The following is a 57,671-nucleotide window of genomic DNA, read 5'->3' on the forward strand; positions in this document are numbered from 1 at the left end:
TACTGAGACTGTAAGCAACCGGAATCGGTTCCCACCAGTTAACCCATGCAGGCATGAACCATTTAGACGGTGTCCAGGCCGTAGCTTATGGCCGCCTGCGTCTGATGGATACAGACTATGCACGTACTGAGCGCCAGCGTAAGATCATTGCGCAGGCCTTTGAAAAATCCAAGAAGGCAGATTTCCAGACACTGTATACCCTGATCGGAACTGTGTTCCCGCAGATATCTACCAGTATCGGAGTCGATGACCTGGTAAGCAACGCCAGAAATATCACGAAGTTCCATCTGGGAGAGACAACCGGATTCCCGCAGGCCCGCGGTGACGCAAACATGGGCAAGAAGGGAGCTGTAGTTGTTCCTGCAACTCTGGAAAGCAATGTCATTGAGCTGCACAAGTTCCTTTTTGGTGATGAGGCTTATACCCCATCTGAGACTGTTAAGAAGATCAGTGCAAAAATCTCTTCCGATACTGGCATCTATAAAGAAGGCCAGTTTGTCGGAAATGTAGGAACCGGTGGCGGTGTGGTACAGCCGCAGAAGACCAAGGCAGCAGCGACTAAATCTTCCGATAAGTCCAAGGACGAGGAAGGATACCAGACCGTATACGAGTACGATAAGAACGGCAAGAAGGTCAGCAAGAAGCTCAAAATGGAGACCGACGCTGACGGCAAATATGTAAAGTACGAGACCGATGCCGACGGATTCCTTGTGAAGGACGAGACCATCTCCAGCAGCCACAGCGCTGCATCAGCAGCTGAGACAGATGCGAACGGCGAGACAAAAGAGACGGACAGCAAGGGAAACCATAAAAATAATGAAACCTCTGACAGCGAGTCTGGAATTGCAGATACCAAAGTAACAGACCGTCCGGGAACATCTTCGGAGTCATCATCTGCAGCACATCCGGGCAGCAATACGGAGAGCAGCTCTGCCAGCCACCCGGGAAGCAGCACGACGCCGACCACGGCAGCATCCCATCCGGGAAGCAATAGTACCACGCCGACCAGCTCTGCAACACATCCGGGAAGTACGGCTGAGGGCACAACATCAGGTTCTGGAAGCACGGTCCCGACGGCAGCGTCCCATCCGGGTGGCAGCACCACCCCGACAAGCGCAGCCAGTCATCCGGGCAGTACATCCACAACACCGACCAGCGCAAATTCCGGAAACCCGTCCTCTGCGGGCCCGTCCGGAAGCGGAAACAGTTCTTTCTCCGCAGTGTCCGGGACGGTGGCAGGACCGGGGCAGTAAATATAACAATATCTCACAGTAAACACAAATGGGCCGGAAGGTTCCGTTCCCGCCGAATGGCGGGGACGAAACCTTTCGGCCCTCGTTCGTTACTGTGTGATATTGTTAGAATTCACAATTAAGTTGAAAAGGGAACACAATTGCATCACATTTCTCTGTTATAGTTCTTTACAGAGTTAAGAAAGAAGTACAGAAAGGAGATCATAAGTATGTACGAAGAAGATAGAAATAACAGAGAAAATAATTCGGAAGCTGGTTACAACGACCGCAACGACGAACATATGGAATACCGCAGAAACGCAGCCCAGAACACAGATAGCCAGGAGGTAAGATCCCAGCAGGGTCCGGCACAGGAACAGGGCAGAAGTGAAGCCTGGAAGGGCGCAGCCAGGAGTGCAGCCAGAGAGACAGCAGCTGGCAGTCCGCACCGCAGAGCACCAGCCAGAGTGGCAGCGGCGCATGGCAGTCCGCAGCCAGGCAAACGGTCAGGAGAGTGGCAGCGGCGCATGGCAGTCTGCAACCCAGGCAAACGGTCAGGAGAGTGGCAGCAGTGCATGGCAGTCCGCAGCCCAGACAGGCAGCCAGGAGAGTGGCAGCAGTGCATGGCAGTCTGCATCGCAGGCAGGTACCCAGAACAGCAGCACATGGCAGCCGGGTTCACAGGAGCAGGGCCAGGGCAGCGCATGGCAGTCTGTATCCCAGAACGGAAACCAGCAGGCGGCCCAGCATGAGCAGGCTCACCACACAACAGGCGGCTGGGCACCGCGCAGACCAGAGTTCCATCATAATGCACACCAGAAACCAGAGCATGCAAAACGCAGCGGTCACGGCATGGCCAAAAAGGTTGCAGCCGTTACGGCAGCAGCAGTTTTGTTTGGTACGGTCGCAGGCGGTACGATGTTTGCAGTTGATACCATGGGAGAATACCTGAAGGGGCAGTATACCACGATCGGCCAGACAGAAACACAGGCTCAGGTCAAGGTGGCAGAATCGGATTCCGGCGATGGCAGCACCACTGCCGGGGCACCGGTCACCTCAGCAATCCAGACGGATGTTTCTTCCATCGTAGAGAAAGCAATGCCGTCGGTTGTTGCGATCAACAATACAATGGTCATGCAGCAGCAGACCTGGTTTGGACCGAGCCAGACCGTTGAGGTTCCGAGCAGCGGCTCCGGTATCATTGTAGGCCAGAACGATGAAGAGCTTCTGATCGTTACCAACAACCATGTTGTTGAGGATTCCAAGGAGCTGACGGTTACCTTTATCGATAACCAGCAGGTTTCTGCAGCAATCAAGGGAACAGATTCCGAGACAGACCTGGCAGTCATTGCCATTCCGTTAAAGGACATCCCGTCCGATACCATGAACCAGATCAAGGTTGCAACACTCGGTGATTCCGATGCATTAAAGGTTGGCCAGGGTGTTATTGCGATCGGTAATGCACTTGGCTATGGCCAGTCTGTAACTGTTGGCTATGTCAGTGCTTTAAACCGTGAGGTAAAGGCTGAGGACCAGACAACCCGTACCCTGCTTCAGACCGATGCGGCCATCAACCCTGGTAACAGTGGCGGCGCACTGCTGAATATGAGAGGTGAGGTCATTGGCATCAATGCAGCCAAATATTCTTCTACTGAGGTAGAGGGCATGGGCTATGCAATCCCGATCTCCCAGGCACAGGACATCATTAACGAGCTGATGAACAAGAAGACCCGTGTAGCAGTTGATGAGGCTCAGCAGGGCTTCCTGGGTATTCAGGGACAGAATATCGATGAGACTGCAGCAAGCATGTACGGAATGCCGAGAGGTATTTATGTATACAAGATCGTAGAAGACAGCGCAGCATCGAAGTCTGACTTACACGAGAAGGATATCATTACCAAGTTCGATGGCCAGACCGTCCGCACCATGGCAGACCTGAAGGATATGCTGACCTACTATAAGGGCGGTGACACCGTGAACTTAACCGTACAGTCTCTGGAGAATGGACAGTATACAGAGCGTACCGTCCAGATCACGCTGGGAACCAAGCCGGCCGGTGAGACTAACTAAATATAACAATTTATTTCACTTTAATAGGGCCGTGTGAGTTGCCGAAAGGCAACTCACACGGCCCTTGTCATATACTTAAATTGTTACTTCACTCCCGCATCAGCAAAAATGCCTGGTACAGGTTCAGCGTTCCATATCCCCACTGGCGGTTGGGGTACTGGAACGCTTCTTTTCGGTCTGCGCCCCGGATGAGAATGGAGCGGACGGAGCTGCTGGTGAGGCTTGTGTCATTTCCCTGGGTAAAGTCCCACGAAAACAGGCAGGCCACGGCTCCGGCGGTGATGGCGGCAGCGACAGAAGCTCCGGTGCGGCGGGTGAAGGAAACCGGCGTGGAAGCTGTGTTACCCCGGGACTGCAGCGCCGGGCCCTGTACGTCGACGCCGGGAGCGGCAAGGTCAGGTTTTACCTGCCTGTAGCGGTGAAGCCGCGGCTGCTGTGGATGTAGAGACTGTCTGTGACATGGTTGTAGGTACTGATGGTCAGAAGCAGAGGGCATTGCCGGGATCGGTGATGGTGATATCGGGATCGGGGCGGAGAAAACGGATGTCATCTGGAAGAAAGGACTGCAGGGGAAGCCAGATGTGGAACTGCCCGGTGACATACAGGGCAGGGTAGACCCGGATGTGCCAGATGCCCGGAGCCGGACCACGAAACCGTAAGAATGCAAGAAAACGGCCGGACCCGGCTTCGGTCAGCTGGTAGCTGATAAAGATACGGGTGGCATCCAGCCGGAAGGAAAGGGTGGTTTCCTGTCCTACCGCCAGCGGGATCCGTTCGATCACTTCGCCGGAGGGAGAAACAAAGCCGAGTGTATAAAGCTCAGAGGCATCTGCCCACAGCTCCATGGAAAAGTCTTTACCCGGGGCGGCAATGCGCAGCTCAACATCATCGAATTCCTGGTTTGCAGGCAGACGGCTGAAATAGTGGCGACCAAAGCCAGTCTCATTTCCGGCACCTGTGACACAGGCGAAGCCTCGGGTCCCGCTTAAGGCCTGAAGCTGCATGGAAAGGGGAGAAAGGCCACTGTGACTGCCCTGGCTGGTCCCGGCACCCAGACAGAGGACAAGCGGCATCTGGTACTGGCCTGCGATTCCCAGAAGGAAGGCAGCAGCAGCCATGATATCGTTTTCCTGATAAGCATCGGCATCTGCCGGAACGGCAAAAAAATCCCGCAGATATTGCTTGGCTGGCTTTAGGCGGACAACGGCCAGGGAAGCGTCCGGGGCAGCGCCGGAAAATGCAGGGAGTGTGCTGGCCTGGTTTCCCGCAGCTACTCCGGCGAGAAAGGTTCCATGCCCATTTGTGTCGGTTGCGGGGATTATGGAGAACGGGTCACCGGCGGCGAGGGCACGGTTTAGATCCTCCTGGCTGTAGACGGTCCCGAAAAAAGGCTGGAAACCGGCAACGGGTGGTGGTAAGGACTCATTTTCCCTGGTCTGGTCCCATATGCTTAAGATGCGGCTGGTGCCATCCGGATTCCGGAATAATGGGCTGGTGTAGTCGATCCCGGTATCGATCAGGCCTATGAGTACCCCTTGTCCGGTACTTGCAAGATTGGGCTGGGAGAAGACCGGAAGAATGCCTGCGCTTTCCAGTGCCGTGGTATCCTGCAGACCGTAAAGCTTTGGAATGGCAGAATAGGTCTGCCGGGTAAGACTTAATGGAAGAACACCTGCCAGCGGTACATGGACAATGGCAAATTCCTGACTGACCAGATTGACGCAGGTGGTTCCTGCAAGCTCATAGAGGGATTCCACAGCCCGCGGGGAATAGCGGACAATGAAGTCTGCATAATCTTCAGAGGCAGGGGATGTATTGCATGGGATCATGGGTGCTCCGCATAGCTTTTTCATAGTATATGCTGTTTGACGCGGCAGTGATTCAATAGTACAATAGAGAAATAAAAGCATAAACCGGGAGGAAAAATTATGATCTATACAGCAATCATTGCGGCACTATCGTCTCTGGACCTTGGGATCAAATGGCTGATCGAACGGGAAAAACCGGAAGATTTTCCAAAACCGTTGCCGCATACATGCGGAAAGATCCTTTTGTACCATAACCATAACGCGGGCTTTCCCTTTGGATTTCTGGAAAAGCATGGGGAGGTGGTGCGTATGCTGCCGCTGTCCGTGATCTGCGGCCTGGCAGGGTATCTGGCAGCACTGCTTCCACAGAAAGGAAAAAAGGTGCAGAAGCTTGGAATCGCCATGATCCTGGGAGGTGCCCTCAGTAATCTTTACGACAGGCTCGTGCGCCGTTATGTGGTGGATTATTTCAGCATCCAGTGTGGAAAACTGAAGGAGATTGTCTTCAACCTTGGGGATATCTTTGTTTTTCTCGGATCCGGCATTTTGTTTGGGGCAGAGATCCTCAAAGAACTCCGGGGTGTGCTGCCTGCGAAAACTCCGGTTGACAGCGAAAAGGAAAACATGTAGAATCGTAGATAATTTTTATAGAAAAAGAATAAAGGAGTAAAAATCATGTTAGATTCTGGAGACAGTACGGGCATACAGGTTGCAGCAGTGTTGGTCCTTCTTCTGCTGTCCGCATTTTTTTTCATCGGCGGAGACTGCCTTGACTACCGTCAATAAGGTCCGGGTCCGGACACTTGCGGAGGGTGGCGATAAGCGTGCGGCCATGGTTGCCGCGGTGATCGAAGACCCGGCCAAGATGCTCAGTACCATTCTGATTGGCAATAACATTGTAAATTTGTCGGCATCTTCCTTAATGACAACGCTGACCTTACGTCTGTTTGGCAATGCGGCAGTAGGAATTGCGACCGGTGTGCTGACTCTTTTGATCCTGGTATTTGGTGAGATTACGCCGAAGACCATGTCCACGCTGTATGCGGAAAAGATTTCCTTTGCATATGCAGGGATCATCCATGTGCTGATGGTCGTTCTGACTCCGGTTATTTTTATTGTGAATAAGCTTTCTATGGCGGTCCTGTTTCTGATACGGGTCGACCCGAATAAAAAACAGGATCCGATCACAGAGGATGAGCTCCGCACGATCGTGGAGGTCAGCCACGAGGAGGGCGTCATTGAGAGTGAAGAAAAGAAGATGATCAACAATGTGTTCGACTTTGGGGATGCCGTGGCAAAAGACATCATGGTCCCGCGCATCGACATGGTCATGGTGGATGCAGAGGCGTCCTTTGGTGAGCTCATGGAGCTGTTCCAGAAGGAACGCTTTACCCGTATCCCGGTCTACGAGGAAAACACAGACAATGTCATTGGCATTGTTAATATGAAGGATTTCATTTTATTCGATCACGAAAAAGAAAAGAATTTTTCCATCCGCGATTATCTACGCCAGCCGCTTTATACTTATGAATATAAGAAGACAGCCGAGCTGATGCTGGAGATGCGCAAAACCTTCAACAATATTGTTATCGTGTTAGATGAATACGGTGCAACAGCCGGACTGATTACGCTTGAGGATATGCTTGAGGAAATCGTCGGGGAGATCCGTGACGAGTACGACCAGGATGAAGAGGACGAGGTAAAAGAGACCGGACCGGACGAATATCTGGTCAATGGTTCCACCAAGCTGGATGACTTAAATGACCGCCTGGGACTGGAGCTGCAGTCAGAGGATTATGACTCGATCGGCGGCCTGGTGATCGGCCTTCTGGATCATCTGCCGGAAGAAGGAGAGGAAGTAGATTACGAGAACCTTCACCTGAAGGTAGAGGATATGGATAAAAACCGGATCGGAAAGATCCGCATCCAGATCCATCATCCGGAAAAAACGGAAGAGGAAGAAGCGGAAAAGACAGCGGAACAGAATTAAAAATCATGCAGGATGGGCGGTGCCGGCAGAAAGTGGCACCGCCCATCTTTTCATCTTTTAACTTAAGATCCCCCCGGCCATTCCGCCTGCCGCGCAGCAGGCGAGCACCGGGAGCACATGGGAAAAGTCCGGGATTCTGCCCTGGCGCAGCAAAACAGATGCAGCAAAAAGCGCCAGAAAATATAAAAGCCCGGTGAGCAGTCCCCAGAAAAAACGCCGGGTGCGCAGCGCCTTGCCGCAGAGCAGGCCGCCGGCAAAACAGGAAATGCCATAGAGCAGATAGACCGCCGGCGTGATCTGCGACTCCTTCAGCTTCAGCCTGTAAAGGACAAAGGTCAGGATAAAGAGCAGCACGGCAGAGAGCAGGTAAGATGCAACCAGGGAAATTAACAAGGCCTTGGGGCGTGATGGAAGCATAAAAACCCTCCTTTTTGGAAATACTCTGATCAGTTCATTTTATTTTGTGTTGTCCAGAAAAATTACAAAAATATCCTTGACATGCTATGGTGGAATGGATATAATAGAATGGCGTGCGAAAATCGCAGGATTTTTTGATGCGCAAAAAAGCTGAAAAGAATTACAGCAACCAACAGACAATATCACAGGAGGTGAAAGGAATGCCAACATTCAACCAGTTAGTGAGAAAGGGAAGACAGACCGCAGTTAAGAAGTCTACCGCACCGGCTCTGCAGAAAGGATACAACTCCTTACAGAAGCGTGCAACTGATACTTCTTCACCGCAGAAGAGAGGTGTCTGCACCGCAGTTAAGACTGCAACCCCGAAGAAGCCGAACTCTGCACTTCGTAAAATCGCCAGAGTACGTCTTTCTAACGGTATCGAGGTAACCAGCTACATCCCGGGCGAGGGACACAACTTACAGGAGCACAGCGTAGTATTAATTCGTGGTGGCCGTGTTAAGGACCTTCCGGGTACCAGATATCACATCATCAGAGGTACTCTTGATACCGCAGGCGTAGCCAACAGAAAGCAGGCTCGTTCCAAGTACGGCGCTAAGAGACCGAAAGACGCTAAGAAGAAATAAGCAACAGCTTACACTAGTAGTACCACTAACGTAAGTAAAAGTAGTTAGTGCCGGGATGATATTGCCTGTGGTTGCAGGAATAGATAGAACCGTGCGCGAACACATTTTTATGGAAACATGTGAGTACCTATGAATTAATTTCTATAATTAAGGAGGGAAGTAACGTGCCACGTAAAGGACATATTCAGAAAAGAGATGTATTAGCAGATCCTTTATACAACAACAAGGTTGTAACCAAGCTGATCAACAATATCATGCTTGATGGTAAGAAGGGTGTTGCACAGAAAATCGTATACGGTGCATTTAACCGTGTAGAAGAGAAGAGCGGCAAGCCGGCTCTGGAAGTCTTCGAAGAGGCTATGAACAATATCATGCCTGTTCTGGAGGTTAAGGCAAAACGTATCGGTGGTGCTACCTATCAGGTACCGATCGAGGTTAAGCCGGAGAGACGTCAGACTCTTGCACTTCGCTGGATCACCATGTTCTCCCGTAAGAGAGGCGAGAAGACCCAGGAAGAGAGACTGGCAAACGAGATTATGGACGCAGCAAACAACACTGGTGCATCTGTAAAACGTAAAGAAGACATGCATAAGATGGCAGAGGCTAACAAGGCCTTCTCCCACTTCAGATTCTAATAGGAGGAAAAAGCTTTGGCTGGAAGAGAATATCCGTTGGAGAGAACCAGAAATATTGGTATCATGGCTCACATCGATGCTGGTAAGACCACTTTGACTGAGCGTATCCTGTATTACACTGGTGTAAACTACAAAATCGGTGATACTCACGAAGGTACTGCTACCATGGACTGGATGGAACAGGAGCAGGAGAGAGGTATTACCATTACTTCAGCAGCTACTACCTGTCACTGGACCATTCATGGCCAGGACAACCGTCCGATCAAAGGACAGCCGGAGTATCGTATCAACATCATCGATACCCCAGGTCACGTAGACTTCACTGTTGAGGTAGAGCGTTCCCTTCGTGTACTGGACGGCGCTGTTGGCGTGTTCTGTGCAAAGGGTGGTGTAGAGCCGCAGTCCGAGAACGTTTGGCGCCAGGCTGATACCTACAACGTACCGCGTATGGCATTCATCAACAAGATGGATATCCTGGGTGCTAACTTCTACGGCGCAGTAGAGCAGATCCGTACCAGACTTGGTAAGAACGCTATCTGCTTACAGCTGCCGATCGGTAAAGAGGACGAGTTCAAGGGCATCATCGACCTGTTCGAGATGCAGGCTTACATCTACAACGATGATAAGGGCGACGACGTTACTGTTTGCGAAATCCCGGATGATATGAAGGATGATGCAGAGTTATATCACACCGAGCTGGTAGAGAAGATCTGCGAGCTGGATGACGATCTGATGATGCAGTATCTGGAAGGCGAAGAGCCGTCTATCGAGGATCTGAAGAAAGTATTAAGAAAAGCTACCTGCGAGTGTACCGCTGTTCCGGTATGCTGCGGTAGTGCATACAGAAACAAAGGTGTTCAGAGACTTTTGAACGCTGTAATCGAGTTCATGCCGGCTCCGACCGATATCCCGTCTATCAAGGGTACCGATATGGACGGCAATGAAGTATTCCGTCATTCTTCCGATGAAGAGCCTTTCGCAGCTCTGGCATTCAAGATCATGACTGACCCGTTCGTAGGTAAACTGGCATTCTTCCGTGTGTACTCCGGTACCATGAATTCCGGTTCTTACGTTCTGAATGCTACCAAGGGCAAGAAAGAGCGTGTTGGCCGTATCCTTCAGATGCACGCTAACAAGAGACAGGAGATCGACAAAGTTTACTCCGGCGATATCGCTGCAGCAGTAGGCTTTAAGATTACCGGTACCGGTGATACCATCTGTGATGAGAATCATCCGGTTATCCTGGAGTCCATGGAGTTCCCGGAGCCGGTTATCGATATCGCTATCGAGCCTAAGACCAAAGCTGGTCAGGGCAAGATGAGTGAGGCACTTGCAAAACTTGCAGAGGAGGATCCGACTTTCCGTGCATCCACCAACCAGGAGACTGGCCAGACCATCATCTCCGGTATGGGTGAGTTACATCTGGAGATCATCGTAGACCGTCTTCTGAGAGAGTTCAACGTTGAAGCTAACGTTGGTGCTCCGCAGGTTGCTTACAAAGAGACCTTCACCAAGGCCGTAGACGTAGACAGCAAATATGCTAAGCAGTCTGGTGGTCGTGGTCAGTACGGTCACTGTAAAGTTCACTTCGAGCCGATGGATGCGAACGCAGAAGAGACCTTCAAGTTCGAGTCTACCGTTGTCGGTGGTGCTATCCCGAAAGAGTACATCCCGGCAGTTGGCGCTGGTATCGAAGAGGCTGCTAAGTCCGGTATCCTTGCTGGATTCCCGGTACTCGGCGTAAAAGCTACCGTATACGACGGTTCTTACCATGAGGTCGACTCTAACGAGATGGCATTCAAGATTGCCGGTTCCATGGCATTCAAGGAGGCTATGCAGAAGGCAGGCGCTATCCTGCTTGAGCCGATCATGAAGGTTGAAGTTACCATGCCAGAGGAGTACATGGGTGATGTTATCGGTGATATCAACTCCCGTCGTGGCCGTATCGAGGGTATGGATGACTTAGGCGGCGGTAAGATCGTAAGAGCATACGTTCCGCTTTCCGAGATGTTCGGTTACTCTACCGACTTCGTTCCAAGACTCAGGGACGTGGTAACTACTCCATGTTCTTCGAGAAGTACGAGCCGGTTCCGAAGTCCGTACAGGAGAAGGTTATCAACGAGCACAAAAAGTAATTAAACCTTAATTACAATCAAATCTAATTTCCGGCACAGGAGTTTCGCAAAGGTCTTCCGGCTTTGTCTGAAGTCCCTTTGCGGGCTGCCGCCCGGAATAGAGAAAAGGCTTGAAAATATTGCACAAATAGCATATAATAAAGAACAGCCTAACCATATAATCAATCGCCCGTACTAGGCGGGCAAATCAAGGAGGACGTTATAAAATGGCAAAAGCAAAGTTTGAAAGAACCAAACCGCATTGTAACATTGGTACCATCGGCCACGTTGACCATGGTAAAACCACTCTGACCGCAGCAATCACCAAAGTTCTGTCTGAGAGAGTTGCTGGTAACACCGCTACCGATTTCGAGAACATCGATAAGGCTCCGGAGGAGAGAGAGCGTGGTATCACCATTTCTACCGCACACGTTGAGTATGAGACTGAGAAGAGACACTATGCACACGTTGACTGCCCAGGACATGCTGACTACGTTAAGAACATGATCACCGGTGCAGCTCAGATGGATGGCGCTATCCTTGTAGTAGCAGCAACCGATGGTGTTATGGCTCAGACCAGAGAGCACATCCTGCTTTCCCGTCAGGTAGGCGTACCGTACATCGTTGTATTCATGAACAAGTGTGATATGGTTGACGATCCGGAGCTGCTTGAGTTAGTAGACATGGAGATCCGTGAGCTGCTGAACGAGTACGAGTTCCCGGGCGATGACACCCCGATCATTCAGGGTTCTGCTCTGAAAGCTCTGGAAGATCCGATGGGCGAGTGGGGCGACAAGATCATGGAGCTTATGGATGCAGTTGATAGCTGGATCCCGGATCCGCAGCGTGAGACTGATAAGCCGTTCCTGATGCCAGTCGAGGACGTATTCACCATTACTGGTCGTGGTACCGTTGCTACCGGCCGTGTAGAGCGTGGTGTTCTTCATCTGAACGATGAGGTTGAGATCGTTGGTATCCACGAGGAGACCAAGAAGACCGTTGTTACCGGTATCGAGATGTTCCGTAAGTTACTGGATGAGGCTCAGGCTGGTGATAACATCGGTGCTCTGCTTCGTGGTATCCAGAGAACTGAGATCGAGCGTGGACAGGTTCTGTGTAAGCCGGCATCTGTAAAGTGCCACAACAAGTTTACCGCACAGGTTTACGTTCTGACCAAAGACGAGGGTGGTCGTCATACCCCGTTCTTCAACAACTATCGTCCGCAGTTCTACTTCAGAACAACTGACGTAACCGGCGTTTGCGAGCTCCCGGCTGGTACCGAGATGTGCATGCCTGGTGATAACGTAGAGATGACCGTTGAGCTGATCCATCCGGTAGCTATGGAGCAGGGTCTTCGTTTCGCTATCCGTGAGGGTGGTAGAACCGTAGGTTCAGGTCGTGTTGTTACCATCTGCGACTAATCTCTAATTAGAAATTAATCGAAATTTTCATATAATGTAGATGCGCCTGGTGCGCCTACTGTGTCCAAACGTAAGAGGGCCCGTGGAGATTTTTCTCCACGGGTTTTTCTGTTATCTGGCACCTGGAAAACTTTATCTGGGATCTGCAAAATGTCATGGGCAGCTCCGGAAGATGTGTATTGGAACTGCAATCAGAACAGCATCAGCAAGGACGCTGCTATCACGGGTAAAAACGTAAGGAAAATTCACACATTTTTCAAAGTAAGAACTGGTAATTTATGTTATAATCAGAAACTGTATCATAAATGTAAGATTAGGCGTTATCACATAGAAGTGATCCATGGATAACACAGCAAGTGGATAACATAAAATGGATAGCAGAACAAGGAGTAAATGAATGAACTATAAACGAAAATTAGTTTCCGGTCTGGCACTATGCCTTTGCGGCGCCAGTCTGGCAGCGCACCAGCCTGAAAGACCGGAGATATCCGGAAGGGTTACGGGGCAGACAGAAACTACGTCAGATCGGACACAGGAAACGTCAGCCTACGATGCGGAGCGATATACATTTTCTACAGATGTCTACGGTCCGGGCGTAACCAATCTGTCTTCTTCTGACAGCTATTCCAAGTACCAGTGGGGATTGAAAAATGATGCGGAGCTTCAGTACAGCGAGATAACAAACCGCTTCAAGGACAGCAACCCGAAGCTTGCCACGTATATTGACCTGGCAAACTACCTGGGAATGCCGGCACCGGTGGCTGGTCCGGATGCTTACCGGATCAAAGAAACCCGCGCCAGAAAAGGCGTAGATATCAATGTACTCCCTGCCTGGAATCTTTATAATGCCAGTACAGAGGGGCATCGTCAGGTGGTGGTTGCAGTCATTGACACCGGAATCGACATCGACCACCCGGATCTGAAGGATGCCATTTGGACCAACGAAGACGAAATTCCGGGAGATGGCATCGATAATGACGGCAACGGCTATATCGACGATGTACACGGCTGGAATTTCTTTGATGGAAATAATGAACTCTGCAAGGGCAGCGAGGACGATCACGGAACCCATGCGGCAGGAACCATTGCTGCGACCCGTGGAAACGGCGGTATTGCCGGAATCGCGGATAACAAGTATGTTAAGATCATGTCTCTAAAAGCGCTGGGAACCCAGTACGGCGTGGGTGAGGAAAAGGCAATCATCGAAGCCATCCGCTATGCGGAAGCAAACGGTGCCTCCATCTGCAACCTCAGTTTTGGAACGACCGAATATTATCCAGAACTGGAAAAGGTCATGCGCGAATCAAAGATGCTGTTTGTGGTATCAGCCGGAAACGGAGACGCGAAAGGAATCGGAGAGGATACGGATCAGAAACCGGATTACCCGTCTTCCTTTGATTTAGATAATGTGATATCCGTTGCGAACCTGATGTTCGACGGAAACCTGGCTGAGAGCTCCAATTATGGCGCTAAGAGCGTAGATATCGCAGCACCCGGCACTTATATCGTCAGCACCATTGCAAACAGCGGATATGGCTTTATGACAGGAACCTCCATGTCTACCCCGATGGTAACCGGCGCGGCAGCTTTCCTGTATTCCTACCGCACCGACCTGCACCTCTCTGACATCCGCAAGGTTCTGTTAGAAACCGCCCGCAAGATCCCGCCGTTAGAAGGCAAGCTCAGCAGCAACGGCATGCTGGATGTGTACGCGGCACTGAATTACGGAAGAGCGGCAGAGAATACAGCAGAAAGCGCTGGCACAGACAATGGTGGAAGCACCGACACAGGCAATGGCGGCAATGCCGACAGCACCGGAGCAGATGTCTCAGCGGCTGTAGGAAACACTGGAAATCCAGAAAGCGCACAGTCTGGACAGGAAACACAAAGCTCCGGAGATACAGCTCAGAGAGAATCCCAGACAACCACTTCAAAAACCATTACAGCCGGAGGCGGAGAGCCGATCCGGCTGGGCCAGTAAATTTAAACAATTTAATTGAAAACGATGGGCCGTGTGAGTTGCCGGAAGGCAACTCACACGGCCCTATTAAAGTTAATCAAATTGTTATTTCTTCTTATTCTTGTATTCTTCCAGCAGCCGCTCAAACTCTTCCTGATCACCGGATCGCTGCAGCCGCTGTCTTCTGCGTTTGCGGCGCTCGGCGAGGGCTTTTGCTTCTTTCTTTCTGGAGTAGATGATCCATCCTGCAATGCCGATCACGGCAAGGACGAGGAGCACGATCAGGATCGTGACCAGTACACCGGCGATGGAGAAGCTTCTGTGGGTGCGCTGTGAATCTGTAGCATTGGAGCTGGTGGCGAGGGAGCTGTTTGCGGTGTCAGCAGAGCCAGAGGCATTGGTACTGCCGTCTCCGGTTGTAGCTGAGGCACCGGTGCTGCCGTCCCCATTATCGATGGTAACGCCGTCTTTGACAAGCAGATAAGCAGTGCCGATCACGCGGTCGTTGTAGGTGTAGGTGAGGAGAGCCACGGCGTTGTCCGGGCTGACCTCTGGCAATGCGCCGAGGGAAATATCGGCATCCTCAAAGGAGGCACCGTTTGGCAGGGTAATGACGCTGTCCGGGTCGATCATCAGATCGGAGACCTGGAAGGAACCCTTGTCCAGATTGATGGTTTCGTTTCCGGTGACATAGCGGCTTTCGTAGTCGGCCACGGTGTAATTCTGGAAGGAGCGGAACCCAAACTCCAGAAGTGCCTTTCCGTCTACAAAGTACTGGCGCGGCTGTCCTTTTAAGATAACGGATACGAGACGGCGGTTATCCTTGACTGCGTAGGTGACCAGGGTGTTTCCGGCTTTGATCAGATAACCTGTTTTTCCGGCGATTGCTTCCGGATAGTAGTAGGGACTGCTCTGATCTTCGGTGACACAGAGACGGTGTTCGCCGCGGATGGTGAAACCGTCCGGATTCTGGGTGGTCGGTGCGATCTTATGGGTCGTGGCGGAGCTGATCTCTACCATGGTTTCATTGTCATATGCGGCCTGCGCGATCAGGGCCATATCGTAAGCGGAAACGTACTGGTTATCTCCGTTTAAGCCGGATGGATTTTCAAAGTGGCTTTCCTGGCATCCAAGCTCCACCAGTTTTTCATTCATCATGTCCACAAAGGCGGAAATGCTGCCTGCCGTATGCTCTGCCAGGGCATTGGCTGCCTGGTTGCAGGACACTAAAAGCAGGGAGTAGAGACAGTCCTCTACGGAAAGCTGGTCCCCGGCTACGACGCTGATTTTATTTCCGCTGTCTGCCTCAACCTGGTTGACAGCCGTCGTAGAAAATGTTACAGTATCATCCAGACTGCAATTTTCCAGAACGATGAGTGCTGTCAGGATTTTGGTAATGCTGGCTGGCGGGTAGGTCAGGTGGATATTCTGTCCATATAAAATGGCACCGGAATCCATATCCATGACAATGCCGGCCTCGGCCATAATGCCGGTATCGGAAGGCCAGTCGGGCTTAGCCCAGGCTGTCAGAATGAACAACTGGCATGTTAGGGCAAAACATACAAATTTTGTTATCTTTTGTTTCCATTTATTCAGCAATGTGCGAACCTCCTGTGTCCTTTTTCCGTCTGCGGTTTGGGTTCAAAAGCAAGGAACTTTGCGGTGTTTCCCGCATTTTGGCAAGACGGACCTGTCTAATCATACCTTATGTAAAATAAATATTCAACCAAATATTCCATGAAATATTCGTGAAATTGCCACTTCCATTTTCCCCATATTTGTAGTATCATAATCACTGCTACGACATATAGTTGTTAATAATATAAGAAAATACAAGATATAGTATATACGAGAGGGGTTTGGGCATGACTACGGATGTTAAGACTAATGTGATCAAGAGAAACGGCAAAGAGGTTTCTTTTGATGTCTCTAAAATTGTGAGCGCGATCACCAAAGCCAATGCCAGTGTCGATCATCTTCATCAGCTGAATGAATACCAGATTAACGCAGTGGCAGACATGATCGCAAAGCAGGTGGAAGAGGCAACGCATGCGGTAAACGTAGAAGATATTCAGGATATGGTGGAGACCGGCATCATGGAGATGCGCGGTTACGAGGTGGCACAGAAGTATGTGCGTTACCGCTATAAGAGAGAATTAACCAGAAAATCCAATACAACGGATAATGGTATCCTGGCTCTGATCGAGCACATGAACGAGGAAGTAAAGCAGGAAAATTCCAATAAAAACCCGGTGATCAACTCTACCCAGCGTGACTACATGGCTGGTGAGGTCAGCAAGGATTTAAGCCGGCGCGTGCTTCTTCCGGAGGACGTCGTGCGTGCACATGAGGCTGGCATCATCCATTTCCATGATACCGATTATTTCGCACAGAAGGAGCACAACTGTGACCTGATCAACTTAGAGGACATGCTTCAGAATGGCACGGTCATCAGCGAGACCATGATCGAGAAGCCGCACAGCTTTTTCACTGCCTGCAACGTTACTACCCAGATCGTGGCGCAGGTAGCCAGCAACCAGTACGGCGGACAGTCCTTCTCTCTGGCACACCTGGCTCCGTTTGTAGACATCAGCCGTAAAAAGCTGCGCAAGAACGTGATCGCAGAACGTGAAGAATGCGGGGAATCCTTAGATGACGCGATCATCGACCGCGTGGTAGAGCGCAGACTGCGCGATGAGATCAAGAGCGGTATCCAGACCATCCAGTACCAGCTCATCACCCTCATGACCTGTAACGGACAGGCTCCGTTTGTGACCATGTTCATGTACTTAGACGAGGTTCCGGAGGGCCGTACCCGTGATGACCTTGCCATGATCATCGAGGAAGTCATGATCCAGAGAATGCAGGGCGTTAAGAATGAAAAGGGCGTGTGGATCACCCCGGCATTCCCGAAGCTGATCTATGTTCTGGACGAAGACAACATCACCGAGGATTCCAAATACTGGCATCTGACTGAGCTTGCAGCGAAATGTACCGCAAAGCGTATGGTACCGGATTACATCTCAGCAAAGATCATGAAGGAGATGAAGGGTGGAAACGTTTACCCGTGCATGGGCTGCCGTTCCTTCCTGACTGTTGAGGATTCCCAGAGAAACCCGGATGGAAGCCACAAGTTCTACGGACGTTTTAACCAGGGCGTTGTGACCATTAACCTGGTGGATGTGGCATGCTCCTCTGAGGGCGATATGGACCGCTTCTGGGAGATTTTTGAGGAGCGCCTGGAGCTCTGTCACCGCGCACTGCGCTGCCGTCATGAGCGCCTGCTTGGAACCATTTCCGATGTAGCGCCGATCCTGTGGCAGAACGGGGCCCTGGCAAGACTGAAAAAGGGTGAGACCATCGACAAGCTTCTGTTTGACGGTTACTCCACCATTTCCCTTGGCTACTGTGGCCTTCACGAGATGTGTGTGCGCATGACCGGAAAATCCCACACGGACCCGGCTGCAAAACCGTTCGCGCTGGCTGTGATGCAGAAGATGAACGACAAGTGCAGGGAGTGGAGAGAGGCAGAGAACATCAGCTATTCCGTATACGGAACACCGATGGAGTCCACCACCTACAAATTTGCAAAATGCCTGCAGAAGCGTTTCGGCATCATCCCGGGAGTTACCGATAAGAACTACATTACCAACAGCTATCATGTGCATGTAACCGAGGAGATCGATGCATTCAGCAAGCTGAAATTTGAGTCCGAGTTCCAGAAGCTGTCTCCGGGCGGAGCAATCAGCTATGTGGAAGTACCGAACATGCAGCAGAATATCCCGGCGGTTCTCTCTGTCATGAAGTTCATCTATGAGAACATCATGTACGCAGAGCTGAACACCAAGAGCGACTATTGCGAGTGCTGCGGCTACGATGGCGAGATCAAGATCGTCGAAGACGAGTCCGGCAAGTTAGTATGGGAGTGCCCGAACTGCGGAAACCGTGACCAGGACAAGATGTCTGTGGCACGCCGTACCTGCGGTTACATCGGAACCCAGTTCTGGAATCAGGGACGCACCCAGGAGATCCGTGACCGTGTGCTGCATCTGTCTACAAAGAGCAGCGTGTCTGTCGATGGCGGCACAAGCAGTTCATCAGCGGTATAAGTAAGCGGGGGTAAATTATGAAGTATGCGCAGGTATTTACGTGCGATATTGCAAATGGCCCCGGCTGCCGGACCTCTTTGTTTGTTTCCGGCTGTACGCACCATTGTAAGGACTGCTTTAACGAGGTCGCGTGGGATTTCAATTATGGCAGAGAGTTCGACAGCCAGGTGCAGGATGAGCTGATCAAAGAGAGCAGACCCTCTTACATCGATGGTTTTACCTTTCTTGGCGGGGAGCCGATGGAAGTTGCAAACCAGAAGGCACTGCGTCCGTTTCTGGAACGGATCCGGACGGAGCTGCCAGGAAAAAATATCTGGATCTATTCCGGGTACACCTACGAGGAACTGACCGACCCGCACAACACACGGTGTCATAGTGAAGATACGGATGCCATCCTTGCAATGACGGACGTACTTGTAGATGGAAGATTTGAACTGGATAAAAAAGATATTACCCTAAGATTTCGGGGGTCCTCCAACCAGCGGGTCATTGATGTGCCGGAAACCAGAAAGAATGGGCATATCGTGCTGAGCAAATATGGAGAGAAAGAGAAGCTATTATAATAATGAGAGTCATCGGCGGTTGCTGCCGGTGGCTCTTTTCATTTCATGTTTTATAAATTCTAACATTTTTATGAAAATTATGGCGCACACTCCCGCGTGCCTTGCACCTGAGGAAAATTAATGGTATACTGTCGTGGTAAATTACCCGTATTGCGGCCAGCAGGGCCAAAAGAGCGGAAAAGCGTCCGGCTCCGGGCACCTTCCGGGCAGAAAACAGCAGCCATTTTGCGGCTCTGCAAATGAAAGGAATACCATGTCTTCAAACAATGAATACGCGATCCAGGTACAGGACGTGAGCAAAATATATAAGCTGTACGACAAACCGATCGACCGGTTAAAGGAATCGCTCAGCTTAACCCATAAAAATTACCACAGGGACTTTTTTGCGCTGAGTGACATTTCATTTAATGTGAAAAAAGGCGAGACGGTGGGCATCATCGGAACTAATGGTTCCGGAAAATCGACGATCTTAAAGATCATTACCGGAGTCCTAACGCCGACGAGCGGTCAGGTCCGGGTGAGCGGAGTCATCTCAGCGTTGTTAGAACTGGGAGCCGGGTTTAATATGGACTACACCGGCATTGAGAATATCTACATGAACGGAACCATGATGGGCTTTTCCAAGAAGCAGATGGATGAAAAGCTGCCGGATATCCTGGAGTTTGCGGATATCGGGGATTTCGTTTACCAGCCGGTAAAAACCTATTCCAGCGGTATGTTTGTGCGGCTGGCTTTTGCGCTGTCTATCAACGTGGAGCCGGAAATCCTCATTGTCGATGAGGCACTTTCCGTGGGAGATGTCTTCTTCCAGTCGAAGTGTTACCGGCGCATGGAGGAGATCCGCAAAAACGGCACGACCATTCTTATGGTTACCCACGATATGGGCAGTGTCATCAAATATTGTGACCGGGTGGTGCTCTTAAATAAAGGACACTATGTGGCTGAGGGTGCGCCGGGCAAGATGGTGGATTTATATAAGAAGATCCTGGCAAACCAGATGGACGATCTGGAAGAGGAGCTGCTGGAGATGAATGATTTTTCCGGCGGGATGGACTCTGACGCGGCAGGAGCCGGTGCGAAGGGCGCGTCTGGTGAAATGGCAGACGGATCAGCAGCAGGAGCTGGCGCGGATACCAGCGAAAATGCAGCAGGAACGGCAAAGGGTCAGGACGGCGCAGCAGGCCATGCGCATAAAAAGCACAGCGGCCTCATGAAAGACAAGCTGACCATCAACCCGAACCGCACCGAGTACGGAAACGGCAAGGCCGAGATCTACGATCTTGGTATGTTCGATGAACGCGGCAACTTAACGAATCTTTTGTTAAAGGGTGAGTATTTCACAATCAAGGAAAAAATCCGTTTCCATGACAGCATCCAGTCACCAATCTTTACCTACACGATCAAAGATAAAAAGGGGGCGGACTTAACCGGAACCAACACGATGTTTGAGGGTGCTGAGATCCGTCCGGTGAAGAACGGCGATGAGTACGAGGTGAATTTCCGCCAGAAGATGACGCTCCAGGGCGGTGAGTATCTGCTTTCCATGAGCTGCACCGGCTTTGAGCAGGGCGAGCACACGGTGTATCACCGGCTGTACGATGTAGCGAACATTACGGTTATCTCGAATAAGAATACCGTGGGTGTGTACGATATGGAATCTGAGGTGGAGGCTGTGCTGAAGCCTGCAGGCTCCGGAAATACGGAATCCGGGAATGTTTGAGACAGAAATCGGTTTGATCTGAGCGCAAACATGACGAACAAGGAACGTGAAGATAAGAAAGAGGTTTTTAGAACATGAGAAAGATTGATGATGAGATACAGGCGCTCCTTTCGGAGCACCGCGGAGATATCCGCTCCATCTTACAGGACAACCATCGGCTGGACCTTCTGTATGCCTCTCTTCCCAGAGGGAGCTCCTGCTTGAGTGGTATGAGTTTGAGCCGGATGCAGAGGTGCTTCAGGTTGGTGCCGATTACGGTGCGCTGACCGGACTGCTGCGCACCAGCGTGAAGCAGGTCACTGTGCTGGATGAGACGGAGTCTGCACTGGAGACGGTAAGACAGCGCTATCCGGGTGTAGCAAACATTCATTATTGTAAGGACAGCCTGATGGGCTTTGCAGGGGAAGCCTGCGCCGAGGGGAAAAAATACGACTATGTGATTTTTGCCGGAACCCTGACTGCATCGTATGAGGAGCATATCCGTGCGGCAAAATCGCTGCTGAAGCCGACCGGTATTCTGATCGTGGCGGCAGCCAATGCGCTTGGCATGAAGTATTTTGCAGGAACCTTCGAGGAGGAGAATGCCCTGACGAAGCGCCAGTTAACGGAGCTTCTCTGCAGCGAAAAAGAGACACAGAGCATGGCAGAGGAAAACGGTGCCCTGAAGTTCTATTATCCGATGCCGGACTATAAGACCCCGGTGAGCATTTATTCCGATGCGTATCTGCCAAAGAAGGGTGATTTGACCCGGGTAACCCCGGCATACGATTACCCGCCATACCACATGATGGAGATGGGCGAGAAGTTTGACACAGTCTGCGAGGCAGGTCTGTTTGATTTATATGCAAACTCTTATCTGGTGTTCTGGAGCGCAGATCCAAAGCAGCTTCACAAGGATGATGAGCAGATTTTTATCAAATATAACAAGACAAGAAGAGAAGAATTCCAGATCAAGACCTGTATCTGCGAGCGAAATGCAGCAGGAATGTCGGAAACATCTGGTGCAGCGGCTGGAAACAGCAGTGCAGCAGCACCGGTCAAAAAAGAGCGCTACGTGGAAAAAGCCGCTTTAAGCCTGGATGGCAGCGCCACATCGCTTCTTTTAAAGAAAAATATGAGAAGCTGACGAAACAGCACCGGACTTTAAAGGTAACGGAGCCAAAGTTTGCCGAGCACCGCAATTCAGTTTATTTCCCGTATCTTGTGGGGCAGACCTGTGCGGAGAAGCTGGGTGAGCAGTTAGAGGGCGGACAGCTTCCGCTGGATGTGCTGCAGATCGTCATGAACCAGATCTACGACATCAGCCCGGAGTGCCGCAGTGCGTTTACCAGAACCGCAGAGTTCGATGAGGTGTTTGGCGCGGACTTAACGGAGGAGGAGCAGAATCTGCTGCTTTCCGATACCGCCTGCGAGGTTTCCAACATCGATGCCTTGTTTGAGAATATGCTGCTGACGCGGGAGGGCATCTACTGCCTGGACTACGAGTGGGTGTTCTTATTCCCGGTTCCGGAGCATTTTGTGAAATACCGCATTTTGTACTATTTCTATGAACAGTACAGCAGTGTGTTAAAACAGCTGACCTTAGAGCAGATCCTGGATTCGTTCGGTATCACGCCGGAGATGGCAGAAGTATACCGGAAGATGGAGGTAAACTTCCAGAATTATGTGCACGGTGAGAACCAGCAGCTGTACCTGGGCAATTACATGGTTTATTCCCGTACCGTGCGTGACATCCGCCAGACGGAGAGTGACCTTGCGCGGGCAAGGGAGCGCATTGAGCAGATGAAGATCCACAGCCGTGAGAAGGATGTGACTATCCGCAAGATCACGGAAGTTCAGCGTCTGACTAACAACCATGTAACGAACTTAGAGGCCATCATCCATAACCATGAGCATGAGATCGGTGAGATGGCAAAGACCCTGAATTACTTAAATAAGCATGAGGCGATTCTCTTTAAGATCCGCCGGAAGCTGGGCGATAAGTTTAACCAGAAGTATCCAAAGGGATCGGTAGAGCGAAAGAAGCTTCATTATAAGAAAGAATACATGCTGCATCCGCTTCGCTCCATGAAGCTTTACTCGACACCGGAGGGACGAAACCTGCGTGATGGCGATTTCAACATCGGTGAGATTTACCGGGAACACGGCCGCCTGAAGTTTGAGAAGGTGGAGAACCCGACCGTTTCCATTATCATTCCGGTATACAACCAGATCCACTATACCTACGCGTGCCTGCTTTCTATTTTAGAGCACACGAAGGATGTTTCTTATGAGGTCATCATCGCGGACGATGTGTCCACGGATGCGACCGAGCATCTTTCCGAGTACGCGGAAGGACTGGTCATCTGCAGAAACAGCACAAACCAGGGCTTTTTACGTAACTGCAACAACGCAGCGCGTCATGCCCGTGGTAAATATGTGATGTTCTTAAACAACGATACCCAGGTGACCGAAAACTGGCTTTCTTCCCTGGTTCAGCTCATTGAGTCTGACCCGACCATCGGAATGGTAGGCTCCAAGCTGGTTTACCCGGATGGACGTCTGCAGGAAGCAGGCGGTATCATCTGGAGCGATGGTTCCGGCTGGAATTATGGCCGTCTGGATAATCCGGATAAGCCGGAGTACAACTACGTCAAGGACGTGGACTACATTTCCGGTGCAGCGATCCTGCTTTCCAACGAGCTGTGGAACCAGATCGGCGGCTTTGATACCCGGTTTGCACCGGCCTACTGCGAGGACTCCGACCTGGCATTTGAGGTGCGCAAGGCAGGTTACCGCGTGGTATACCAGCCGAAGTCCAAGGTCATCCACTTTGAGGGTGTTTCCAACGGTACCGATGTACAGGCACCGGCTTAAAGCGTTACCAGGTTGCCAACAGCAAGAAGCTGAAAGAAAAATGGGCAGACGAGTTTGCAAAGCAGTGCGAGAACGATGGCAATCCGGATCCGTTCCGTGCCAGAGAGCGCAGCATGGGCAAGCCGATCATCCTGGTGGTGGACCACTATGTGCCGACCTACGATAAGGACGCCGGTTCCAAGACCACGTACCAGTACTTAAAGATGTTCTTAAAGAAGGGCTATGTGGTGAAGTTCCTCGGTGATAACTTCATGAACGAGGAGCCGTATACCAGCGAGCTGGAGCAGATGGGCATCGAGGTGTTATACGGACCGGAGTACCAGGTCAAGATCTGGGACTGGCTGCGTGACCACGGCGATGATATTGCAGTGGCGTACTTGAACCGCCCGCACATCGCATCCAAATACATTGATTATATTTTAGACAATACCGATATCAAGGTGATCTATTACGGACATGATCTGCACTGGCTGCGGGAAAGCCGTGAATACCAGATCACGAAAGATCCGAAGATCCGCGAAGATGCGGAATACTGGAAATCCATTGAGTTTACGCTGATGAGCAAGGCGGCCGTTTCTTACTACCCGTCTTACATTGAGCGTGATGCGATCCATGAGATCGACCCAACCATCAACGTGAAGGATATCACCGCGTATGTGTTTGATGAGTTCAAGTCCGACATACAGGAAGACTTTGCGAAGCGCAATGGTCTCTTATTCGTCGGTGGCTTCGCACATCCGCCGAATGCAGATGCAGTGCTCTGGTTTGCAAAGGATATTTACCCGCGCATCCGTCAGAAGATGGAGGCAGCCGGAGTTACTCCGCCAGAGTTTATTGTGGTTGGATCTAAGGTAACCGATGAAATCAAAGCTCTGCAGCAGCCGGGCAATGGCATCATCATCAAGGGCTTTGTATCCGAAGAAGAATTGAGCGAGCTTTATGCGACCTGCCGCGTGGTGGTTGTACCGCTGCGTTACGGTGCAGGCGTGAAGGGCAAGGTGGTCGAGGCAATCTACAACGGTGCCCCGATCGTGACGACATCCATCGGTGCGGAGGGAATCCCGCAGGTGGAGGATGTCCTGTTGGTGGAGGACGAGCCGGAGGCATTTGCCGAGACCGTGACCCGTCTTTACCAGAGTCCGGAGGGCTGCAAGGCACTCTGCGAGAAGACCCAGAGCTACATCCGCACGCATTTCAGCATGGATGCAGCATGGAAGGTTATCGAGGATGATTTCAAACGATAATGGATTCCGGGCTGGGATTGCCCGGATGGAGAATTTGGTTGCTGTGTATGCATGCGCAGACAGCAGCAGAACTTGAAAAAGAAAGAAAACAGCCGTTTAGGCGGCGCAGGAGGAAGAAATGCAGGCAATTTTACTGGCCGGCGGTCTGGGTACCAGGCTTCGGAGTGTGGTGAGTGACCGCCCGAAGCCGATGGCACTGATCGGCGAGAAGCCTTTTATGGAGTATGTGGTGCACGAACTTTCAAAGCACGGCATCACGGATATTATCTTTGCCGTGGGTTATAAGGGTTCCATGGTGGAGGAGTATTTCGGGGACGGGAGCGGGTTTTTAGCTCCGGATGGAACACCCATCACCGTTCACTATGCTTATGAGGAAGAACTTCTCGGAACAGCCGGGGCCATTAAAAATGCCGGCAGATTTGTGACCGAGGACAGCTTTTTCGTCCTGAATGCGGATACCTTTTATCAGATCGACTACAGCCGTCTGGTATCCATGCAGCAGGAGTCGGATCTTGACATGGCACTGGTGCTTCGCGAGGTGCAGGACATTTCCCGTTACGGTGCAGCCATTCTGGAAGAAGGACGGCTCACCGGCTTTAACGAGAAGAGTCAGGAGGCAAAGTCGGGCACCATCAATGGCGGCGTGTACCTGATGAAGCGTGCGCTGCTGGACGAGATTCCGGCGGGAAAGGTTTCCCTGGAAAACGAGATGATCCCGAAATGGCTGAAGGAGGGCCGGCGTTTAGGCGGCTTTGTCAATGACGGTTACTTTATCGATATTGGCATTCCGGAGGCATATTATCAGTTTATGGAAGATGTAAAGAAAGGAGTTGTGGTATGGTAATCAGAGGACGTGCACCGCTCCGTGTCAGCTTCGGCGGCGGCGGTACAGACGTGGCACCTTTCTGCGTAGAGCAGGGCGGAGCCATTATCGGCAGCACCATCAACAAATATGCGTACTGTTCCATCGTTCCGAGAGAGGATGACCAGATTATCGTCCACTCTCTGGACTTTGATATGACCGTCAAATACAATGCGAAGGAGAACTTCGTTTACGATGGACGGCTGGACCTGGTAACCGCTGCCTTAAAGGCCATGGATATCAACCAGGGCTGCGAGGTTTACTTACAGTGTGATGCTCCGGCCGGTTCCGGTCTTGGAACTTCTTCTACCGTTATGGTTTCCTTACTTACGGCCATGGCACGCTGGAAGGGCATTGAGATGGATGCGTACCGCCTGGCAGATCTGGCTTACCAGGTCGAGCGTGAGGATTTAAAGATCGACGGCGGCTATCAGGACCAGTATGCGGCAACCTTCGGCGGCATCAACTTTATTGAGTTCCACGGCCGCAACAACGTGGTGGTAAACCCGCTGCGCATCAAGAAAGATATTCTGCACGAGCTGCAGTACAATTTGCTTTTATGTTATACCGGCAACATCCATGTGTCGGCGAACATCATCAAGGATCAGGTGAAAAACTACGAAAAGAAAGATGCCTTCGATGCCATGTGCGAGGTGAAAGCCCTTGCCTACGCGATGAAGGATGAGCTTCTGCGCGGCAATCTGCACAGCTTTGGTAAGCTTTTGGACTATGGCTGGCAGAGCAAAAAGCGCATGAGCAGCAAGATCACCAACCCGCAGATCGACGAGCTTTACGATGAGGCCATTAAGGCCGGTGCGCTGGGCGGAAAGCTTCTTGGCGCCGGTGGCGGCGGTTACCTTCTGATGTACTGCCCGTACAATGTCAAGCACAAGGTGGCAGACCGCATGGAGCAGATGGGTGGTCAGCTGGCAGACTGGAACTTTGAGCTGCGCGGCGCCCAGTCCTGGATTGCGGATGAAAACCGCTGGGACTACAACGAGGTGAAGGTGCATCTGCCAAACGGAGACTACGAATTCAAATTGTAGTATTTTGGAAAATTGGAAAGAATTTAACGAGATCCGGACAGGAAAAGTTTTGTCTGTCCGGGAAGCACGTAGAAATAGGAACATAGCATGGAAAAAGTAATATTTCTGGACCGGGACGGTACGCTGAATGAAGAAGTCAACTACCTGCACCGCAAAGAAGATCTGGTGCTTCTGCCCGGAGTGCCGGAGGCTTTAAAGGCATTTAAGGAGCAGGGCTATAAGCTGGTGGTGATCACCAACCAGGCCGGTGTGGCCCGCGGCTACTATACCGAGGACGATGTAAAAGAACTGCACCGTTACATGAACGAGCTGCTGGAAAAAGCGGGAGCGGGCATTGACGCATTTTATTACTGCCCGCATCACCCGGAGCATGGCATCGGAAAGTACAAGATCCAGTGCCATTGCAGAAAGCCGGAGACCGGCATGTTTGAGATGGCAGAGCAGGATTTTACTGTGGATAAAAGCAAGTCCTGGATGATCGGTGATAAGCTGATCGATATCGAAGCCGGACGCAATTACGGAGTCCGCACTGTGCTGGTGGGAACCGGGTATGGTGCCGGGGTTCATGAGGAGCAGAAAAAACAGGGAGATTTCCCCTACGATCTGTACGCAGAAGATTTGTTGGAGGCATACGATGAAATTAACAGAGAAACAGCAGGAAATCTTTGAGGAATTGTTTGTGCGTTACCCGGTCTTAAATAAGAACCGGGATGATATTTTGAAGGCTTATGAGATGTTAAAAGCCTGCTATGAAAACGGCGGAAAGCTTCTGGTTGCCGGAAACGGCGGAAGCTGCGCGGATGCGGAGCACATCGTTGGCGAGCTGATGAAGGGCTTTAAAAAGCGTCGCCCGTTAAGCGAAGAATTGCAGAAACGCCTGGCAGAGGAGCATGCCGGTCACGGGGCAGAGCTCGCACGCAGTCTGCAGGGCAGTTTACGGGCTATTGCTTTAGATGGACACCCGGGACTTTCCACGGCATTTGCCAATGATGTAGATGCGGATATGATCTTCGCCCAGCAGGTCTGTGGATATGGGGACAAAGGCGATGTATTCCTGGGGATATCTACCTCCGGAAATTCCAAAAATGTGGATTATGCCGTGACCGTTGCGAAGGCGAAAGGCTTAAGCGTCATCGGTCTGACCGGAAAAGACGGCGGTCTTTTAGGAAAACGTGCCGATGTGGCGATCATTGTGCCGGAGCCTGAGACATTTAAGATTCAGGAACTGCATCTTCCGATTTATCATGCACTGTGTCTGATGCTGGAAGAGGCATTTTTTGAAGAGTAAGTATACGAGAAATCCCATAGATAATAAAGAAAAAACCGGTACGAAAGAAGAATGCTTTCGGAAAGGCTGGAAAGAAAACAAATAGCAAAACAAAAAAGAGAAACAAAGTAAAAACAGGAAGGAGGCCGTTAGGATGCCCGATCATACCTTTGCAATCTGCGCTTATAAGGATTCTCCGTATCTGGATGCCTGCATTCATTCCCTGAAGCGGCAGTCGGTAAAGTCAAAGATCATTCTCTGCACTTCCACACCGAGTCCGTTTCTGGAGGCGATGTCGAAGATCCACGATATCCCGCTCTATGTGCGGGAGGGAAAGAGCGATATCCAGGATGACTGGAATTTCGCATACGAGAAGGCGGATACCCGTCTGGTGACGATCGCACATCAGGATGACTGCTATCACCGGGATTACGCAGCGGAAGTAAAACGATGCTGGGCACGCTATCCGGATACGACTGTGTTTACCACGGATTGCGCGATCTTAAAAGGGGAGACCTTAATGCGCCCGGGCATGATCCAATTTATCAAAATGCTTCTGCGCCTGCCGCTGCGTCTGCACGTTCTGGCAGACCGGACCTGGGTGAAGAAAGCGGCGCTGATGTTTGGAAACCCCATCATCTGTCCTTCCTGTACTTATAATAAAGAAGCGCTTGGCGCACCGCTGTTTGATTCTCCTTATAAATTTGCGCTGGACTGGGATACCATGTGGAAGCTGGCAGAGCGCCCGGGACGTTTCGTGTGCGTGGAGCGCCCGCTGATCCGCTACCGGATCCACGATGGGGCAACGACAAAGGCCTGCATCGAAAATCACCAGCGTGCGGCAGATGAGACGGCCATGTACGCAAAAATCTGGCCGAAGCCGGTGGTAAAGCTGCTCATGCATTTTTACCGCAAGGCATATTCTGCGTACGAAGAGGGATAGCAGCGGGAATATTCGCTGATGCTCACAGGTGGGAATTTGCAAAACGGAAAGTTCTGCCGCAGGCAGCAGCGTAACGAAATTTGCATTGTATATCGAGAAGGCGCAAAGAAAGCGCCTGCTGATTGGAGTATATAATTATGGAAAAGATGGAATTTAGCGGAAAGCAGAAGGCGGAGGCCATGCAGTACCAGTGGACCAAACGGGCAGACGTTTTGAAAAGCGAAGCCCTGATCCTGATCCTGCTGACGGCCTTTGCCTTTGTAGTAAACCGCCATATGGAGATCAAGGGCCTTTACATGGATGATCTCTATCAGTGGTTCTGCTTTAACGATAACCCGTTTATCGCGGCGGTGTTTACCAGCGGCGGAACCCGTTTCCGTGCCCTGTATAATCTGGTGGCATGGACGGAAATGAAATTATTCGGCACTCATATCAACTGGTATGTGCCTTTTAATATTGTGCTGAACTCTTGCCTTGCCTACAATCTTTACCGCATGGCAAAACGGTTCAGCCATTCTGCGTATGTGGGAATTCTCTGTGCGGTCATGTTTTTGATGTCCCGCATGTCCTACTATCAGATCGGCCAGGCACTGGGACTCATGGAAACCATGGCGATGTGGATGGCACTTGGGATTTTGTATTTCCTGCTGGAGTATTTAGGCAGTGAGGATGAGGCAGAAGGAAGCCGGAAATTTTATCTGGCTGCAGTTTTGTATTTTTGTGTCTGCCTGGTCCATGAGCGCTATATGGTGCTGCTTCCGCTGTTTTACTTTTCCCTGGTATTTAAGCTTTCAAAGAACTGGAAGCTCTGGGCTGCGCCGACAGCCGGTTTTGCCCTGATCCAGCTTCTGCGTTTTATTTTTATCGGAACCATTTCCCCGCCAGGAACCGGCGGAACGGATGTGGTGGATACCATGTCGATCAGTTCAGTTCTGCATTTTGTGCTGAGCCAGATCGCTTATATCTTTGGAATCAACGCAGGTCCGGAGCATTTAAACGGGCAGAACTTCCGGGAAGCTCCGCTGTGGGTAACGATTCTCATTGCCCTGGCAGACCTGATGATCGCATTTCTGGTTCTGGCGTTTGTGATCCGTGTCCTGCACAAGGGTAAGAAAATCGTGCCGTACCTGCAGAAAGCATTTTTGTTTGTGGCATTTATCGGTGCCTGCATCGTCTGCTCCAGTGTGACGATCCGTGTGGAGATGCGTTGGGTGTATGTTTCCCTGGCGGCAGCGCTGTTATTCCTTTCCTGGATGTACGGCACGCTGACGGAGCAGATGGCAAAGCGGGGCCGCTGGGTTCAGGCGCTTCCGTACTTAAGCCTGTTTACCTTGTATGTGCTGTTCATGTTTCCGGTGGAGCATTATTACCGGGGACTTTTCCCGAACCTGTATTACTGGGCTGACCAGGAACGCTACAATGCGCTGGCAGAGGAAACCTACGGGCAGTACGGTGTTGGGATTTTCGGAAAAACAATCTATATTGTAGGCGATAAATTCGAGATGGATGATTTTACCCAGGCAGAGTTCTTCCGGGTGTTTGACCGGTTAAACCGCGAGGACTGCGTGAAGGTTGTCCACATCAAGGATTTGAGAGATATCGGACTCATTACCGATGACATGCTGGTGATCCAGGAGGACCCGGAAAACAACCGCTTCCAGGATATCACGCATGCAGCTTCATTATTTAAGTGCCGTCCAATCTACGGATTTTACGACGACGGCTGGCTGGATGAGCGCGCATCGGTTCAGGTGATGGCAGGAAGCACCGGAGAGATTCATTTGAATTTCAACTATCCGCGTGACCTGACTAAGGACCAGTGGCTGACCGTGTATGTGAACGGCGAGCCAAAGGAATACATCAACTTTACGGAGCAGAATGAGGAATGCACGATCCAGGTAGATCCGTATGAGCCGGTGACACTGCGGTTCGAGAGCAACTTCTTTGTACCGAATGCACTGGAGAAGCGCGGTGTGACCCGTCTGGCAGTGTTACTGAAAATGACAGCGGACTAAGATAAACATAGCTGTTGTGCGCAGCATGTGCAGGAGATGGAGACGGAATGAGACTGCGCACAGGACGTCGACAGAAAATGAGTACGACCGACAAAACCGTCAGTTTGAGACTGAAATGGTCGGAGAGGAAAAAACGGAGGAAAGAAGATGAAGGTTGTAATTCTGGCAGGTGGTCTGGGAACCCGGATCAGCGAGGAAAGTCATTTAAAGCCGAAGCCGATGATCGAGATCGGCGGACGGCCGATCTTATGGCATATTATGAAATACTATTCTGAGTTTGGATTTCACGATTTTGTGATCTGCCTGGGATATAAGCAGTATGTGGTCAAGGAGTTCTTTGCAGATTATTTCCTGCATACCTCCGACGTGACCTTTGACCTTGCGAACAACAAGATGGAGGTCCACAACAATTATGCGGAGCCGTGGAAGGTAACTCTGGTTGATACCGGGTTAAATACCATGACCGGCGGCCGCGTGAAACGGATCCAGCCGTATATCGGGGATGAGCCGTTTATGCTGACCTACGGTGACGGTGTCTGCAACGTAGATTTAAAGGGACTGGTAGAGTTCCACAAATCCCATGGAAAGACCGCAACCATTACAACGGTCAGCATCGACCAGCAGAAAGGTGTGCTGGATATCGGACCGGATAACGAGATCCGTTCCTTCCGCGAGAAGGCAGCTTCGGACGGAGCCATCATCAATGGCGGCTTTATGGTGCTGAATCCGGAAGTCTTTTCCTATTTAAAGGATGACACCACGGTGTTTGAGCAGGAGCCGATGAGCCGCCTGGCAGCTGAGGGACAGCTGATGTCCTTCTACCATGACGGCTTCTGGCAGTGCATGGATACCCAGCGGGAAATGCAGCTTTTAGAGAAGCTGTGGCAGTCTGGTAAGGCACCGTGGAAGATCTGGAAGGAATAGAAAACGTGCAGGATGCTGCAAAAACAAAATGGGCTGGCTGCGGACATGCAGAGGCCATTGGGAGAGAATGATATGAATTACGATCTAAATGCATGCAGGGAATTTTATCAGGGAAAGAAGGTCCTGGTGACCGGACACACTGGTTTTAAAGGTTCCTGGCTGTGCCGGATCCTGACTCTTGCGGGAGCGCAGGTGACAGGCTATGCAGCTGAGGCACCGACCGACCCGGCTTTATTTTCCATCGCCGGGCTGGAGAAAACCATGGACAGTGTCATCGGAGACATCCGGGATTTCAAGCATTTAAAGGAAGTGTTTGACCGGGTACAGCCACAAATCGTGCTGCATCTGGCGGCACAGCCGATCGTGCGCGATTCCTACAAGGATCCGGTCTATACCTATGAGACTAATGTCATGGGAACGGTGAATGTACTGGAGTGCGTGCGCCAGACTCCGTCAGTGAAATCTTTTTTAAATGTAACCACGGATAAGGTTTACGAGAACCGGGAGTGGGAGTACGGTTACCGGGAGTGCGATCCGTTAGACGGCTATGATCCTTACTCCAACAGCAAATCCTGCTCGGAGCTGGTAACACACAGCTACCAGAAATCTTTCTTTGCGGATGGACACTGTGCAATTTCTACCGCACGTGCGGGCAATGTCATCGGTGGCGGCGACTTTGCGAACGACCGGATCATCCCGGACTGCGTGCGTGCCATGGAAGCAAAAAAAGAGATCGTGGTGCGAAACCCGTATTCTACCAGACCATTCCAGCATGTATTGGAGCCGCTGTTTGCGTATCTGGAAATTGCCCAGAGACAGTATGAGGACCAGACTTACCAGGGATATTATAATGTAGGACCGGATGAGTGCGACTGCGTGACAACCGGTGAGCTGGTAACCTTGTTCTGCAAACTTTGGGGTGAGGGTGCATCCTGGGTCAACAAGCATGACGGAGGCCCCCATGAGGCAAACTTCTTAAAGCTTGATTGTTCCAGGATCAAGAAGACCTTTGGATGGAAGCCGCACTGGCATATTGAGGATGCGATCGAGAAGACCATCATCTGGTCGAAGGCGTATCTGGCCGGGGAGGACATGAAGCAGGTAATGGATGCGCAGATCAGGGAATATTAAAAACGGTAAGAAATTGGGCGGAGATAAATCGGTATCCCCCACTGACATGAGGCAAATCACAGTCAGTTTCCGTGAAATTATCGACTGTGGATTGAAATAATCATGGATTGAAACAAAATAGGAGATAAACATATGGAAAAAACACAGGAGCAGGCACGCCAGGAAATCCTTGACCTGGTAGCAGATTACTGCAGAACCTATCATATTAATAATAAGAAGACTTACGAACCGGGAGACCGCATTCCGTACGCATCCCGCGTTTACGATGAAGCAGAGATGGTGAATCTGGTGGACAGCGCACTGGAATTCTGGCTGACCTCCGGACGCTACACCGATGAGTTTGAGGCAAAGCTGGCAGAGTATCTGGGGGTGCGCTACTGTGCACTGGTAAACTCTGGTTCCTCCGCAAATTTAACAGCGTTTATGACGCTGACCTCCCCGCTCTTAAAGGAGCGCCAGGTGCGCCCGGGCGATGAGATCATCACCGTGGCAGCCGGTTTCCCGACGACCGTGACTCCGGCCATCCAGTATGGCGCAGTTCCGGTATTCGTGGATGTGACCATTCCGCAGTACAATATCGACGTGACTCAGTTAGAGGCTGCTTATTCTGAGAAGACCAAGGCGGTGATGATCGCCCATACCCTGGGAAATCCGTTCGACTTAAAGGCAGTGAAGGAGTTCTGTGATCGCCATAACCTGTGGCTCATCGAGGACAACTGTGATGCACTGGGAAGCCGCTATACACTGGACGGCGTGGAGAAGTTTACCGGAACCGTGGGCGATATCGGAACCTCCAGCTTCTATCCGCCGCACCATATGACCATGGGCGAGGGCGGTGCTGTCTATACCGATAACCCGCTGCTCAATAAGATCATCCGCTCCTTCCGTGACTGGGGACGTGACTGTGTCTGCCCGTCCGGCAAGGACAACCTGTGCGGACACCGCTTCGACCGCCAGTACGGCGAGCTGCCGCTGGGCTATGACCACAAGTATGTTTACTCTCATTTCGGATATAACTTAAAGGCAACCGACCTGCAGGCATCCATCGGATGTGCACAGCTGGATAAATTCCCGGGTTTTGTAGAGCGCAGACGCCATAACTTCGACCGCTTAAAGGCAGCTCTGGCCGATACGACAGACAAGCTGATCCTGCCAGAGCCGTGTGAAAACTCCAGACCGAGCTGGTTTGGATTCCTCATCACCTGCAAGGAAGGCGTGGACCGCAACGCAGTGGTCCAGTACGTGGAGAAGAAAGGTGTCCAGACCCGTATGCTGTTTGCCGGAAACTTAACCAAGCATCCGTGCTTCGACCAGATGCGTGCAGAAAATCGCGGCTACCGTGTCGTGGGGGATTTAAAGAACACCGACCGCATCATGCAGGATACATTCTGGGTGGGTGTGTACCCGGGCATGAGCGATGAGATGATCGATTACATGGCTAAGACGATCCGTGAGGCAATCAACCAGTAATCATTTCGGAAAACGGGACAGAGTCTCAGGCTGCCGGGCAGATTCGCTGCGAAGAAAATCCGACAGCCGGAAAAGAGGGCGAATATGCAGTACGATTTAACGAAGGTCCATGAGATCAACTTGAAAATTTTAAAAGAGATCGACCGGATCTGCAGAAAATATAAGATCAAATATATGCTGGACGGCGGCACGCTTTTAGGGGCGGTCCGCCACAAAGGCTTCATCCCGTGGGATGATGATGCGGATATTGCATTTACCCGCAGCAACTATGAGGCATTTTTAAAGGTAGTAAAACGGGAACTTCCGGATACCATGGAGCTTCTGATGCCGGAGGATTTCCAGGGCGGCAAAGCGTTCTTTGACTTTACAGCCCGCGTCATTTATAAAAACAGCCGCCGCCATGAGAACACGCCAGAGGTGCAGTATTACGAGGGCAAGTTAAACCACCTCTGGGTAGATCTTTTCATCATCGATGAGCTCCCGGAGAACAAGGCAGCAGCAGGGTTTACCCGTCTGCTTCACAAGAGCATTTACCTGCTGGCAATGGGACACCGTTATCACCTGGATTTTTCCAAGTACAGTCTGTTCCATAAGCTGGCGGTGGGCGGAGGCTCTGCAGTCGGAAAGCTGATTCCGATGAAGCTGATCTTTAAGCTCCAGCATGCAGCAGCCTTAAAAGATAAACATGGGCGCAGCAGTCTGCGCTACTACAGCAACTATCAGCCGGATTATCTGTATGTGACGATCCAGAAGGAATGGTGTGAAGAAATTACGGATGTGGAATTTGCAGGCACCACACTGATGGCATCGAAGCATGCGCATGAAGTTCTGACCTGGGTATACGGCGACTACATGAAGCTGCCGCCTGAGGCAGAGCGCGTACCAGCCCATTCCACCGTAGACATCAAAGTATTTGACGAAGAAGCATAGACGAGGAAGCATGATGGAAAAGAAATTATCGGTAGTGGTTTCGGTCTACAACGAAGAACAGGCCCTGCCGCTGTTTTACGAGACAACGAAGCTGATCCTGGAGATTTTGCCATGGGATTATGAGCTGCTTTTTGTTAATGACGGAAGCCGCGATGACAGCCTTTCCATACTAAGGGAGTTTGCAGCCCACGATGAGAAGGTGAAGGTTGTTTCTTTCTCACGGAACTTCGGGCATGAGGCAGCCATGATCGCCGGAATCGATTACGCAAAGGGAGACGGGATCGTCTGCATGGATGCAGATCTGCAGCACCCGCCGGAATGTCTTCCGGAGATTGTGCGCAAGTTTGAGGAAGGCTGCGGCGTCATCAGCATGGTGCGGACAAAAAATAAATCCGCAGGACTGATCAAGAACATCACATCGGCTGGTTTTTACTGGGTTATCAACACCCTTTCCGACGTGAAATTTGAGCCGAACGCATCGGACTTTTTTGCAGTATCGAAGGAAGCAGCGGATGTGCTCCGGAAGAATTACCGCGAGAAGGTGCGCTTCCTGCGGGGATATGTTCAGAGCATTGGTTTTCAGAAAGCAACCATTACTTATGAGGCCCACGACCGGGTGGCAGGGGAAAGTAAGTATAGCTTACGAACGCTGCTTGCGTTCTCCATGAACACGATCATGTGCTTTTCCAACCTGCCGTTAAAGCTTGGCATTTATGCCGGAGCCTTTGCGGGACTTCTCGGCGTGGCTGTGATGGTCTACACCTTATTTACCCGCCAGGGAGCGCCGAGCGGCTATGCCACGATCGTGATCTTAAACTGCTTTATGTTCGCGATCCTGTTTCTGATCGTTGGCATTATCGGAGAGTACATCGCGATTTTGTTCAGCGAACTGAAAGACCGGCCGATCTACATTGTGGAGGAAACGCAGAACATTGCTTCGCAGAACAATGTGGCGTGTGACGAAGAGAATAAATAAAAAAAAATGTGCCTTGGCACATTCTCGCGCCGAGGCGCGGTTGCTTTGGCAACCATCTACCTTTGCGCCGAGTGCGCATCCTTGCGGAGCAATTTTTGTTTCATAGGACGCAATTTCCTATGAAGCAAAAATCCGCCGGAAATCTAATCCGGCGGATTTGCCATAAATTTATTTTTGCTCTTTGAGATACGCATCCGCATCTTTGAAGAACGACGTGATGATCAGCAGCATGATGATGCCGACCGGGAAAGCCGCGATGATGGATACAGTCTGCAGGTTGGACATGGAGTTCTCGGAAAAGATCAGGGCCAGCGGCAGCAGAATCAGGAAGATTGCCCAGAACAGCTTCACGTTCCGGTGCGGCTCCTCATCACTCTTTAACTCCTTATACGTGTAGGTGGAAGCCACCATGGTGATGGAGTCAAAGGATGTGGAATAGAAGGTGATCATGCACAGGACTAACAGGACGAGCACGGCTTTGGAAAGCGGCAGCTGTCCCAAAATATCCAGGATCGCCTGGTAGAGGTTTCCGTCTGCGGCATAGGCGGAGAGCACATCCAGCTTTCCGTGCATCTGCAGACCGAGTCCGTAGTTCCCCATAATAATAAAGGAAGTGAAGGTTCCGGAAAGACCGAATACATAGCCGCCCAGGATGACCTGGCGCAGCGTGCGGCCCTTGCTGATGGAGCCGATGAAGAACGGAACAGCCACGCACCATACCATCCAGTAGGCCCAGTAGAAAATGGTCCAGGTCTGCGGGAAGGAGGAGGTCCTGAGGGAATCCGTCCAGGTGGAAAGACCGATAAAGTTCTGGGTCATATTGCCCAGGGCGGTGATGCCTTCTTCAATGATGAAGCGGGTCTGGCCACCGAAAAAGAATACATAAGCCAGGAGACCGAAGAACAGCCAGGTACAGGTTGCTGCGGAGAGCTGGACACCCTTCATGCCAAAGTAGACGCTGAAGGTATAGATCGCGCATACGACAACCAGAATGACCAGGGTCAGGCCGGTGCTCTGCGGAATGCCGGTCACATTGCTGATGGCACCTGCCAGAAGCGGTGTCGCCAGGGAGAAGGTTGTGGCGGTTCCGGCGAGGAGCGCGAAGACTGCGATCAGGTCGATCAGCTTTCCGGCCCAGCCATCCACACGGTTTCCCAGAACCGGACGGCAGGCTTCGGAGTATTTCTGGCGGGAGCGTTTGCGGACATGGAGCATGAAGCCGAACGCTGCGGACAGCACCAGATAAAAGCCCCACGGGATCGGTCCCCAGTGGAACAGCGGGTAAGTGGCAGCCCACTCATGTACCGTTCCCATTTCCGCTGTATGAGGATCTGATGCATATAAGATCCATTCGCAGCAGGAGTAGAACAGGATGTCAGCCGCCAGTCCGGCGGTGAAGATCATGGAACCCCACTGGAATCCGGAGTACAACGGGCGCTCTGCATCGCCTAAGCGGATCTGGCCGAACCGGGAAAAGGCAATGTAGAGGGAGCAGACGAAAACGCCCAGTCCGATGATGAGGTAATAGCTGCCCATCTCATCGCCCAGGAAATTGCGGACTGCGCCGATGGCAGCGGTGGACTGCTCCGGGCTTACGACAAACCAGGCGCAGAGCGCCAGGATGCAGAAAAAGGGAACTAGTGTGGTAAACCAGTCAATCTGTCCGAGCAGTGATTTTTTCTCGGAAAGGGAGTGGTCAGTTTGATGTTTCATAGCGGCCTCCTGTTCAAAAAAACTTAAAATTGAATTATATTGAACATCATAGCACCGCAATGCGGAAAAAGCAAGGGGATTATATGAGAAGATTTGGCAGAAGACACAGATTTAGAAAAAGTGGAAGCAGAAAGATCGGCTGGCAGATGGAAATGTCCATCGACCGTGCCGCATCGAGACGGTACCGCAGCTACCGGCAGCACAGGAACGTGTGGAGTCTGATCATTGGAATCGTTCTGGTGCTGGTGCTGGTTTTTGGCATTGTGTTTGCAGTAGGCGGCGCAGTGCGGGCAAAACAGGGAAAAGCGACGGAATCTGCCCACAAGACGGAGCAGACCGGAAACAGCGGAGCTTACGAAAATGTAGAGCTGGTGACCGAAGGGGAAAAGCGAAAAGAGCTGGAGGCGCAGGGAAAAAGCGAGCAGGAAATCGACGCGCTGACCAAACCGATCCTTGGAGGAGCCGAGCTTACCATGTTAGCCGGACAGACCAAGGCCCAGATGATGTCCTTTCTTCTGGAAACAAAAGAAGGAAGCCTGATCGTGGTAGACGGCGGCTGGTGGGATGATGCAGATCATCTGACCGAAGAAATCAAAAAGCGCGGCGGTCATGTCAGCGCCTGGTTTCTGACTCACGCCCACACCGATCATGTGGGAGCCCTGTTAAACATCCTGCAGAGCGAGGCAGAGGGAAAGGACAGCGGCATCACCATCGACCATATCTACTATGATTTTGCATCCCTGGACTGGTATAAGACCCATGAACTGGGGGATCTTGGTACCGCAGATGCGATCCTCAAGGCACTGGCAGCCCTTCCCAAGGGAGAGGCATGCCCGGTGAAAAAGGACGATGAGATTCTGGTGGACGATGTTTGCATCACCGTCTTAAATGACCGCTACGAGCCGGATGATGACCACGTCGGCGAGCGGGACGGAAACGATGCCAGCATGGTTTACCGGATGTTAGTCAATGGCGTGACGATTCTGTTTACCGGAGATCTGCAGGTAGATGGCGGAAACCATGTGCTGGAAACCGTTGCAAAGGAAGATTTAAAAGCCGACATTGTTCAGATGGCGCACCACGGACAGCATGCCGTGACGAAAGAATTTTATGAGGCAGTCAGCCCGAAGATCTGTATGTGGCCGACACCGCAGTGGCTGTGGGACAATGAAGGAGATCAGTATACAACGCCGGAGACCAAGGCGTGGATGAAAGAATTGAATGTAGAAAAGCATTACTGTATGAAAGATGGAGACCAGGTGATCCGGTAAGGATCGCTGGTCTCCATCTTTTCTTTTGTTTGTACTGCATATTGCGGATGAGCCAGGCACGGCCGTTAATTCCTTCATCCGATATGCTTAATCCGGCACATGCAGTCCGCTGTGATACGAATAACTCCCAAGCTCATTTAACAACCGGTCCATGCTTTCTCTTGTGGATGGCAGTTCACCAGTCAGATAGGAGTTGATGATGGCATAAACGTCATTGCTTTTATGCAGGCACTGGCGGAACAGATCCGGGAAGGATGCGCGGGAGGCAAGCCTGCGGTCCCAGGGGTTGCACCAGATGTCGTGGTCGATGTTCAGGACTTCACGTGGGTTATTGATCTCGTCGGTGACCAGCTTCTGGGATGCCACCGGATTTTTCAGGACCAGCTTCTCCACGAAGGCAATCTTATTGCGTTTGGATCCCTTTGGGTCTGCCAGGGTCCGGCAGCCGAAGCGCAGAGCGAGAATGGAACGGTGGATCATGGCAGGGGTTACCTGGAAGTTGTTGCTGTAGGTGATGGGATAATACGTCTCATTGATACAGTCGGCAAGGAAACGGGAGATAAACTGAGTTTCCATGCCGTTTAAGCAGATGGTTGCTGCCTGGTTGAACTGGGATGGTTTTTTGTGCTTGTATTTCCACAGGAGTATGGCATCAATGTCATTCTCCAGGGAAGCGTGGCGGCCATGGGCCTGGCTGTTTGGAGACTTGGCATCGTAGCCGATGCGTCCATATACATAAGGGTGGCAGATGGAATCCCCGATGTAGTGATTTAAGTAGCCGCAGAAGTAGGCAAGTCCCTCCTCGCGCTGCTGGCGGGATTTGATTTCGCTTAAGTGACGCAGATAACAGGCAAAGAAATCCTGAATGTGGTGCTCGTGCATATAGGAGCCGACATTGCGGTAGTCCCGGTGGCGTAGGATCGGGATATTATAAAAGAACATATCCGGTCCTTGCAGTCCCAGCTGGTAGAGCCAGCGGTATTTGGCAATGATATATTTTAACTGGTTATTGGGAAGGTCATTGTAGGCCTTCATTCCTAAGATATAATGTGTGGTAAATCCGGGCATAGAAAACCTCGTTTTCTGCGGACATCCGGGGATGGTCCGCGCTGTAATGGATGATTGGGAATGATGGAACAAAAAAGATAAGCGTAAGTGCTTGTAACTGTGAAACTACTGAACAGTTACAAGGGTTCCCTGTAGCTGGATTATAGCACATCTGCCGGGAAAATACGAGTGACAGGATAAAAAGGAAAAACGGAATCTGTTTGGTGACAAATCGAGCACTGTTTGTGCATAAACTGAACAGAAAACGATTCGCCTGGGGATAACCATGCAGCAGCTCATGCAGACACTACACCAGATGGTCTGGGGACCGTGGACCATGGTCTTGTTTTTGGGGACGGGATTGTTTTTTACAGTCCGTTCCGGTGGATTTCAGATCCGGGGACTGCCGTACTGGTGGAGACAGACGGTGGGAAAAGTGATTTCCGGAGAAGAAAACGGAAGTAAAGATCCCAGACAAGCTTTTGATAAGAAAATAACCGCCTTCCAGTCCTCCTGTACCGCACTTGCAGCCACCATCGGCACCGGGAACATTGTCGGGGTAGCGACAGCCCTTACGGCGGGCGGCCCGGGCGCAGTATTCTGGCTCTGGGTGTCTGCGCTGATCGGCATGGCAACGGCATATGCAGAAACCAGTCTTGGACAAAAATACCGTTACCGCCTGCCGGATGGCGCATGGCAGTGCGGACCGATGGTCTGTATGGAGCGCGGACTTGGCTGCAAAAGCATGGCATGCCTCTATGCAGCGTTTGCCGTGCTTGCATCTTTTGGCATGGGGAGTATGGTGCAGGCCAATGCGGTCAGTGAGACATTGCGGTATGAGGCTGGCATGAAGCCGGATATCGCAGCTGTCCTGGTTACGGCGCTGACGGCAGCAGTGATCTGGGGCGGGATCCGCAGGATTTCCCGTATGACTTCCTGGTTTATGCCGTTGTCTGCCGGAATCTATGTGCTATTCTCGGTCGTGGTATTAATTTTATGCCGGAACAGCATTGTTCCTGTGCTATTGCAGATCCTGAAACAGGCGTGGACGCCAGGGGCAGCGGGTGGAGGTGTGGCCGGCTTTTTATTTTCCAGAAGTGTGCGTTATGGTATGGCACGGGGCGTCTTTTCGAATGAGGCAGGTCTTGGTACGCTGGCGGTCCTGCACGGCGCGGCGGAGGATACCACGCCGGAGGAGCAGGGAATGTGGGCTATGTTTGAAGTGTTTTTTGATACTATTGTGATCTGTACACTCACAGCTATGGTCATCTTATGTGTGGGCAGGGAATCTCCTCTGGTTTTATACAGGAATCTGGATGGTGCAGCGCTCACGTCCTTCTGTTTTTCGCGGATGCTTGGCAGGTACGGCGGCATCCTGGTTTCCTGCAGTATGGCAGCGTTCGCGTTTGCCACGATCGTGGGCTGGTACTACATTGGGCAGCAGATGTTTTTGTATCTGGCAGAAGGCCTGCACGCGGGAAAAAACGTGGAAAGCCTGTATACCATTCTTTACCTGATCTCGGTGTATCTTGGCTGTGTCAGCCGGTTGGAATTCATCTGGATTTTTTCGGATCTGGTGAATGGACTGATGGCGTATCCGAATCTTTTAACGCTCGGGCTGTTGCACAGTCATGTGACATTTCCGTCTGGGAGCAGGAGAAGAGGAGAATCAGAACCCTTACCTTGACAACGCGGACAAAACAACCTATACTTTATCTCACTTTGTATAAGGTATTTATGCACATAGGTCAGGAACACTTGCTGATGTTTTTGCAGCATATGAACAGCAGCAGGATTGATCTGGTACGGATTCAGATGAGAAAGGAAAAAATTATGTTAATGTACGTCTGGCTGGTCATCGGCTTTGTGCTCCTCATTAAGGGAGCAGATTATTTTGTGGAGGCGAGCTCCTCCATTGCGCGGGCACTGCGGGTGCCAAGTATCATTATCGGCCTTACCATTGTGGCCTTTGGAACCAGTGCGCCGGAGCTGGCTGTCAGCACAACGGCAGCGCTGACCGGCAACAATGAGATCGCGGTGGGAAATGTCATCGGCTCCAACCTGTTTAACCTTCTGGTGGTTCTGGGAACCTGTGGGGTTATCCGCCCGTTTGCAGTACAGCTGCGCTGGGACTATGCGGCGTCTGTGGGAGTGGCAGTGGTATTGTTTTTCATGATCATCCGTGACCACTTTATCAGCCGGCCAGAAGCCATCTTTTTACTGGTGCTGTTTGCAGGCTTTATTGCCCTGACGATCCGCGATGCGCTGGCAAACCGGACTGAGGCAGATGAAGAAATTTCTGTGCTTTCCCCGCTTAGGAGCGTGATCTATATTTTCGGCGGCATTGCAGCGATCGTATGCGGCGGTAATCTGGTGGTCGACAGTGCGAAGGCGATCGCACTGTCCTTTGGCCTTTCCCAGACCCTGGTCGGCCTGACCGTTGTAGCGCTGGGGACTTCCCTGCCAGAGCTGGTTACTTCCGTGGTCGCATCCAGAAAAGGCGAGAATGGGCTGGCTCTTGGAAATGTCATCGGCTCCAACATTTTTAATATCCTGATGGTGCTTGCAGCATCCGCAGCGGTTCATCCGATCGCGGTAACACCATTTGCGGTGATCGACACGGCATGTCTCATTGTAGCAAGTGTGGTTACCTGGTTTTTGTGCCGCAGCAAGCTGCGCATCAGCCGGCTGGAGGGCGCATTCATGCTGTTCATGTATGCGGGATACCTGGTTTACATCTGTGTGAGATAGGAAAATAATACGAAAAAAGCAAGTGCCGGGAAATAGCACTTGCTTTTTGTAGTTAAAAAGGGAGGAGAGCTGATAACTCGTGTTATCAGCTCGAGTATTATGAAAAAAATCTTTTAAGCGTTTTATAAACAACTCGTTCGCTTTTGTTGTTTATGGTTATAGTATAGGGAGAAATCGTGAAGAAATCATGTTGAATCTGTAAAAGGTTTTTGAATGAATTGTGAACGAAATATGAATAACAAAACGGAAAACAAAGAAAAACTACTTGCCATCCAGGAAATTCTGATGCACAATGAATCACATATGGGATTTTTGTTGCTGTTCATGTGTTACATGGGCAGCGATGGATTTTGCCCGCAACTGTGCAGCTGAGCAGAGGAGCAGATAAGCAGCTGTGCAGCTGCGGATCAGCTGCGGAATCCAGACAAAGAAAGGGGAACAGTAAGTCATGGGAGTGATCCTGATGCGGGCGGCGTGCTTTATTGCGGTCATTGTGCTTGGACATATTTTACGCCGGACTGGTTTTTTTAAGGAAGAGGATTTTCACGTATTATCAAAGATCGTACTAAAGATCACGCTGCCTGCGGCTATCATAAGCAATGTGAGCGGAAGTAAGATCGACCCTTCCCTGCTGGTGATCTGCCTGCTTGGATTTGGCGGTGGCGTGCTGTATATGACGCTTTTATATCTGCTAAATCTGCACTCGCCGAAGGAAAAGAGAGCCTTTGAGGTATTAAATATTTCGGGCTATAACATTGGCACCTTTACCATGCCGTTCGCGCAGAGCTTTCTTGGACCTGCCGGAATGCTGGCGACCAGCCTGTTTGATACGGGAAATTCCTTCGTCTGTCTGGGTGGCTCTTACAGCATTGCTCCATGATCAAGGGTGGCGGGGACCGCTTCTCTATCAAAAAGATCGTATCGACCCTGTTAAGATCGATTCCGTTCGATACTTATCTGCTCATGCTGATTTTGAATCTGCTGCAGATCCATCTGCCGGATGCAGTGACAACCTTCGCCGGGATCCTTGGCAATGCGAACCCGTTCCTTGCCATGCTGATGCTTGGGGTAGGCGTCCGGTTTTCCGGAGGCCGGGAACAGCTTGGAGCTATGGGAAGGATCCTGCTGGTCCGTTATGGAATCGCCGCGGTGCTGTCGGTGGCATTTTTTCATCTGCTTCCGCTGGAGCTGGAATACCGTCAGGCACTGGCTTTTCTGGTATTTAGCCCAATCTCAGCAGCAGTACCGGCTTTTACGGCAGATATCGGAGAAGACTTTGGCCTCTCCAGTGCACTCAATTCCATCTCGGCGCTGATCAGCATTGTCTGTATCGTGACCGTGCTGGTGCTGGTAATGTAGCGTGCAGGAGCATGGTATTTGCAGGAAGCCAATCCGGTGAGACGTGGTGTTGCGAGGTATGAAACTATAGAAGAAAAAACGTTTGCGAAGGATAGAAGGAGAATACATAGCATGGAAATCAGTGGACATACAAGATTATTATGCCTGATCGGCAGCCCGGTAGCGCATTCCGGTTCTCCGGCGATGTACAATTACAGCTTTGAAAAATTAGGGCTGGATTACCGTTATCTGGCATTTGATATCAAAGAGGAGGATATGAAAAAAGCAATCGAGGCTCTGAAAATGATGAATTTTAGGGGCTGCAACATTACTATGCCGGGAAAAACGGTGGCGGCCTCCTGCTGTGATGAGCTTTCCAAGGCGGCAGAGCTGACCGGCGCGGTCAACACCATTGTCAATGAAGATGGAAAGCTGGTGGGGCATATCACCGATGGCACCGGCTGGATCCGCAACTGTCTGGAGCATGGCTTCGACATTCACGGAAAGAAGCTGGTGATCGCAGGCTGCGGCGGTGCAGGAACGGCGATCCAGATCGCTGCTGCACTTGGCGGTGCAAAGGATGTTGTGATCCTGGCAAGAAAATCCTCCGTCCGTTATGCAAACGGGGAAGCAACGGTGCAGAAGATCCGGGAGCATGTGCCGGAGTGCCGTGCAGAGATTTTTGACCTGGAGGATGTGGGCGCCGTGCGCCGTGCACTGGCCGGTGCCGACTTGTTCTGCAATGCCACAAAGGTTGGCATGAAACCAATGGATGATCAGAGTGTAATCCCGGATGCCAGCATGCTGCGGCCGGAGCTGGTGGTTTCTGATATTGTATACAATCCGAGAGAGACAAAGCTTTTAAAGGATGCAAAAGCAGCCGGCTGCAAGACAATCCCGGGAATCGGAATGCTGCTATGGCAGGGCGCAGAGGCCTTCCGCTTATATACCGGAAAAGAAATGCCGGTGAAGGAAGTGCAGGAACGCTATTTTGATTCATAAGAAACTGCGTACTATGAATGAAAAGCGCTCTGCCAGGGGCGCGGAATAACAGTTTTTGGAGTGTGGATATGGAACGTTTGGAGCAGTATGATGTAGCAATTGCTGGCGGCGGCACAGCTGGCTGTGCAGCAGCGATTGGTGCGGTCCAGGCTGGCGCGAAAACCGTTCTGATCGAGCGGAATTCTTATCTGGGAGGCGAGGCAACCCATTCCGGAGTCGGGGCTTTCTGTGGATTTACGACCTGCGGGAAGCATCCGGTGCGGGTGGTGGAGGGCGCTGGAAGCCTGGTTCTGGAAGCATTAAAAGAGCTTGGTGCACCGGCCCAGAACCGCCTTTCTGCTTCCGGCAACTGGAACATTTCTTTTGAGCCGGAGTATTTAAAATGTGCGCTGGATGCGCTTCTTGACAGACTCCATGTGGAAGTATTGCTTCATGCCCAGCTGGCCGGTGCAGACGTAGAAGAAAATCAGATCTGCCGGATCCGCTGTATGGACGATGAGGGCGTGTTTACTGTCCAGGCAAAGACATTTGTCGATGCATCCGGCGATGCGAACCTGGCCCGCCTGGCTGGTGCAGGGTAAAGTGGGGCGGTCTGGACGGACATGTCCAGGCGGCATCTCTCCCGTTCCGCTTAAGTGGAGTGGATATTACAAAGGATATGTCTCCGGCTGCGGTAGGACGCGCAGTTGAGCTGGCAAGGGCAGACGGCATGAAGCATCTTGTGCGGGAAAGCGGTTTTTTGCTGACCCGCGAAGGCTCAGATGTGGTCTGTGCACTGATCCCGAGTGTGATGCCAACGGGCTTATCTGCCCGGGAACTGACACGGATGGAGAAGGAGCTGAGAAAGCAGGCAGTCAGCTATGCGGCGGCCATGAAGCGCTATATGCCGGGCATGGAGCATAGCGAGCTGGTCATGACCGGACCTTCCATTGGCTTTCGGGAGACCAGAAAGCTGGTGGGAAGGACCATGCTGACCGGAGAGGATGTGCTTTCCGGCCGCAAACGGCCAGACGGGATCGCGCGCGGTGGCTGGAAGCCGGAGATCCATAAGGATATCAGGCAGATGGCTACCTATCTGGAGGTGAAAGAGGGAAACTGGTTTGACATTCCTCTGGGAGCACTCCAGTCGGAAACGCTTGAGAATCTGTACGGTGCCGGACGGATGATCTGGGCAGACGATACCGCTTTTGCCGCAGTGCGCGTCATGGGGACATGCTTTGCAACCGGACATGCAGCCGGTGTGGCTGCGGCACTTCAGGCGAAGGACCGTGCGGCTGCGGAGCTTCGGGCAAAGGAGCATGTGGCTGCGGCATTGCAGACAGCGGACAGCATGGCTGCGCCACTTCAGGCGAAGACTGCTGAGGCGGATTTTGCCGGTGCAGTCCGGAGGGAGCTGCTTAAGCAAGGGGCATTGATATAAGGTTACTGGGTACACACGCGTAATCTGTATCGATATAAAAATGACAGGATGAGAAAGGACTTGAAGAAGATGAAACGAAATGCAGGATATTTATTTCTGGTGATCACATTTTTTTGCTGGGGCAGTATTTATATTGTAAGTAAGTATGCGCTGGCGGTGATGGGACCTGTAACGGTTGGCCTGTGCCGGTATGCGGTATCGGTATTGTGCCTTTATGGGATTTTAAAGCTGAAGGGCGGAGCGAGAAAAGTAAAACGGGAGCATTGGAAATATCTGCTGGTCTTAGGCGGACTTGGATATTTTCTTTCTATCATATTGCAGCTTGGCGGAACAGCGCTCTTATCCGGCTCTATGGCATCCCTGATCAACTCCTTAAACCCGGTGGTGATCTCAGTTATGGCGGCACTGTTCTTAAAGGAGAAGATTACCTGGAAAAATGTAGTCAGCATTGTGGTGTCCCTGATCGGTGTTTATATCATTCTGGGAAAAGGCAGCATGGAAATCAATATGATGGGTGTTTTGTGTTCTATTGGTTCTGTGATCCTGTGGTCCGCTGCTTCGGTATCCATCCGCAAGATTTCCGGATATTATGATCCGGTGCAGACTGCGCTTTACGGTATGGAGATCGCACTGGTATTTAACATTCCGGCGGCCGTGATCGAGAACGTGTTTGTGACGAGAAGCCATCCGACGGCGGTAGCGCTCGGTGCCTGCCTGTTTGTGGCAGTGTTTGGAACCGCGGTGGCGCACACCTGCTGGAATAAGAGCCTGCAGCTCTTAAATGCCAGCACCTGCTCCATGTTTTACCCGTTGCAGCCGCTGGTATCTGCAGTCATGGGCGTGCTGCTTTTGCATGAGGTGATCACGCCATCTTTCGTAATCGGTGCTGTTTTGATCTGCGCGGGTGTGGTAGTAACCTTCCTGCCGTCTAAGGCAAAGTGACCTATTCCGCCTGAAAACGGAAAAGAAATACATTTTTTGCAGGAAACAGTGACAGATTTGTGTCTGCTTTTGTCGGGTTTCGCATAGACAGACCCGGACAAAACGATTGCGTAAAAACAGAACTACTGCTATAATTGCATATAAGAAAAAAGATAACTGTTCAGTAGGTCTGCGCATTTACGAAAAACGTAATTGCATGGTTTCACAAACAGCAGTTACAAGAGTAAGATTCCGGGCCTCCGGGGGAGCAAAGCAGCTTTCCCTTATGTCCGGAATTGTGTTACAGGAAGTTGTGAGCATCTGCGGACAGTTACGATAAATGTTACAAGCGGAGGACATGATGGAGATGGCACAGGAAAGCAGACAACCCGGCTGCAACATTTTTCTGATCGGTTTTATGGGAGCAGGAAAGAGCACCATTGCGGCAGAGCTGAAGCGCCAGCTGGATCTGGAGCTGGTGGAGATGGACCAGAAAATTGAAGAAGAACAGGGCATGGCGATCACGGAAATTTTTTCCAGATACGGGGAAAATCATTTCCGGCGTCTGGAAACGGAAATGCTGGCCGGACTGCAGGGAAAAGCAAACACAGTCATTTCCTGCGGAGGCGGCATTGTAGTACGGCCGGAAAACCAGGAGCTTATGAAAAAGAGCGGAAAGGTGGTTCTTCTGACGGCATCTCCCGCGACCGTTTATGAGCGGGTCAAGGACAGCAGTGACCGTCCGGTCTTAAATGGCCACATGAATGTGGAATACATTGCAAGTCTGCAGGAAAAGCGCCGGGCACTCTATGAGGCAGCAGCCGACATTGTGGTGGCGACCGATCATAAAACTCCGGAGGAAATCTGTGCGGAGATCGAACGTGCACTTGTGTAGCGTAATATAAAATACAAATTGCTCACAGAAAAAGGGGGATTTGGTTATGGGCCTATTTGGAAGAAAGAAACAAAATACAGAAAGTAAAGCAGAGCCGATGGGAAAAACGGCTGCTGCAGAACCGCTTGCAGAAGCCTCGGACCTGGGCGACACTGGTCTTGGTGGCGACCGCATGGTCTGCCGTCACCAGCTGGAGCGTGCATTGACCGGCGAGGGACAGGGCGTAGTCATGAAGTTTTATATCGAGAACTTCAAGCGCATGAATGAGCTGTTTGGTTTTGCCTATTGTGAAGAACTCTTAAAAGAGATCCTGGAATATTTGAAGGAAGAAACCGGGTGCATTGTGTACCGGTATGTAGGCGTGGAATTCATCACGATTTTAAAGGGCCGGACACAGGGACAGGCAGTGCGCCTGGCAGAAGAAATCCTGGACCGCTTTTCCCAGAGCTGGAAGATCGACGGAACAGACTGTATGTGTTCCTGCCAGATCGGACTTTGCTCTTACCCGGGTTATGCGGAGGGTGCAGACCAGCTGTTAAAATATCTTGATCTGGCAGTCAGCAAGGCAGCAGAGACCGGCATCAACCAGTATGCGGTCTATGACAGTAAGCTGCATGCCACCTATCTGCGCAAGCAGGCCATTGCCAGATATATCAGCACAGCGCTGGAAAACCATGAGCTGGAGATCCGGTTCCGGCCGACTTACAATGCAAAAGAAGGATGTTTTGTCCGTGCGGAATATTACATGCGCATGTTTGTGAAGGATATCGGCATGGTCGGAAGTGCTGAGTTTGTGCCGATCGCCGAGGATACCGGCCAGATCAGCAGTGTGGAATATTACGCGCTGGAGTGTGTGGCACAGGAAATCGCAGAGCTGGAGCGAAAGGGTGTAGAATACGAATCCATAGCGGTTCCGGTTTCCCCGGTCCTGATCATCCAGGAAAATTTCGTAGACACGGTTCAGAGCATGATCCAGAAATACCAGATTCCGTCCGGAAAGCTGGCAGTGGAGATCGATGAATACGCGCTTACCACCTCTCCAGTCATCATCGAGATCGTGATGCAGCAGTTAAAGGAGCTGGGCGTGGAACTGATCTTAAATAACTTTGGTTCCGGCTACTCCGGTATCAGCAAGATCCTGGAGCTTCCGGTCGATACCTTAAAGTTCGAGCGTATGTTTATGTGGCAGCTTGAGACCAACCCGAAGTCCGAGCCGATCGTAGAATGCCTGATCAAGGCTTCGGACAAGCTTGGCAAGCGCCTGATCGCGGAGGGTGTGGAGACACAGCGCCAGTTAGATATTCTCGAAAAATTCGGATGTATCTACCAGCAGGGCTTTTATTATTCCCCAACGATCCCGCAGGAGCTGCTCGCAAGCGTGCTTGGAAAGTCCATGGAAGAGACAAAGGCAGTGCTGGACCAGGAGCGCGAGAAATTGAAACGGTAGAGAATAACCATTTAAGTATATGACAAGGGCCGTGCGAGTTGCCAAAAGGCAACTCACACGGCCCTATTAAAGTTTACCGGCATAAAAACCAGAAGATATTGTAGCCGTCCTTACAGTTCACGCCGTAAGGCATATCGTGCGCCTTTAAGATCGTGCTGACAATAGAAAGTCCGATTCCGGTCCCAAGGTGGCGGCCGCTCTGGTGCTGGCTGCGCTGGTAGCGCTCCCAGATGATCTTCCGGTCTTCCTCAGGAATCGGCTCCCCCGGATTGATCACTTCGACCAGGCAGAAATCCTGACCGGTCTGCAGAGCAGTCACAGGACTGGAAAGCGGAACCTGTGATTTTGGCACCAGCCGGATGAAAATTTCCCGGTTTTCCGGCGTGTGGTTGATGGCATTGTTTAAAAGATTGCGCATCACCTGGCTCATTTTCAAGGCATCGACTTCGAAGTTTAATTCTGCTTCCGGTGCCTGAAGCGTCAGGGTGATGTGGTGCTCAGCGGCGGACTGGCGGCAGCGGGTGAGCTCTGCATTGACGATATCTTTTAAGTCATACCAGTCTTTTTTCAGCTTGCTGTAGCCTGCTGAAAACTGGGAGTAGTCGAGAATATCGGTTACCATCTCACTCATGCGGTTGGATTCGCTGATGATCAGGTTTAAGTTTTCGCTGCGCATAGCCTCGTCCTTCCAGGTGATGTCGCGCACCATCTCGGCATAGCCGGTGATGAGGGCGAGCGGCGAGCGGAGCTCATGGGAGACATTGGCGATGACCTCCCGGCGCAGCACATCCAGCCGCTGCAGTGCTTTGCCGAGCTTGCCAACGGACTGCGAAAGCTGTCCTAATTCATCCTGTCGGTCCAGGTCCGGTCCAATGTCAAACTCATTCTGCGTCAGCTTATCGACCGATTCCTTGATCTGAAAGATCGGACGGGTAAACTGTTTTGATAAAACTGCGGCAAGCACGGAAGCAATGCCGGTTAGGAGAATGCTTAAGACGATGAGCTGGGAGCGGTTTAAGTTTAACACCGTCCGGGTCATAAGGGCATTGCGTAAAATGAGGTAATTGCGTTCGCCGTGGTAAGTGACCGGAAATCCCAGCTCATAGCCGATGATCTGTCCGTGCATTTTTTCGATATGCTTGTAAGGGCGGCCTGCTATTAGTTCTTCCAGCCCGGAGTTCTTGCTGAGAAGCCTGGGCGATTTTAATTTTGTTTCCCATTCTGCGGCTGCACCAGGTGGCCGGAGGAATACATTTTTACAAGTGTGCCATCTGTGGAGGTTAAAAGCAGCTCACCACCCGCATTGATGTGACTGATAAAGGATAAAAACTTTTCATCTTCTCCGATATCGCGGCAGCGCAGGTCCTCCATGATCGGAGACAGCTGGTTCAACACCTCATTGACAGAGGCATTGGCATAGTTCTGCTCAAAAAGAAAAATCTGTACTACCCACATAAAGCCGATCCCGAACATGACAGGGATCATCATAAAAGCCCAGAGCTGGAAGACCATCCGGTTTTTCAGGGCCGCAAATCTAGTTTTTATCTGGTTCTTCAAATTTATACCCCACTCCCCATACAGTCTGGATCAGCTTCCGGTAGGCACCAATGTGCTCGCGTAAGGATTTGATGTGCGTGTCTACGGTGCGCCCATCCCCGCAGTACTGGTATCCCCAGACGCTTTCCAGCAGTTGGTCGCGGCTTAAGACAATGTGTTCATTTTGTGCCAGCTTTAAGAGCAGATCGAACTCTTTTGGCGGAAGACTCACGCGTTGCCCGTCTATCGTAACCATGTGGGAGTCTGGAAAGATGGAAAGCCCGCCAAAGGAAATCTCCTGCAGGGCGGGAGTTTCCGTGCGCGTCTGGGTGCGGCGGAGCACAGCACCGATGCGTGCCATGAGCTCTTTTGGGCTGAATGGTTTGGCAACATAGTCATCGACACCAAGCTGGAAGCCATTTAGTTTATCGTATTCTTCGTCCCGTGCGGTCAGCATGATGACCGGCACCTGGCTGAAGCGGCGGATCGCTTCCAGGATTTCAAAGCCATCCGGTCCCGGCATCATAACATCTAAGAGCACAAGATCATACGGATTCTGTTTCAGTGCGGTGACAGCGGCGGCACCATCAGAGGCCTCGGTGCAGTCGTAGCCTTCCAGTTCTGCGTAAGTACGCACCAGACGGCGCAGGTGCGGATCATCGTCGGTAATGAGGATATGCGGCATAAAAATTCCCCTTTCTTTTTCCATTGAAGGTTTGCCAGACAGGACTGGAAACAGTGAATGGCTTTTCTTCTTCTCGTTCTCGTGACTGCATCACTCGATTGCCTTGCCGTTCGCCATGATCGTGCAAGCATGTTCCTGGCTCTCTTGCGCTCGTTCTCGTGACTGCGTCACTCGATTGCCTCGCCGTTCGCCATGATCGTGCAAGCACGTTCCTGGCTCTCTTGCACTCGTTGTATTATAGCATTTTTCCGGGGCGTCTGAAATATTCCTCACAGAAATATGCGGAATTTCTCACATTTTTCTCACATTTGTTTTTTAGGATGTTTAACATGTCAGAGAATGGAAATACGCAGTATGCAGACGCAATCTTGGGATGGACACGGAAAGGAGAACGCACATGGGACAGAAATCTTCGGCCAGACCGCCGGATGGCAAAATTTTAAAAAAAGAAGTTCTGGGATATGCCGGAATCTGTCTGGTGCTTCTCCTGCTTCTTGGGGCAGGTGGAATGCTTAGCCGGACGTTCCCGGTACGGGCCCTGGTAAACACTTTGATTTATTTGCTTGTCGGCGGCCTTGGCATGTCAGTGTGGATTCCTGCTTTCGCCCGGGGGTAGAACGGTCGGAATTTTTCAGGACCTTCCGCTGGCTGTATCATCCGGGAATCTGGATGTTAGCGGCAGCCTCTTTTCTGGAAGAAAACGACATCCTTTCGGAACCGATTGCCGGGAATCTGCATCTGGCATATATTGCGGGATGGACCTTTCTGGTAGCCGGAGCTATTGTGCTGGCCGTGATATTGCGGGAAGGGAAAACCTAGAAATTCGAAAACAGCTGCAAAATAGATCGGAAACGAAACATGGAACATAAAAAAGAAAACGGTGAAGGAGTGTAGTGCATCATGATGAGTAAAAAGAAAAAGATCGTGGCAGGAGCAGGCGCAGCGGTGATCATTCTGGCGGGCGCAGCATTTTTCCTGGGCAGCAGAGGCAGCGCAGGTACAGGCGGGCATGGAGGTCCCGGCGGCATGGGAGGCCCCGGCGGAATGCAGCAGGAATCGAACGTGACAGTTGTTAATGCGGCAAATCCGACGACCGGTGACGTATCGGTCACCTCCAGTCTGACGGGTACTGTGGAAGCGGCTGATGTTGTTTATGTTTATGCCAAGGCAGGCGGCGATGTAACGGCAGTGAATGTGAAGGCTGGTGACATCGTCAGCCAGGGGCAGGTGCTGATGGAAATTAACACAGAGCAGGTGGAATCTGCGAAAAACAACATGGATTCCGCACAGGTCAATCTTTCCCAGGCACAGAGCAATTTAAACAGAATGCAGATCTTATATGGCAGCGGCGATCTGTCCGACCAGGAATATGAGCAGTACCAGAATAATTTGAAATCTGCCGAGCTTCAGTATGAATCGGCAAAGCTGCAGTATGAGAAACAGGTGGAATACAGCACCATCACCGCACCGATCGCAGGACGCGTGGAGAGCGTCGATGTGGATGTGTATGACCGTGTAAACCAGTCTGCGCAGCTTTGCGTTATCGCAGGGGAAGGTCAAAACAGCATTACTTTTTATGTGACCCAGCGCATGATGCAGAACTTAAAGACTGGTGATGAACTGGAAATTTCCAAGAATGGAACTACTTATACCGGAAACATCACCGAGATCAGCAACATGGTTGATGCTTCCACCGGACTTTTTAAGGTGAAGGGCGATATGACTGGAAGCGATGAGATCGCCATCGGCAGTACTGTGAAGATTGAACTGGTGACCGAGCGTGCAGAAAATGCAATGCTGGTTCCGGTTGATGCAATCTATTACAGCGGCGGGAACGCGTATGTGTATCTGTATGAAGACGGCAAAGCGAAGATGACTTCCGTTGAGGTTGGCATTTACGATTCCGAGAATGCGCAGATCCTTTCTGGCCTGAACGCAGACGATATGGTAGTCAGCACCTGGAGTTCCAACCTGTATGAGGGTGCGGATATCCGTTTGAAATCAGAGGTAGAAGCTTCTGGTGCAGCAGGCGGCGCTCCGGCAGAGGCAGGAAACGCAGATGGCCAGAAGCCGGGAGCAGCAGAGGCAGGCAAAGACGGTCAGAAGCCGGGAGCAGCAGAGGCAGGCAAAGACGGTCAGAAGCCGGGAGCAGCAGAAACAGGTGGTGAGAAACAGGATGCAGAGGCAGCACCGGCTGACCAGGACGGCCAGAATCCGGAGCAGGCAGGGAACGCAGGCAGTGAGAACCAGGCCGCAGCACCTGCAAACGGAAACAGTCAGGGCGGCGCACCGAAAGCACAGTAAGGAGGCAGACGTAAATGGGAGTTACTAAATTTGTACTGAAGCGTCCGGTCACAGTCCTGATGGCGCTCTTATGCCTGATCGTGTTCGGTATTTCTTCTGTATTTAATGCAACTCTGGAGCAGATGCCGGATATGGACCAGCCGATGATGATCATTATGGCAAACTATTCCGGCGCCAGCCCGGAGGATATGGATGAACTGGTCACGCAGCTCATTGAGGACCAGGTCAGCACGCTCGAGGGTGTTAAGAGCATGAGTTCCACCACCAGTGAGGGCCGTTCCATGATCATGCTGGAGTATGATTACGACACGGATATGGATGAAGCCTACAGCGACCTGACCAAGAGCTTAAACAGCATCCGGGATCTGCCGGATGACGTAGAGCCGACCGTCATGGAGATGAACAACAACGCGCAGGCCAGCATTATGCTTACCGTTGCAAACCCGTCCCAGGAAAATCTCTATGATTATGTAGACCAGAAAATCGTGCCGGAGCTGGAAAAACTGACAACGGTGGCAGAGGTATCCACCATGGGTGGTTCCTCCGAGTACATAAAAATCGAGCTGATGTCCGATATGATGGACCAGTATAACGTCAGCATCAGCGACATCAAGTCCGCAATGTCCGCGGCAAACTTGTCCTACCCGTCCGGAAGCGCAGAGTCCGGCAATCTGGATTTATCCGTTTCCACGTTAACGGAGCACGATACGCTGGATGAGCTTTTAGAAATGCCGATCACTGTATCCGGCAATAAGATTGTTTACCTCGAGGATATTGCCGTGGTTTCCTATGCAGAGGAGCAGAAGGGCGGCGTATCCCGCTATAATGGCGAGGAGACCATTTCCATTTCCTTAACCAAGCAGCAGAGCAGCACGGCCATGGATCTTTCTAAACAGATTAAGCAGGTCATCAAAAGCCTGGAGGGTGATGATGAGAACCTGACCATTACCGTGGCGCGAGATGAGGCGGATTCCATCCTGGATTCTCTTAAGGATGTGGCAGAGACCATGGTTATGGCGGTTGTCATTTCCATGATCATCATCTTCCTGTTCTTCGGCGATTTCAAGGCATCCCTGATCGTCGGAAGTTCCATTCCGACCTCCATTCTGTTGTCCCTGATCGTTATGACGCGGGCCGGATTTACTTTGAACATCATTACCATGAGCGGACTGGTTCTTGGTGTCGGCATGATGGTCGATAACTCCATCGTTGTGCTGGAGAGCTGTTTCAGAGCCATGGATAAGCAGGAAGACAAAGGAGCGCTTGGTTATGCAAAGGCAGCGTTGGAAGGAACGAACATCGTGGTATCGTCCATCGTAGGTTCCACGGTTACCACCTGCGTTGTATTTATTCCGCTAGTATTCTTAAATGGTATGAGCGGTCAGATGTTCGGCGCCATGGGATACACGATCGTATTTTGTATGTGTGCATCCCTGCTGTCTGCGATCGCGATCGTACCGCTGTGCTACATGATGTATAAGCCGAAAGAACGCACTTCTGCTCCGGCTTCCCGACCGCTAGCTTTCCTGCAGGATGGCTATCGGAAGCTGATGCCGGTACTGTTAAACCATAAAGCAATCGTGATGCTTACATCGGTCGGCATCATCGTTGCCACTGTATTTTTGGCAAGTGGCATGCAGACTGAGCTGATGACGGCTGACGATACCGGTACGGTCAGAGTCAGCATTGAGACCCGGCCAGGGCTGATCACCGAGCAGGCCGATGCAATCCTTGCACAGGCTGAGGCGATTGTGGCAGCCCATGAGGATGTGGATTCCTACATGCTCCGTTACAACAACGACAGCGGTACTATTACCGCCTATTTGAAGGATGACCGGAAGATGTCTACCGATGACGTTGTAAGCCAGTGGGAAGATGAGATGGCAGATCTGGAGAACTGTACCATTACCGTAGAGGCATCCACTTCCATGAGCATGATGGGGCGGTCCCGCGGCTACGAGGCCATCTTAAAGGGAACCCAGTACGATGAGCTTCAGGAGGTCAGCAATGAGATCGTAAACGAGCTGATCGCAAGAGATGATGTGAAGAATGTCCACTCCAGTATTGAAAACACGGCACCGGTTGTCGCTGTAAAGGTAGATCCGGTCACTGCTTCCGCGGAAGGACTGACTGCAGCGCAGATCGGTACTATGGTGAAGCAGATGCTGGACGGCGAAGAAGTCACTACCTTAAAAGTCGACGGACAGGAGATCAGCGTCAAGGCAGAGTATCCAGAGGACCAGTATAAGACCGTGCCGCAGTTAGAGCGCATGATCTTAAAGAAGCCGTCCGGCGGTTATGTGGCATTGTCTGATGTCGCTGAGATCTACTACAAGGACAGCCCGTCCTCCATCGAGAAAGAAGATAAGTCCTACCAGATCACGATCAGCGCAGATTATGTAGATAATGCTTCCAGCGCTGCTGTGAAGACCCAGATCGATAATGAGGTCATCAGCCCGAACTTAACTGGAACCATTACCCGCGGTACCAACTCCAGAGACCGTATGATGCAGGAGGAATTCTCCGGACTGTACAATGCGATCGCGGTAGCAGTATTCCTGATCTTCGTAGTCATGTCCGCACAGTTTGAGTCTCCGAAGTTCTCCTTCATGGTTATGACAACGATCCCGTTCAGTCTGGTTGGTTCCTTTGGTCTGTTGAAGCTGACCGGAGTCAGCATGTCCATGACATCCATCTTAGGATTCCTGATCCTGGTTGGTACCGTCGTAAACAACGGTATCCTCTATGTCGATACCGTGAACCAGTACCGTATGGAGATGCCGCTGAAGAAAGCCTGATCGAGGCCGGTGCGACCCGTATGCGCCCGATCATGATGACGAGCTTAACCACCATTCTTTCCATGCTGCCGATGGCCATGGCATTCGGAAGCAGCGGTTCCACCACCCAGGGTCTTGCGGTGGTAAACATCGGCGGTCTGACCGTTGGTGTCGCAGTGGCACTGTTCATCTTGCCGGTTTACTACGCACTGATGAACGGAAAGAAAGAGCTGAA

General features: G+C 51.3%; 49 protein-coding genes and 2 pseudogenes (1 of these 51 running past the window's edge). 42 read left to right on the forward strand and 9 right to left on the reverse strand.

The annotated features are described in order from the left end of the window. Positions 1-53: 53 nt before the first annotated feature. Together DXA97_RS04385 and DXA97_RS04390 are read left to right on the forward strand one after the other, a co-directional pair. A complete protein-coding gene (locus tag DXA97_RS04385; protein WP_182436796.1) occupies positions 54-1,253 on the forward strand; it encodes a hypothetical protein in 1,200 nt (399 codons plus the stop codon). Between the two features lie 393 nt (positions 1,254-1,646). Continuing rightward, a complete protein-coding gene (locus DXA97_RS04390) occupies positions 1,647-3,302 on the forward strand; it encodes a trypsin-like peptidase domain-containing protein (protein WP_243107555.1) in 1,656 nt (551 codons plus the stop codon). A gap of 88 nt (positions 3,303-3,390) precedes the next feature. Here the strand turns inward: DXA97_RS04390 and DXA97_RS20725 are convergent, their stop codons facing one another. After that, on the reverse strand, positions 3,391-3,852 hold the full coding sequence (locus tag DXA97_RS20725; RefSeq protein WP_243107556.1) for a S8 family serine peptidase: 462 nt from the start codon (positions 3,850-3,852) through the stop codon (positions 3,391-3,393). Then, positions 3,782-5,131, reverse strand: a complete 1,350-nt coding sequence (locus DXA97_RS04395; protein ID WP_243107557.1) for a S8 family peptidase — start codon at positions 5,129-5,131, stop codon at positions 3,782-3,784. The genes DXA97_RS20725 and DXA97_RS04395 overlap by 71 nt, the downstream gene beginning before the upstream one ends. 99 nt (positions 5,132-5,230) lie before the next feature. Here DXA97_RS04395 and DXA97_RS04400 point away from each other — a divergent pair, with 99 nt between their 5' ends. Then, on the forward strand, positions 5,231-5,740 hold the full coding sequence (locus DXA97_RS04400) for a signal peptidase II (RefSeq protein WP_118718729.1): 510 nt from the start codon (positions 5,231-5,233) through the stop codon (positions 5,738-5,740). A 139-nt stretch (positions 5,741-5,879) separates the two neighbouring features. Continuing rightward, a complete protein-coding gene (locus DXA97_RS04405; RefSeq protein WP_347561454.1) occupies positions 5,880-7,100 on the forward strand; it encodes a hemolysin family protein in 1,221 nt (406 codons plus the stop codon). A gap of 57 nt (positions 7,101-7,157) precedes the next feature. On the opposite strand, the gene DXA97_RS04410 is transcribed toward DXA97_RS04405, so the two are convergent. Next, complete coding sequence (locus DXA97_RS04410) at positions 7,158-7,517, reverse strand: TIGR04086 family membrane protein (RefSeq protein ID WP_118718730.1); 360 nt, start codon at positions 7,515-7,517, stop codon at positions 7,158-7,160. 200 nt (positions 7,518-7,717) lie between these two features. Between DXA97_RS04410 and rpsL the strand changes: the two genes are divergently transcribed. From rpsL to DXA97_RS04435, 5 genes and pseudogenes are all read left to right on the forward strand, one after another. Then, on the forward strand, positions 7,718-8,143 hold the full coding sequence (gene rpsL / locus DXA97_RS04415) for a 30S ribosomal protein S12 (protein WP_118540279.1): 426 nt from the start codon (positions 7,718-7,720) through the stop codon (positions 8,141-8,143). A gap of 164 nt (positions 8,144-8,307) precedes the next feature. Continuing rightward, complete coding sequence (rpsG, locus tag DXA97_RS04420) at positions 8,308-8,778, forward strand: 30S ribosomal protein S7 (RefSeq protein ID WP_118531413.1); 471 nt, start codon at positions 8,308-8,310, stop codon at positions 8,776-8,778. A 15-nt stretch (positions 8,779-8,793) separates the two neighbouring features. Continuing rightward, positions 8,794-10,913: pseudogene (fusA, locus tag DXA97_RS04425) on the forward strand (elongation factor G). A 206-nt stretch (positions 10,914-11,119) separates the two neighbouring features. Continuing rightward, positions 11,120-12,313, forward strand: a complete 1,194-nt coding sequence (gene tuf / locus DXA97_RS04430; RefSeq protein WP_118718731.1) for an elongation factor Tu — start codon at positions 11,120-11,122, stop codon at positions 12,311-12,313. A 397-nt stretch (positions 12,314-12,710) separates the two neighbouring features. Further along, positions 12,711-14,294, forward strand: a complete 1,584-nt coding sequence (locus DXA97_RS04435; protein ID WP_118718732.1) for a S8 family peptidase — start codon at positions 12,711-12,713, stop codon at positions 14,292-14,294. 84 nt (positions 14,295-14,378) lie between these two features. Here DXA97_RS04435 and DXA97_RS04440 read toward each other — a convergent pair whose 3' ends face one another. Beyond that, positions 14,379-15,872 carry a D-alanyl-D-alanine carboxypeptidase family protein gene (locus DXA97_RS04440; RefSeq protein WP_243107558.1) on the reverse strand — a complete coding sequence of 498 codons (1,494 nt, stop codon included), beginning with the start codon at positions 15,870-15,872 and terminating at the stop codon, positions 14,379-14,381. A 266-nt stretch (positions 15,873-16,138) separates the two neighbouring features. Here DXA97_RS04440 and nrdD point away from each other — a divergent pair, with 266 nt between their 5' ends. The 18 genes from nrdD to DXA97_RS04520 all read left to right on the forward strand — a co-directional run bounded on the left by nrdD (position 16,139) and on the right by DXA97_RS04520 (position 36,329). Beyond that, positions 16,139-18,382 (forward strand): anaerobic ribonucleoside-triphosphate reductase, encoded by a 2,244-nt coding sequence (gene nrdD, locus DXA97_RS04445; protein ID WP_118718733.1) that lies wholly within the window; start codon positions 16,139-16,141, stop codon positions 18,380-18,382. A 17-nt stretch (positions 18,383-18,399) separates the two neighbouring features. Beyond that, a complete protein-coding gene (gene nrdG, locus DXA97_RS04450; protein WP_118718734.1) occupies positions 18,400-18,945 on the forward strand; it encodes an anaerobic ribonucleoside-triphosphate reductase activating protein in 546 nt (181 codons plus the stop codon). 253 nt (positions 18,946-19,198) lie between these two features. After that, on the forward strand, positions 19,199-20,665 hold the full coding sequence (locus DXA97_RS04455; RefSeq protein ID WP_118718854.1) for an ABC transporter ATP-binding protein: 1,467 nt from the start codon (positions 19,199-19,201) through the stop codon (positions 20,663-20,665). Between the two features lie 74 nt (positions 20,666-20,739). Further along, on the forward strand, positions 20,740-20,931 hold the full coding sequence (locus DXA97_RS19895; RefSeq protein ID WP_147355538.1) for a hypothetical protein: 192 nt from the start codon (positions 20,740-20,742) through the stop codon (positions 20,929-20,931). Continuing rightward, complete coding sequence (locus tag DXA97_RS21890; RefSeq protein ID WP_347561455.1) at positions 20,898-21,791, forward strand: class I SAM-dependent methyltransferase; 894 nt, start codon at positions 20,898-20,900, stop codon at positions 21,789-21,791. The genes DXA97_RS19895 and DXA97_RS21890 overlap by 34 nt, the downstream gene beginning before the upstream one ends. A 77-nt stretch (positions 21,792-21,868) precedes the next feature. Further along, the gene (locus DXA97_RS21895; RefSeq protein ID WP_347561456.1) at positions 21,869-23,521 is read left to right on the forward strand and encodes a glycosyltransferase family 2 protein; all 1,653 of its coding nucleotides are present in this window, start codon (positions 21,869-21,871) and stop codon (positions 23,519-23,521) included. A 113-nt stretch (positions 23,522-23,634) separates the two neighbouring features. Then, positions 23,635-24,765: a glycosyltransferase gene (locus DXA97_RS21900; RefSeq protein WP_347561457.1), complete on the forward strand. Its 1,131-nt coding sequence runs from the start codon at positions 23,635-23,637 to the stop codon at positions 24,763-24,765. A gap of 118 nt (positions 24,766-24,883) precedes the next feature. Then, positions 24,884-25,609 (forward strand): nucleotidyltransferase family protein, encoded by a 726-nt coding sequence (locus tag DXA97_RS04470; RefSeq protein ID WP_118718735.1) that lies wholly within the window; start codon positions 24,884-24,886, stop codon positions 25,607-25,609. Next, positions 25,603-26,673: a GHMP kinase gene (locus tag DXA97_RS04475; protein ID WP_118540270.1), complete on the forward strand. Its 1,071-nt coding sequence runs from the start codon at positions 25,603-25,605 to the stop codon at positions 26,671-26,673. Before DXA97_RS04470 ends, DXA97_RS04475 begins: the two co-directional genes overlap by 7 nt. A gap of 87 nt (positions 26,674-26,760) precedes the next feature. Then, entirely contained in the window at positions 26,761-27,342 is a 582-nt protein-coding gene (gene gmhB, locus DXA97_RS04480) for a D-glycero-beta-D-manno-heptose 1,7-bisphosphate 7-phosphatase (RefSeq protein ID WP_118706441.1), read from the forward strand. Continuing rightward, positions 27,308-27,961 (forward strand): SIS domain-containing protein, encoded by a 654-nt coding sequence (locus DXA97_RS04485; RefSeq protein ID WP_118706443.1) that lies wholly within the window; start codon positions 27,308-27,310, stop codon positions 27,959-27,961. The genes gmhB and DXA97_RS04485 overlap by 35 nt, the downstream gene beginning before the upstream one ends. A gap of 133 nt (positions 27,962-28,094) precedes the next feature. Next, on the forward strand, positions 28,095-28,883 hold the full coding sequence (locus DXA97_RS04490; RefSeq protein WP_118718736.1) for a glycosyltransferase family 2 protein: 789 nt from the start codon (positions 28,095-28,097) through the stop codon (positions 28,881-28,883). Positions 28,884-29,020: 137 nt separating this feature from the next. Further along, positions 29,021-30,898, forward strand: coding sequence for a hypothetical protein (locus DXA97_RS04495; protein WP_118718737.1), 1,878 nt, complete (start codon positions 29,021-29,023; stop codon positions 30,896-30,898). A 147-nt stretch (positions 30,899-31,045) separates the two neighbouring features. Then, complete coding sequence (gene rfbF / locus DXA97_RS04500) at positions 31,046-31,822, forward strand: glucose-1-phosphate cytidylyltransferase (protein ID WP_118540265.1); 777 nt, start codon at positions 31,046-31,048, stop codon at positions 31,820-31,822. Positions 31,823-31,894: 72 nt separating this feature from the next. Further along, a complete protein-coding gene (gene rfbG / locus DXA97_RS04505; RefSeq protein WP_118718738.1) occupies positions 31,895-32,953 on the forward strand; it encodes a CDP-glucose 4,6-dehydratase in 1,059 nt (352 codons plus the stop codon). A 132-nt stretch (positions 32,954-33,085) separates the two neighbouring features. Further along, the gene (rfbH, locus tag DXA97_RS04510; protein ID WP_118718739.1) at positions 33,086-34,423 is read left to right on the forward strand and encodes a lipopolysaccharide biosynthesis protein RfbH; all 1,338 of its coding nucleotides are present in this window, start codon (positions 33,086-33,088) and stop codon (positions 34,421-34,423) included. Positions 34,424-34,507: 84 nt separating this feature from the next. Further along, positions 34,508-35,353, forward strand: coding sequence for a LicD family protein (locus tag DXA97_RS04515; protein ID WP_118718740.1), 846 nt, complete (start codon positions 34,508-34,510; stop codon positions 35,351-35,353). 13 nt (positions 35,354-35,366) lie between these two features. Next, a complete protein-coding gene (locus DXA97_RS04520) occupies positions 35,367-36,329 on the forward strand; it encodes a glycosyltransferase family 2 protein (protein WP_118718741.1) in 963 nt (320 codons plus the stop codon). Between the two features lie 168 nt (positions 36,330-36,497). Here the strand turns inward: DXA97_RS04520 and DXA97_RS04525 are convergent, their stop codons facing one another. Next, positions 36,498-38,042: a BCCT family transporter gene (locus tag DXA97_RS04525; RefSeq protein WP_118718742.1), complete on the reverse strand. Its 1,545-nt coding sequence runs from the start codon at positions 38,040-38,042 to the stop codon at positions 36,498-36,500. A gap of 83 nt (positions 38,043-38,125) precedes the next feature. Here DXA97_RS04525 and DXA97_RS04530 point away from each other — a divergent pair, with 83 nt between their 5' ends. Continuing rightward, entirely contained in the window at positions 38,126-39,313 is a 1,188-nt protein-coding gene (locus DXA97_RS04530; RefSeq protein WP_182436797.1) for an MBL fold metallo-hydrolase, read from the forward strand. An 87-nt stretch (positions 39,314-39,400) separates the two neighbouring features. Here DXA97_RS04530 and DXA97_RS04535 read toward each other — a convergent pair whose 3' ends face one another. Further along, complete coding sequence (locus DXA97_RS04535) at positions 39,401-40,381, reverse strand: zinc dependent phospholipase C family protein (RefSeq protein ID WP_118718744.1); 981 nt, start codon at positions 40,379-40,381, stop codon at positions 39,401-39,403. A gap of 265 nt (positions 40,382-40,646) precedes the next feature. Between DXA97_RS04535 and DXA97_RS04540 the strand changes: the two genes are divergently transcribed. From DXA97_RS04540 to DXA97_RS04575, 10 genes are all read left to right on the forward strand, one after another. Then, complete coding sequence (locus DXA97_RS04540) at positions 40,647-42,047, forward strand: amino acid carrier protein (RefSeq protein ID WP_118718745.1); 1,401 nt, start codon at positions 40,647-40,649, stop codon at positions 42,045-42,047. Between the two features lie 146 nt (positions 42,048-42,193). Next, positions 42,194-43,111 carry a calcium/sodium antiporter gene (locus tag DXA97_RS04545; RefSeq protein WP_118718855.1) on the forward strand — a complete coding sequence of 306 codons (918 nt, stop codon included), beginning with the start codon at positions 42,194-42,196 and terminating at the stop codon, positions 43,109-43,111. Between the two features lie 448 nt (positions 43,112-43,559). Next, on the forward strand, positions 43,560-43,991 hold the full coding sequence (locus DXA97_RS21905) for an AEC family transporter (protein ID WP_347561458.1): 432 nt from the start codon (positions 43,560-43,562) through the stop codon (positions 43,989-43,991). Further along, positions 43,988-44,470, forward strand: coding sequence for a hypothetical protein (locus tag DXA97_RS21910; RefSeq protein WP_347561459.1), 483 nt, complete (start codon positions 43,988-43,990; stop codon positions 44,468-44,470). The genes DXA97_RS21905 and DXA97_RS21910 overlap by 4 nt, the downstream gene beginning before the upstream one ends. Before the next feature lie 111 nt (positions 44,471-44,581). Continuing rightward, on the forward strand, positions 44,582-45,451 hold the full coding sequence (locus DXA97_RS04555) for a shikimate dehydrogenase (RefSeq protein WP_118718746.1): 870 nt from the start codon (positions 44,582-44,584) through the stop codon (positions 45,449-45,451). A gap of 68 nt (positions 45,452-45,519) precedes the next feature. Beyond that, positions 45,520-46,032, forward strand: coding sequence for an FAD-dependent oxidoreductase (locus DXA97_RS20730; protein ID WP_243107559.1), 513 nt, complete (start codon positions 45,520-45,522; stop codon positions 46,030-46,032). A 59-nt stretch (positions 46,033-46,091) separates the two neighbouring features. Then, positions 46,092-46,871: an FAD-dependent oxidoreductase gene (locus DXA97_RS20735; RefSeq protein ID WP_243107560.1), complete on the forward strand. Its 780-nt coding sequence runs from the start codon at positions 46,092-46,094 to the stop codon at positions 46,869-46,871. A gap of 69 nt (positions 46,872-46,940) precedes the next feature. Beyond that, positions 46,941-47,813: a DMT family transporter gene (locus DXA97_RS04565; RefSeq protein ID WP_118718856.1), complete on the forward strand. Its 873-nt coding sequence runs from the start codon at positions 46,941-46,943 to the stop codon at positions 47,811-47,813. A gap of 337 nt (positions 47,814-48,150) precedes the next feature. Then, positions 48,151-48,687: a shikimate kinase gene (locus tag DXA97_RS04570; RefSeq protein WP_347561460.1), complete on the forward strand. Its 537-nt coding sequence runs from the start codon at positions 48,151-48,153 to the stop codon at positions 48,685-48,687. Between the two features lie 46 nt (positions 48,688-48,733). Continuing rightward, positions 48,734-50,134 carry a phosphodiesterase gene (locus DXA97_RS04575; RefSeq protein WP_118718748.1) on the forward strand — a complete coding sequence of 467 codons (1,401 nt, stop codon included), beginning with the start codon at positions 48,734-48,736 and terminating at the stop codon, positions 50,132-50,134. A gap of 73 nt (positions 50,135-50,207) precedes the next feature. Here the strand turns inward: DXA97_RS04575 and DXA97_RS04580 are convergent, their stop codons facing one another. The 3 genes from DXA97_RS04580 to DXA97_RS04590 all read right to left on the reverse strand — a co-directional run bounded on the left by DXA97_RS04580 (position 50,208) and on the right by DXA97_RS04590 (position 52,355). After that, entirely contained in the window at positions 50,208-51,260 is a 1,053-nt protein-coding gene (locus DXA97_RS04580) for a HAMP domain-containing sensor histidine kinase (protein ID WP_118718749.1), read from the reverse strand. 77 nt (positions 51,261-51,337) lie between these two features. Next, positions 51,338-51,691: a hypothetical protein gene (locus DXA97_RS04585; RefSeq protein ID WP_118718750.1), complete on the reverse strand. Its 354-nt coding sequence runs from the start codon at positions 51,689-51,691 to the stop codon at positions 51,338-51,340. Continuing rightward, positions 51,669-52,355 carry a response regulator transcription factor gene (locus DXA97_RS04590; protein WP_118718751.1) on the reverse strand — a complete coding sequence of 229 codons (687 nt, stop codon included), beginning with the start codon at positions 52,353-52,355 and terminating at the stop codon, positions 51,669-51,671. The genes DXA97_RS04585 and DXA97_RS04590 overlap by 23 nt, the downstream gene beginning before the upstream one ends. 397 nt (positions 52,356-52,752) lie before the next feature. Between DXA97_RS04590 and DXA97_RS04595 the strand changes: the two genes are divergently transcribed. The 4 genes and pseudogenes from DXA97_RS04595 to DXA97_RS04605 all read left to right on the forward strand — a co-directional run. Next, positions 52,753-52,971: a hypothetical protein gene (locus DXA97_RS04595; RefSeq protein WP_118718752.1), complete on the forward strand. Its 219-nt coding sequence runs from the start codon at positions 52,753-52,755 to the stop codon at positions 52,969-52,971. Beyond that, the gene (locus tag DXA97_RS19900; protein ID WP_147355539.1) at positions 52,944-53,174 is read left to right on the forward strand and encodes a hypothetical protein; all 231 of its coding nucleotides are present in this window, start codon (positions 52,944-52,946) and stop codon (positions 53,172-53,174) included. The genes DXA97_RS04595 and DXA97_RS19900 overlap by 28 nt, the downstream gene beginning before the upstream one ends. Before the next feature lie 81 nt (positions 53,175-53,255). After that, a complete protein-coding gene (locus DXA97_RS04600; protein WP_347561461.1) occupies positions 53,256-54,659 on the forward strand; it encodes an efflux RND transporter periplasmic adaptor subunit in 1,404 nt (467 codons plus the stop codon). Positions 54,660-54,673: 14 nt separating this feature from the next. Beyond that, positions 54,674-57,671, forward strand: a pseudogene (locus DXA97_RS04605) (efflux RND transporter permease subunit) (it continues 16 nt past the right edge of the window).

Origin of the sequence: Clostridium sp. OF09-36 (genome assembly GCF_003481985.1) — a bacterium.
Taxonomy (GTDB): Bacteria; Bacillota; Clostridia; order Lachnospirales; family Lachnospiraceae; genus Brotaphodocola.

Bases quoted from the DNA above. Each gene is read 5' to 3' on its own strand.
- DXA97_RS04410 (WP_118718730.1), bottom strand. From the start codon at position 7,517: ATGCTTCCATCACGCCCCAAGGCCTTGTTAATTTCCCTGGTTGCATCT.
- DXA97_RS04565 (WP_118718856.1), top strand. From the start codon at position 46,941: ATGAAACGAAATGCAGGATATTTATTTCTGGTGATCACATTTTTTTGC.
- DXA97_RS04540 (WP_118718745.1), top strand. From the start codon at position 40,647: ATGCAGCAGCTCATGCAGACACTACACCAGATGGTCTGGGGACCGTGG.
- DXA97_RS04555 (WP_118718746.1), top strand. From the start codon at position 44,582: ATGGAAATCAGTGGACATACAAGATTATTATGCCTGATCGGCAGCCCG.
- rfbH (WP_118718739.1), top strand. From the start codon at position 33,086: ATGGAAAAAACACAGGAGCAGGCACGCCAGGAAATCCTTGACCTGGTA.
- DXA97_RS04520 (WP_118718741.1), top strand. From the start codon at position 35,367: ATGGAAAAGAAATTATCGGTAGTGGTTTCGGTCTACAACGAAGAACAG.
- DXA97_RS04435 (WP_118718732.1), top strand. From the start codon at position 12,711: ATGAACTATAAACGAAAATTAGTTTCCGGTCTGGCACTATGCCTTTGC.
- DXA97_RS21910 (WP_347561459.1), top strand. From the start codon at position 43,988: ATGATCAAGGGTGGCGGGGACCGCTTCTCTATCAAAAAGATCGTATCG.
- DXA97_RS04495 (WP_118718737.1), top strand. From the start codon at position 29,021: ATGGAAAAGATGGAATTTAGCGGAAAGCAGAAGGCGGAGGCCATGCAG.
- DXA97_RS04595 (WP_118718752.1), top strand. From the start codon at position 52,753: ATGGGACAGAAATCTTCGGCCAGACCGCCGGATGGCAAAATTTTAAAA.
- DXA97_RS04570 (WP_347561460.1), top strand. From the start codon at position 48,151: ATGATGGAGATGGCACAGGAAAGCAGACAACCCGGCTGCAACATTTTT.
- DXA97_RS04590 (WP_118718751.1), bottom strand. From the start codon at position 52,355: ATGCCGCATATCCTCATTACCGACGATGATCCGCACCTGCGCCGTCTG.
- DXA97_RS04535 (WP_118718744.1), bottom strand. From the start codon at position 40,381: ATGCCCGGATTTACCACACATTATATCTTAGGAATGAAGGCCTACAAT.
- DXA97_RS04485 (WP_118706443.1), top strand. From the start codon at position 27,308: ATGAAATTAACAGAGAAACAGCAGGAAATCTTTGAGGAATTGTTTGTG.
- DXA97_RS04470 (WP_118718735.1), top strand. From the start codon at position 24,884: ATGCAGGCAATTTTACTGGCCGGCGGTCTGGGTACCAGGCTTCGGAGT.
- nrdD (WP_118718733.1), top strand. From the start codon at position 16,139: ATGACTACGGATGTTAAGACTAATGTGATCAAGAGAAACGGCAAAGAG.
- DXA97_RS04385 (WP_182436796.1), top strand. From the start codon at position 54: ATGAACCATTTAGACGGTGTCCAGGCCGTAGCTTATGGCCGCCTGCGT.
- DXA97_RS21900 (WP_347561457.1), top strand. From the start codon at position 23,635: ATGGGCAAGCCGATCATCCTGGTGGTGGACCACTATGTGCCGACCTAC.
- rpsL (WP_118540279.1), top strand. From the start codon at position 7,718: ATGCCAACATTCAACCAGTTAGTGAGAAAGGGAAGACAGACCGCAGTT.
- nrdG (WP_118718734.1), top strand. From the start codon at position 18,400: ATGAAGTATGCGCAGGTATTTACGTGCGATATTGCAAATGGCCCCGGC.
- DXA97_RS04490 (WP_118718736.1), top strand. From the start codon at position 28,095: ATGCCCGATCATACCTTTGCAATCTGCGCTTATAAGGATTCTCCGTAT.
- DXA97_RS20725 (WP_243107556.1), bottom strand. From the start codon at position 3,852: ATGACATCCGTTTTCTCCGCCCCGATCCCGATATCACCATCACCGATC.
- DXA97_RS04580 (WP_118718749.1), bottom strand. From the start codon at position 51,260: ATGCACGGACAGATCATCGGCTATGAGCTGGGATTTCCGGTCACTTAC.
- DXA97_RS04525 (WP_118718742.1), bottom strand. From the start codon at position 38,042: ATGAAACATCAAACTGACCACTCCCTTTCCGAGAAAAAATCACTGCTC.
- DXA97_RS04455 (WP_118718854.1), top strand. From the start codon at position 19,199: ATGTCTTCAAACAATGAATACGCGATCCAGGTACAGGACGTGAGCAAA.
- tuf (WP_118718731.1), top strand. From the start codon at position 11,120: ATGGCAAAAGCAAAGTTTGAAAGAACCAAACCGCATTGTAACATTGGT.
- DXA97_RS19895 (WP_147355538.1), top strand. From the start codon at position 20,740: ATGAGAAAGATTGATGATGAGATACAGGCGCTCCTTTCGGAGCACCGC.
- DXA97_RS04395 (WP_243107557.1), bottom strand. From the start codon at position 5,131: ATGATCCCATGCAATACATCCCCTGCCTCTGAAGATTATGCAGACTTC.
- DXA97_RS04600 (WP_347561461.1), top strand. From the start codon at position 53,256: ATGATGAGTAAAAAGAAAAAGATCGTGGCAGGAGCAGGCGCAGCGGTG.
- rfbG (WP_118718738.1), top strand. From the start codon at position 31,895: ATGAATTACGATCTAAATGCATGCAGGGAATTTTATCAGGGAAAGAAG.
- DXA97_RS04530 (WP_182436797.1), top strand. From the start codon at position 38,126: ATGAGAAGATTTGGCAGAAGACACAGATTTAGAAAAAGTGGAAGCAGA.
- DXA97_RS21905 (WP_347561458.1), top strand. From the start codon at position 43,560: ATGGGAGTGATCCTGATGCGGGCGGCGTGCTTTATTGCGGTCATTGTG.
- DXA97_RS04575 (WP_118718748.1), top strand. From the start codon at position 48,734: ATGGGCCTATTTGGAAGAAAGAAACAAAATACAGAAAGTAAAGCAGAG.
- rfbF (WP_118540265.1), top strand. From the start codon at position 31,046: ATGAAGGTTGTAATTCTGGCAGGTGGTCTGGGAACCCGGATCAGCGAG.
- DXA97_RS04475 (WP_118540270.1), top strand. From the start codon at position 25,603: ATGGTAATCAGAGGACGTGCACCGCTCCGTGTCAGCTTCGGCGGCGGC.
- DXA97_RS04515 (WP_118718740.1), top strand. From the start codon at position 34,508: ATGCAGTACGATTTAACGAAGGTCCATGAGATCAACTTGAAAATTTTA.
- DXA97_RS04545 (WP_118718855.1), top strand. From the start codon at position 42,194: ATGTTAATGTACGTCTGGCTGGTCATCGGCTTTGTGCTCCTCATTAAG.
- DXA97_RS20730 (WP_243107559.1), top strand. From the start codon at position 45,520: ATGGAACGTTTGGAGCAGTATGATGTAGCAATTGCTGGCGGCGGCACA.
- gmhB (WP_118706441.1), top strand. From the start codon at position 26,761: ATGGAAAAAGTAATATTTCTGGACCGGGACGGTACGCTGAATGAAGAA.
- DXA97_RS04400 (WP_118718729.1), top strand. From the start codon at position 5,231: ATGATCTATACAGCAATCATTGCGGCACTATCGTCTCTGGACCTTGGG.